At 64.5% G+C, this 57,671-nt stretch carries 47 protein-coding genes and 2 pseudogenes (1 of these 49 running past the window's edge); 28 read left to right on the top strand and 21 right to left on the bottom strand.

Translation table 11 applies throughout. The annotated features are described in order from the left end of the window. Positions 1–146: the beginning of a glycosyltransferase gene (locus FJ492_RS25940; protein ID WP_140772988.1), read on the bottom strand. It extends 856 nt beyond the left edge of the window; 146 of the gene's 1,002 nt are visible here — the first part of the coding sequence; its start codon is at positions 144–146; its stop codon lies off the left edge, out of view. Positions 147–268: 122 nt separating this feature from the next. Here FJ492_RS25940 and FJ492_RS25935 point away from each other — a divergent pair, with 122 nt between their 5' ends. Then, positions 269–2,104 carry a GtrA family protein gene (locus FJ492_RS25935; RefSeq protein ID WP_246676124.1) on the top strand — a complete coding sequence of 612 codons (1,836 nt, stop codon included), beginning with the start codon at positions 269–271 and terminating at the stop codon, positions 2,102–2,104. Positions 2,105–2,119: 15 nt separating this feature from the next. Here FJ492_RS25935 and FJ492_RS25930 read toward each other — a convergent pair. Then, positions 2,120–2,348, bottom strand: a pseudogene (locus FJ492_RS25930) (Atu4866 domain-containing protein); the annotation flags it as partial. Between the two features lie 32 nt (positions 2,349–2,380). Here FJ492_RS25930 and FJ492_RS25925 point away from each other — a divergent pair. The 7 genes and pseudogenes from FJ492_RS25925 to FJ492_RS25895 form a co-directional block, all read left to right on the top strand. Further along, a pseudogene (locus FJ492_RS25925) lies at positions 2,381–2,509 on the top strand (LysR family transcriptional regulator); the annotation flags it as partial. A 119-nt stretch (positions 2,510–2,628) separates the two neighbouring features. Then, positions 2,629–3,978, top strand: coding sequence for an EAL domain-containing protein (locus tag FJ492_RS25920; protein WP_140772986.1), 1,350 nt, complete (start codon positions 2,629–2,631; stop codon positions 3,976–3,978). A gap of 166 nt (positions 3,979–4,144) precedes the next feature. Beyond that, positions 4,145–4,912, top strand: a complete 768-nt coding sequence (locus FJ492_RS25915) for an SDR family oxidoreductase (RefSeq protein WP_140506969.1) — start codon at positions 4,145–4,147, stop codon at positions 4,910–4,912. Continuing rightward, positions 4,909–5,868 carry a 2-dehydro-3-deoxygalactonokinase gene (locus FJ492_RS25910; RefSeq protein WP_140772984.1) on the top strand — a complete coding sequence of 320 codons (960 nt, stop codon included), beginning with the start codon at positions 4,909–4,911 and terminating at the stop codon, positions 5,866–5,868. Before FJ492_RS25915 ends, FJ492_RS25910 begins: the two co-directional genes overlap by 4 nt. Further along, positions 5,865–6,503 (top strand): 2-dehydro-3-deoxy-6-phosphogalactonate aldolase, encoded by a 639-nt coding sequence (locus FJ492_RS25905; protein WP_140772982.1) that lies wholly within the window; start codon positions 5,865–5,867, stop codon positions 6,501–6,503. The genes FJ492_RS25910 and FJ492_RS25905 overlap by 4 nt, the downstream gene beginning before the upstream one ends. Beyond that, a complete protein-coding gene (locus FJ492_RS25900; RefSeq protein WP_140772980.1) occupies positions 6,503–7,378 on the top strand; it encodes an SMP-30/gluconolactonase/LRE family protein in 876 nt (291 codons plus the stop codon). Before FJ492_RS25905 ends, FJ492_RS25900 begins: the two co-directional genes overlap by 1 nt. Before the next feature lie 135 nt (positions 7,379–7,513). After that, positions 7,514–8,572: a D-alanine:D-lactate ligase-like protein gene (locus FJ492_RS25895; protein ID WP_140772978.1), complete on the top strand. Its 1,059-nt coding sequence runs from the start codon at positions 7,514–7,516 to the stop codon at positions 8,570–8,572. Here FJ492_RS25895 and FJ492_RS25890 read toward each other — a convergent pair. The 6 genes from FJ492_RS25890 to dnaK form a co-directional block, all read right to left on the bottom strand. Further along, on the bottom strand, positions 8,569–8,856 hold the full coding sequence (locus FJ492_RS25890; protein WP_140506960.1) for a DUF1330 domain-containing protein: 288 nt from the start codon (positions 8,854–8,856) through the stop codon (positions 8,569–8,571). The genes FJ492_RS25895 and FJ492_RS25890 overlap by 4 nt on opposite strands. Positions 8,857–8,874: 18 nt before the next feature. After that, positions 8,875–9,588: an orotidine-5'-phosphate decarboxylase gene (gene pyrF / locus FJ492_RS25885; protein WP_181165994.1), complete on the bottom strand. Its 714-nt coding sequence runs from the start codon at positions 9,586–9,588 to the stop codon at positions 8,875–8,877. 11 nt (positions 9,589–9,599) lie between these two features. Further along, positions 9,600–10,196 (bottom strand): NADPH-dependent FMN reductase, encoded by a 597-nt coding sequence (locus FJ492_RS25880; RefSeq protein ID WP_140749982.1) that lies wholly within the window; start codon positions 10,194–10,196, stop codon positions 9,600–9,602. Positions 10,197–10,878: 682 nt separating this feature from the next. After that, positions 10,879–11,487, bottom strand: coding sequence for a phospholipid N-methyltransferase PmtA (gene pmtA / locus FJ492_RS25875; protein ID WP_027142509.1), 609 nt, complete (start codon positions 11,485–11,487; stop codon positions 10,879–10,881). A 105-nt stretch (positions 11,488–11,592) separates the two neighbouring features. Next, positions 11,593–12,720, bottom strand: a complete 1,128-nt coding sequence (dnaJ, locus tag FJ492_RS25870; RefSeq protein WP_140715790.1) for a molecular chaperone DnaJ — start codon at positions 12,718–12,720, stop codon at positions 11,593–11,595. Positions 12,721–12,941: 221 nt separating this feature from the next. Then, positions 12,942–14,858, bottom strand: a complete 1,917-nt coding sequence (gene dnaK, locus FJ492_RS25865) for a molecular chaperone DnaK (protein ID WP_140772976.1) — start codon at positions 14,856–14,858, stop codon at positions 12,942–12,944. A gap of 489 nt (positions 14,859–15,347) precedes the next feature. Here dnaK and FJ492_RS25860 point away from each other — a divergent pair, with 489 nt between their 5' ends. The 5 genes from FJ492_RS25860 to FJ492_RS25840 all read left to right on the top strand — a co-directional run bounded on the left by FJ492_RS25860 (position 15,348) and on the right by FJ492_RS25840 (position 24,916). Then, a complete protein-coding gene (locus FJ492_RS25860; protein ID WP_140772974.1) occupies positions 15,348–17,315 on the top strand; it encodes a hypothetical protein in 1,968 nt (655 codons plus the stop codon). Positions 17,316–17,325: 10 nt separating this feature from the next. Then, positions 17,326–21,186, top strand: coding sequence for a DUF11 domain-containing protein (locus FJ492_RS25855; protein WP_140772972.1), 3,861 nt, complete (start codon positions 17,326–17,328; stop codon positions 21,184–21,186). Between the two features lie 223 nt (positions 21,187–21,409). After that, positions 21,410–22,087: a ribulose-phosphate 3-epimerase gene (gene rpe / locus FJ492_RS25850; protein WP_140772970.1), complete on the top strand. Its 678-nt coding sequence runs from the start codon at positions 21,410–21,412 to the stop codon at positions 22,085–22,087. Positions 22,088–22,475: 388 nt separating this feature from the next. Further along, positions 22,476–23,222: a GntR family transcriptional regulator gene (locus FJ492_RS25845; RefSeq protein WP_140772968.1), complete on the top strand. Its 747-nt coding sequence runs from the start codon at positions 22,476–22,478 to the stop codon at positions 23,220–23,222. Between the two features lie 167 nt (positions 23,223–23,389). Continuing rightward, complete coding sequence (locus FJ492_RS25840) at positions 23,390–24,916, top strand: malonyl-CoA synthase (protein WP_140506945.1); 1,527 nt, start codon at positions 23,390–23,392, stop codon at positions 24,914–24,916. Between the two features lie 37 nt (positions 24,917–24,953). Here FJ492_RS25840 and FJ492_RS25835 read toward each other — a convergent pair whose 3' ends face one another. Genes FJ492_RS25835 through FJ492_RS25815 form a run of 5 tightly spaced genes read right to left on the bottom strand, consistent with a single transcriptional unit; the run spans position 24,954 to position 29,934 of the window. Continuing rightward, complete coding sequence (locus tag FJ492_RS25835; protein WP_140772966.1) at positions 24,954–26,066, bottom strand: NAD(P)/FAD-dependent oxidoreductase; 1,113 nt, start codon at positions 26,064–26,066, stop codon at positions 24,954–24,956. 10 nt (positions 26,067–26,076) lie between these two features. Beyond that, the gene (gene nagA / locus FJ492_RS25830; RefSeq protein ID WP_140772964.1) at positions 26,077–27,249 is read right to left on the bottom strand and encodes an N-acetylglucosamine-6-phosphate deacetylase; all 1,173 of its coding nucleotides are present in this window, start codon (positions 27,247–27,249) and stop codon (positions 26,077–26,079) included. Further along, positions 27,246–28,280, bottom strand: coding sequence for an SIS domain-containing protein (locus FJ492_RS25825; RefSeq protein ID WP_140772962.1), 1,035 nt, complete (start codon positions 28,278–28,280; stop codon positions 27,246–27,248). The genes nagA and FJ492_RS25825 overlap by 4 nt, the downstream gene beginning before the upstream one ends. Further along, on the bottom strand, positions 28,277–29,059 hold the full coding sequence (locus FJ492_RS25820; RefSeq protein WP_027142499.1) for a GntR family transcriptional regulator: 783 nt from the start codon (positions 29,057–29,059) through the stop codon (positions 28,277–28,279). The genes FJ492_RS25825 and FJ492_RS25820 overlap by 4 nt, the downstream gene beginning before the upstream one ends. After that, entirely contained in the window at positions 29,056–29,934 is an 879-nt protein-coding gene (locus FJ492_RS25815) for an N-acetylglucosamine kinase (RefSeq protein WP_140772960.1), read from the bottom strand. The genes FJ492_RS25820 and FJ492_RS25815 overlap by 4 nt, the downstream gene beginning before the upstream one ends. Before the next feature lie 199 nt (positions 29,935–30,133). On the opposite strand from FJ492_RS25815, the gene FJ492_RS25810 reads away from it, so the two are divergent. The 6 genes from FJ492_RS25810 to FJ492_RS25780 all read left to right on the top strand — a co-directional run bounded on the left by FJ492_RS25810 (position 30,134) and on the right by FJ492_RS25780 (position 36,660). After that, positions 30,134–31,048, top strand: coding sequence for an N-acetylmuramic acid 6-phosphate etherase (locus FJ492_RS25810; RefSeq protein ID WP_140506937.1), 915 nt, complete (start codon positions 30,134–30,136; stop codon positions 31,046–31,048). A 47-nt stretch (positions 31,049–31,095) separates the two neighbouring features. After that, positions 31,096–32,355, top strand: coding sequence for an ABC transporter substrate-binding protein (locus FJ492_RS25805; protein ID WP_140772958.1), 1,260 nt, complete (start codon positions 31,096–31,098; stop codon positions 32,353–32,355). A gap of 230 nt (positions 32,356–32,585) precedes the next feature. Next, a complete protein-coding gene (locus tag FJ492_RS25800; RefSeq protein ID WP_140772956.1) occupies positions 32,586–33,515 on the top strand; it encodes a sugar ABC transporter permease in 930 nt (309 codons plus the stop codon). Between the two features lie 10 nt (positions 33,516–33,525). Beyond that, on the top strand, positions 33,526–34,365 hold the full coding sequence (locus tag FJ492_RS25795; protein ID WP_140772954.1) for a carbohydrate ABC transporter permease: 840 nt from the start codon (positions 33,526–33,528) through the stop codon (positions 34,363–34,365). Beyond that, a complete protein-coding gene (locus tag FJ492_RS25790) occupies positions 34,362–35,441 on the top strand; it encodes a Gfo/Idh/MocA family oxidoreductase (protein ID WP_281408179.1) in 1,080 nt (359 codons plus the stop codon). The genes FJ492_RS25795 and FJ492_RS25790 overlap by 4 nt, the downstream gene beginning before the upstream one ends. A 220-nt stretch (positions 35,442–35,661) precedes the next feature. Beyond that, positions 35,662–36,660 (top strand): ABC transporter ATP-binding protein, encoded by a 999-nt coding sequence (locus tag FJ492_RS25780; RefSeq protein WP_140772950.1) that lies wholly within the window; start codon positions 35,662–35,664, stop codon positions 36,658–36,660. A gap of 52 nt (positions 36,661–36,712) precedes the next feature. Here the strand turns inward: FJ492_RS25780 and FJ492_RS25775 are convergent, their stop codons facing one another. The 5 genes from FJ492_RS25775 to FJ492_RS25755 form a co-directional block, all read right to left on the bottom strand. Further along, positions 36,713–37,558, bottom strand: coding sequence for a fumarylacetoacetate hydrolase family protein (locus tag FJ492_RS25775; protein ID WP_140715557.1), 846 nt, complete (start codon positions 37,556–37,558; stop codon positions 36,713–36,715). A gap of 211 nt (positions 37,559–37,769) precedes the next feature. After that, positions 37,770–38,501, bottom strand: coding sequence for an SDR family oxidoreductase (locus FJ492_RS25770; RefSeq protein WP_140772948.1), 732 nt, complete (start codon positions 38,499–38,501; stop codon positions 37,770–37,772). A 173-nt stretch (positions 38,502–38,674) separates the two neighbouring features. After that, positions 38,675–41,047: an aldehyde dehydrogenase family protein gene (locus FJ492_RS25765; RefSeq protein WP_140772946.1), complete on the bottom strand. Its 2,373-nt coding sequence runs from the start codon at positions 41,045–41,047 to the stop codon at positions 38,675–38,677. A 66-nt stretch (positions 41,048–41,113) separates the two neighbouring features. Continuing rightward, positions 41,114–42,160 (bottom strand): deoxyribose-phosphate aldolase, encoded by a 1,047-nt coding sequence (deoC, locus tag FJ492_RS25760; protein ID WP_140772944.1) that lies wholly within the window; start codon positions 42,158–42,160, stop codon positions 41,114–41,116. Positions 42,161–42,363: 203 nt separating this feature from the next. After that, positions 42,364–43,191 (bottom strand): ferredoxin--NADP reductase, encoded by an 828-nt coding sequence (locus FJ492_RS25755; protein WP_140772942.1) that lies wholly within the window; start codon positions 43,189–43,191, stop codon positions 42,364–42,366. A gap of 219 nt (positions 43,192–43,410) precedes the next feature. Between FJ492_RS25755 and FJ492_RS25750 the strand changes: the two genes are divergently transcribed. After that, positions 43,411–45,495: a hydantoinase/oxoprolinase family protein gene (locus FJ492_RS25750; protein WP_140772940.1), complete on the top strand. Its 2,085-nt coding sequence runs from the start codon at positions 43,411–43,413 to the stop codon at positions 45,493–45,495. Between the two features lies 1 nt (position 45,496). Beyond that, positions 45,497–47,230 carry a hydantoinase B/oxoprolinase family protein gene (locus FJ492_RS25745; protein ID WP_140772938.1) on the top strand — a complete coding sequence of 578 codons (1,734 nt, stop codon included), beginning with the start codon at positions 45,497–45,499 and terminating at the stop codon, positions 47,228–47,230. Between the two features lie 475 nt (positions 47,231–47,705). Here FJ492_RS25745 and FJ492_RS25735 read toward each other — a convergent pair whose 3' ends face one another. The 3 genes from FJ492_RS25735 to FJ492_RS25725 all read right to left on the bottom strand — a co-directional run bounded on the left by FJ492_RS25735 (position 47,706) and on the right by FJ492_RS25725 (position 50,364). Beyond that, entirely contained in the window at positions 47,706–48,362 is a 657-nt protein-coding gene (locus FJ492_RS25735) for a methionine ABC transporter permease (protein ID WP_140506916.1), read from the bottom strand. Further along, positions 48,343–49,425 carry a methionine ABC transporter ATP-binding protein gene (locus FJ492_RS25730; protein ID WP_140772936.1) on the bottom strand — a complete coding sequence of 361 codons (1,083 nt, stop codon included), beginning with the start codon at positions 49,423–49,425 and terminating at the stop codon, positions 48,343–48,345. The genes FJ492_RS25735 and FJ492_RS25730 overlap by 20 nt, the downstream gene beginning before the upstream one ends. Positions 49,426–49,509: 84 nt before the next feature. Continuing rightward, the gene (locus FJ492_RS25725) at positions 49,510–50,364 is read right to left on the bottom strand and encodes a MetQ/NlpA family lipoprotein (RefSeq protein ID WP_140772934.1); all 855 of its coding nucleotides are present in this window, start codon (positions 50,362–50,364) and stop codon (positions 49,510–49,512) included. A 440-nt stretch (positions 50,365–50,804) separates the two neighbouring features. Here FJ492_RS25725 and FJ492_RS25720 point away from each other — a divergent pair, with 440 nt between their 5' ends. The 7 genes from FJ492_RS25720 to FJ492_RS25690 all read left to right on the top strand — a co-directional run bounded on the left by FJ492_RS25720 (position 50,805) and on the right by FJ492_RS25690 (position 57,545). Beyond that, complete coding sequence (locus FJ492_RS25720; protein WP_246676123.1) at positions 50,805–51,197, top strand: hypothetical protein; 393 nt, start codon at positions 50,805–50,807, stop codon at positions 51,195–51,197. 197 nt (positions 51,198–51,394) lie between these two features. Further along, positions 51,395–52,489 (top strand): transporter substrate-binding protein, encoded by a 1,095-nt coding sequence (locus tag FJ492_RS25715; RefSeq protein WP_140772930.1) that lies wholly within the window; start codon positions 51,395–51,397, stop codon positions 52,487–52,489. Next, on the top strand, positions 52,486–53,115 hold the full coding sequence (locus tag FJ492_RS25710) for an ANTAR domain-containing protein (protein WP_140772928.1): 630 nt from the start codon (positions 52,486–52,488) through the stop codon (positions 53,113–53,115). The genes FJ492_RS25715 and FJ492_RS25710 overlap by 4 nt, the downstream gene beginning before the upstream one ends. Beyond that, complete coding sequence (locus FJ492_RS25705) at positions 53,093–53,998, top strand: ABC transporter permease (protein ID WP_140772926.1); 906 nt, start codon at positions 53,093–53,095, stop codon at positions 53,996–53,998. Before FJ492_RS25710 ends, FJ492_RS25705 begins: the two co-directional genes overlap by 23 nt. Next, positions 53,995–54,915: an ABC transporter permease gene (locus FJ492_RS25700; RefSeq protein WP_140772924.1), complete on the top strand. Its 921-nt coding sequence runs from the start codon at positions 53,995–53,997 to the stop codon at positions 54,913–54,915. Before FJ492_RS25705 ends, FJ492_RS25700 begins: the two co-directional genes overlap by 4 nt. 100 nt (positions 54,916–55,015) lie before the next feature. After that, complete coding sequence (locus FJ492_RS25695) at positions 55,016–56,611, top strand: ABC transporter substrate-binding protein (RefSeq protein ID WP_246676125.1); 1,596 nt, start codon at positions 55,016–55,018, stop codon at positions 56,609–56,611. Then, positions 56,601–57,545 carry an acetamidase/formamidase family protein gene (locus tag FJ492_RS25690; RefSeq protein ID WP_140506899.1) on the top strand — a complete coding sequence of 315 codons (945 nt, stop codon included), beginning with the start codon at positions 56,601–56,603 and terminating at the stop codon, positions 57,543–57,545. The genes FJ492_RS25695 and FJ492_RS25690 overlap by 11 nt, the downstream gene beginning before the upstream one ends. Positions 57,546–57,671 lie beyond the last annotated feature (126 nt).

The following is a 57,671-nucleotide window of genomic DNA, read 5'->3' as shown; positions in this document are numbered from 1 at the left end:
TCCTTCGAATTGTTGTCGTAGACATAGATGGTTGCCGCAGGCAGCGTCTCGCGGAACCGCCGTACCACCTCGGCGATGGTCAGCTCCTCATTGTAGCAAGGCAGGAGCACGGCGATGATGGGTTCACGGCTGATGTCTTGCGGCATTTTCGTCTCCGAATGCCTTGTCGACCATGCGGCCGCGCTCCGGAAACCGGCCGCGTTCAGGCGGTTTTACTATTTATTGAAGCCGTTAAGGCTAGGTTTAAGACCGACTTCACGAGTGTCGATTGGCCTGGAAAGGCCCGGCATTCACGCCAAGGGCGATCGGGATGGGCACGGCAAGGGGAACTTCCACCTGGAAGTCCGATATCGCAGTTGCGTTGTTTGCAGCCTTGCTGCTGCTGGGGCTCGAGGCCCAGCAGGGATTCCCGCAACTGGCCAATCCGGCGGGCGACAATGACAGCCTGCTGCAATTGGTCGAAGTCCGCGACCTGCTGGCGGGCCAGGGCTGGTTCGACCTGCACCAGTACAGGATGGGTCTCGAAGGCGGCTTCGTCATGCACTGGTCGCGGCTGCTCGACGCGCCGCTGGCACTGAGCATCCTTGCCGTTTCGGCCCTGACGGGCAGCACCGCCTTGGCCGAACAAATCGTGCAAATACTTTGGCCCGCGCTGCAGTTCTGGCTCGCGATCTTCTTCATCGTCCGCGCCGCGCGCGCTTTCGCCGGCCCGCACGCGGTGCTGCCCGCCGCCGTCGTCGGCGGGGCGGCCTTGTATTACATCGGGATTTTTTCTCCCGGCGCGCTCGATCATCACAATGTCCAACTGATGCTGACGCTGGCGAGCCTCGCCTTGCTGCTCGAGGCGCCAACGCATCGGCCGGCTGCTCTCGTCGCGGGCCTCTGCGCCACGCTGACCTTGGCCATCGGCATGGAAAGCGCGCCCTATGCCGGATCCCTCGGCGCCGTCGTCGCGCTGCTGTTTCTCGGCAATCGGGAGGGTGAAAGGCTGATCGCCAGGGATTTCGGCCTCGGCGTCGCCGGCGCCTCGGCTCTCGTCTTCGCCGCAACCATCCCCGTCTCGTCCTGGGGCCAGGCCCAATGCGACACGTTCTCGGTCGTGCAGTTCGCCGTCACCGGGCTTGCCGGCGCCGGTCTGGCAATCATTGCTTCATGGAAGGCCGCCAACGCAACGGCCGCCCGGCGCCTGATGTCGCTTGGCCTGCTGGCCGTCGCTCTCGCTCTCGTCGTGGGGCTCCTGTTTCCGCAATGCCTGGCGGCCCCCTATGCTCATCTCGATCCGCGCCTGCAGCAAATGTGGCTCGGCTATATCGAGGAGGCGCAGTCGATCGTCCAGCTTGTCGCCGACGATCCGGCAAGGGCGGTGGCGCGCTTTGCCACGCCATTGGTGGCGATCGTTCTGATGGCGCTCCGCTTCAGCCATGGCGGCTGGCGGCGGCAGGACAGCCTCGTCACCGCGCTGCTGGTGGTGGCGCTTCTGGTCAGTGCCTGGGAAGTGCGCGGCTCGACCTTCTCCATCGTCTTCGCGGTGATCCCGCTTTCGGCCTGGATCGCCAAATGGCGGCAGCGGGCAGAAGCCAGCCCGTCCAGTGGTTCCGTGCTCAGGATGGCCGCGGCCTGGCTGATCTCGGTCAACGCGATCTGGTCGGGCGCAGCTCAAGCGGCATCGAGCGCCTTCGCAGCCGCTGCTCCCGCCAGGGACGCCGGCATCGATGCGCCCTGCAACAGCAAGGCTTCGTTCGCCGCGCTTGGCGCGATGGCCCCCACCACGGTGCTTGCCATCTCCAATCTTGGCTCGCCGATCCTCGCCTTTACCGGTCATCGCGTGTTCGCCGGGCCCTACCATCGCAACGTCGCCGGTAACCTGCTCGTGTTCGACGCCTTGCTGGGCTCGGCCACCGACGCGAAAGCCGTCGTCGAAAGCCACCATGTCGGCCTTGTCGCGCTGTGCCACGGCAACCCGGAAAGCCGGCTGTTTGCGGCCAGGGCGCCGGACGGTTTTCTGGCCGGTCTGATGCGCGGCAACGTGCCGGAATGGCTGGAGCCGGTGGCGGAGACCAGGGGCGGCCCCCTGGAACTCTACCGCGTCCGGCTCGGCGGCTGATCCGACCGGCAGCCGCTACTCCTTCCGACATAGGATCATGCCGCCGTGATGCAGCACGCCGTCGACGAACGTGCCATCGGCGGTGAATCCGGTATCGTCCCAATAGTCGATGTGATTGCCCCCGAACTTCGTAACGCCCCCGATACGCGCTTTCCCGGATCCCACGCGCTTCGTCGTAGCGGCCGTTTGGAAGCAGCTTATGACGGACATGGCCATCGGCTGTCACCCACATGCCGGCATATGGCTTTGCGCTGGTTGAGCCATGATTTTCCGGTCGGTGTTCTGGTGCCCATCCTGGAGACCTACTGCCCACGCTTTGCCGGCTTCTTTCTTTATTATCCAGGCCGTCGCAACATGGCGCCGAAGCTGCGCGCACTTGTCGATCACCTGCAGCGCTTCAGATAGCGTCATGGGATCGTTCGCGAGTCTCGAAAAATCGATTCAAGCGATACGTTTCCTAAAGGGTTTACTGCCAGTCTCGAAATAAATTCCGACGACAAAAGCAGGGACGAGCAGGGACACCGATGCAAACTCCGTTTGGCACCGGTCAGGCAAACGGGGAAAGCACGGATCTGGCGTTCACCGATCCGTTGACCGGGCTTGGCAATCATCGCCGCTTCTTCGACAAGGTCGACCGCCTGATCAGCGACCGCGCCGACGATCCCGCGCCCTTCACCGTCGGCATTCTCGACCTTGACGGCTTCAAGCCGATCAACGACCTGTTCGGCCACAAGGCAGGCGACGACATCCTGATCCAGGTCGCGATGCGGCTGCGCGCCTCGATGGACGGCCATTCGACGGTCTGCCGCATCGGCGCCGACGAATTCGCCTTCCTCTATCCCCTGGTATTCTCGGAGGAGGCGGCGGCGGAAAAATCCCGCATGCTGATCGAGATCCTGTCGGCGCCCTATGATGTCGGCGAACGCACCGCCAGACTTTCTGCCTCTGTCGGCTGCTCGCTGTTCTATTCCGGCGACGAGACCACCGAAATCCTCATCAACAAGGCCGAAACGGCGCTTTACCATGCCAAGCGCTCCGGCCGTGGCCGCGTCGTCGTCTACACCCGCGAGATGGAAGAGGCCGCCAAGCGCGTCACCCGCATCGAGCAGGCGCTGCGCCGCGCCGTCTCCGCCGGCGAGGTGGAGCCGCATTTCCAGCCGATCGTCGACCTCACCACGCGCCGCACCATCGGCTTCGAGACGCTGGCGCGCTGGACCGACCGCGACCTCGGCGCGGTGCCGCCGACCGTCTTCATTCCGATCGCCGAGGAGCGCGGCATCATCGGCCCGCTGTCGCAGCTGGTGCTGCGCAAGGCGACGGAAGCCGCCAGGAGCTGGCCGAAGGACCTGTTCCTGTCCTTCAACCTGTCGCCCTCGCAGCTCGTCGACCAGAACACCGGCCTGCACATACTGGCGATCCTCGACCGCACCGGGTTCGATCCGCGCCGGCTGGAGATCGAGATCACCGAGACCGGCCTGATGAACGACCCTGCCTCGGCCGCGCAGATCGTCGAGGATCTGCGCCGTGTCGGCATCCGCATCTCGCTCGACGATTTCGGCACCGGCCAGTCCTCGCTCGGCCGCCTGCGCGAGTTTCATTTCGACAAGCTCAAGATCGACCGCGCCTTCGTCTCCTCCATTCTCGACGACCGGCCGTCCGAACACATCATCCGCGCCATTCTCGCCATGTGCGAAGGGCTCGCCATGGACGTGGTTGCCGAAGGCATCGAAGAGGAGGCGCAGGCCGACCGGCTGGTCCAGTTCGGTTGCGCCGGCGGGCAGGGCTATCTCTTCGGCAAGCCGGCCGATGCCGACGCCACATTGGGCTACCTCCGCGATTCCTTCCGCGGCGCCTTGCGCGCCAAGGCGATCTGAGCGGCGAAATTCGGCGCTGCCGGCCATGCGGCGATGCCGCCTGGCGGTCTCGCGCCATCGCCATCGCCTTTTTGTCCGACATAAGGCCGAAATAGCGTCTTTTCGCCCTTGCCCGCCGGACGTGTCTGGCTAGGATGCGCGCCGGTTGACCCGGGAGACGAAAATCATGATGCCATCGGCGCGTTTTGCCGACCTCGAAGGCGCTTCGGTGCTGATCACCGGCGGCGGCTCCGGCATCGGCGCGGCGTTGACCGAAGGGTTCATGCGCCAGGGCGCCAAGGTCGCCTTCCTCGACATCGCCGACGCGCCGAGCACCGCGCTCGCCGGTCGCATCGAGAAGGAGCTCGGCCACCGACCGCTCTACCTCAAGACCGATCTGCGCGACGTCGAGGCACTGCGCGCCTCTGCGGCAAGGGCCGCCGACGCGCATGGCGACGTCACCGTGCTGGTCAACAATGCCGCCTGGGACGAACGCCATGCCGTCGAGGACGTTACCGTCGATTTCTGGGACAACAACCTCGCCATCAACCTGCGACCGCATTTCTTCACCGCGCAGGCCGTGGCACCAGGCATGAAGCGGGCCGGCGGCGGCTCGATCATCAATTTCACCTCGACCTCCTACCTGATCAACCATCCAGACATGCCGGCCTATACCGCCGCCAAGGCGGGCATACTCGGCCTCACCAAGGGGTTGGCCGGCAAGCTTGGTCCCGACCGCATCCGCGTCAACGCCGTCGCGCCCGGCTGGGTGATCACCGAGCGGCAGCAGGAGCGCTGGGTGACGGAAGAGGCACTTGCCGCCCATGTCGCCAAGCAATGCATCAGGGACGTCATGCGGCCGGACGACATGGTCGGCACGGTGCTGTTCCTGGCCTCAGATGCCTCGCGCATGCTGACCGCGCAAATGCTGATCGTCGATGGAGGCTTCCTGTGAGCCCAGGGTTTGCCAGCAACGTTCCGGCAGTCGCCGCACTCGATTGGGGCACGACCCGGCTTCGGGCCTGGCTGATCGACGGCGGCGGCAAGGTGCTTGCCGAACGTCGCGGCGACGATGGCCTGATCACCGCGCGCGAAAAGGGCTTCGCCAACGTCCTGGAGGGCCATCTGGCAGCGATGGGCGCACCGGAGGCATTGCCCGTCATCATCTGCGGCATGGCCGGTTCCCGCCAGGGCTGGCTGGAGGCGCCCTATGTCAGCGTGCCGTCGCCGCTCGGCGCCATTCTTGGCGGCGCCGCCCGGGTGCCAGATCAGAAACGCGACATCCGCATCGTCCCCGGCCTTGCCCAGCGCCTGGCCGACGCGCCCGACGTCATGCGCGGCGAGGAGACGCAGCTTGCCGGCGCTGGCCTGCCTGCCAGAGGCCGCGAACTGGTCTGCATGCCCGGCACCCATTCGAAATGGGTGCTGGTCGAGGACGGCGCCGTCGCCGGCTTCGGCACCTGGCCGACGGGCGAGCTGTTTTCCGTGCTTGCCGCGCACTCGATCCTGCGCCATTCGCTGGGCGAACATCCCAGCCCGGTTGCTCCCGACAATCCGTTCTTCCGCCGCTGGTGCGAAACAGCACTGGGCGAGGGTGGTGATGTCACCTCGCGGCTGTTTGCCATCCGCGCTGCCGGCCTGCTCCAGGATCTCAAGGGCGATGATGCGGCCGCCTGCCTGTCGGGCCTGCTGATCGGCGGCGAGATCGCCTCTGCCCGGCGCCGTCATGGCGCCGGCGCGACATCGGTCGTGCTGGTTGCCTCGGGCGCGCTGGCGGTGCTTTACCAGACTGCGCTCGGTTTTGCCGGGCTAGGTGTGCGGACAGTCGATGCGGACGAGGCTGTACGCGCCGGCCTGATCGAGGCCGCGCGGGAGAATGGCATGATTGCCAGAAGTGGAGCCGCCATATGAGCCAGACCGCACCCTTTCCAAAACTCAAGCGCGGCCTGGTCGCTATCCTGCGCGGCCTCAAGCCGGCCGAAGCGATAGCCATGGGCCAGGCGCTGTTCGACGCCGGCATCGAGGCCATAGAGGTGCCGCTGAACTCGCCCGAGCCGTTCTCGTCGATCGCCAGGATTGTCGAAGTGCTGCCGAAAACCGCCCTGGTCGGCGCCGGCACGGTGCTTACGGGGGCCGACGTCGACAATCTTCACCAGGCCGGCGGCCGGCTGCTGGTCAGCCCCAACATCGATGCCGAGGTCATGGGCCGTGCCAGGACATACGGTATGGTCACCATGCCCGGCGTGTTTACCCCCACGGAAGCCTTCCAGGCGATCCGGCTCGGCGCCTCGGCGCTGAAATTCTTTCCCGCCAGCGTGCTCGGCGCATCAGGCATTTCCGCTATCCGGGCCGTGCTGCCGGCGCAGACGCTGGTCGGCGCGGTCGGCGGCGTTTCGGACAAGGACTTTGCCGGTTACAAGGCGGTTGGTGTGACGGTCTTCGGGCTTGGCTCCAGCCTGTTCAAGCCAGGCATGAGCGTCGATGACGTGGCGGCGCGCGCTCACGCCGCCGTCGCTGCCTGGGACGTAGCATTCGGAGACGCATGATGAACAAGGTTTCGGTTTTTTCCGATCATGTCTGCGAGCTCGGCGAAGGGCCAAGCTACGATCCCGCCACCGACGCGCTGTTCTGGTTCGATATCGTCAACGGCCAGCTCCTGGAAAAGCTCGTGGCCGGTGGTGCGCTGAAGATCCATGAGCTTGGCCAGATGGCGAGCGCCATCGCCATCGTCGATGACAAGCGCCAGCTGATCGCCACCGAGACCGGCCTCTTCGTCCGCGATGTCGCGACCGGCCAGATGACGCTGCATACGCCTGTCGAGGCGGACAACCCCCTTACCCGGTCCAACGATTCCCGTGTCCATCCCTGCGGCGCCTTGTGGATGGGGACGATGGGCAAGAGCGAGGCAAAGGGCGCCGGTGCGATCTACTGGTTCTTCAGGGGTGAACTGCGCAAGCTGTTCTCCGGCATCACCGTGTCGAACTCGATTTGTTTCTCCGGGGATGGCGCGCTCGCCTATTACACCGACACCTCGACCGGCCTGCTGATGCGCGTCGCCTGCGATCCGGCGAGCGGCCTGCCCTCTGGAGAACCAAAAGTGTTCGTCGATCACCGCTCGTCCAAGGGCTATGTCGACGGATCGGTCGTCGACCGCGACGGCGTGCTGTGGAACGCCGTCTGGGGCGGCAAGGCGGTCAAGGCCTATTCGCCCGACGGAACATTGCTGCGCGAAGTTGCGATGCCGGTGACGCAGCCCTCGTGCCCGGCCTTTGTCGGCAGGAACGCCGACCGGCTGGCGGTGACGTCGGCGTGGAAAGGCAAGGACGACAAGCAGCGCCAGCTCGATCCGCAGGCAGGCATGACGTTCGTCCTAGATATTCCCGTCAACGGCCGCTTCGAGCCGCGCGTGCTGATCGCCTGAACAGGTCGGACGATCGGCTCCGCGCAATCTATCGTGGTGCTGTCACGCAGGCGTCCGGCTTGAGTCGGTTTCGCGAAAGCCGTTTGCGTCGACCGTGCGATGCTAGGTGATCGCACGGCCGGGAATGTTCGTCTCATGTCGAGTCACAAGCCAAAGCTGATCCTCGTTCACGAGCCGGAGAAGGCCTGCTTCGACCGCCTGGTCGCCGACGGTCACGCACCGCAGCGCGCGGCCGAGATATCGTCCTATCTGGCGCAATCGACCGACCTCGCCCCCGAATTCGATGCGCTGGCCGCCGCCTGTGACAGGCGTGGCCTCATCTTCGCGGCGGTGGAGCTGGACCATGCCGCAAGGGCGCTTCCCGAAGCCGATCCTTCCACGACGCTGGTCTGGACGCTGACCGACGGCATCGCCTATTTCCGTGGCGGCGCCGCACCCGCGCTGGCGCGGCTCAACGGAATGAGGACGATCGGAGCGGACGATGCGCTGTTCGCTCTCTGCCAGGACAAGTTCCGTTCCGGCGCCGTGCTTGGCGCGCTCGGCCTGCCGGTGCCGTCGGCGGGTTTTGCGCGCAATGGCGAATGGCTGGTCGAGCCGCCGGCCTCCGCCGCCGGCTGGTTCGTCAAGCCCAACAGGCTCGGCGCCAAGATCGGCATCTGGCCGGATTCGCGCGTAACCGATCTCGGTCACGTGCTGGAGCTTAGCCGGCGTGTTTTCGCGGCCTATCGCGATGATGTCGTCGTCCAGCCCTATGTCGCGGGCCGCAATGTGCGCGCCAGCTTCCTCGGGCTGACGCCGCAAACCGGTGCCGAGGCGCTTGGCATCGCCTTTGTCGAGTCAGGCGCGGATTTCCAGACGATGGCCGACAGCCTGGCGCTTTATGGCGACACCGGCGAAGCCGCGAAGGCCGCCGGGCATTATGCCGAACCCGAGCTCGCTCCGGTCGCAAACAGTCAGCCGGTGGCCGATGCCAGAATCCGCACGATTGCCAAACGGTTGATGGACGGGCTCGGCCTGCGCGACGTGTTTTCCGTCGACGCGCGCGTCGAGGCCGACGATACGGTTCATCTCATCGAGTTCGAGGTCTGCCCCGGCCTGCCCTGTTTCGATTTCCGCGCTTATTGCCGCCAGCAATGGGGGCTGGAACTCGTCGACGCGATGGCGGAAACCGCGGCGAACAGGCTCTTTCGCTAGACCCCTTCCACCAGCACGATCTCGCCGTCGGCCACCTTCTGGCGGATCGCCACTGCGCGTTGATATTCCGGCGAATGGTAGCAGTCATGCGCGACGGCGAGCGATTCGAACTCGATGAGCACATTGCGCGCGCGGCCGGGGCCCTCGGCTTTCTCATGCTCGCCGCCACGGGCCAGGAATTTCGCGCCGAAGCGCTCGAAAGCCGGCTTCGCCGCCGCGACGTAATCCTTGTAGCCTTCCGCGTCGCGCACATCGACGCGGGCGATCCAGTATCCCTTGGGCATTCTTCTTCTCCCTATTCCTTATGCCGAGCGCATTTCGTCGAGGATGGCTTCAGCCGCCGCGCGTCTGTCCGCCGCAGCGACGATCGGGCGCCCGACAACCAGATGGCTGGAGCCGCTGCGAATGGCTTGCGCAGGTGTCATCACGCGCTTCTGGTCGCCATGATCGCTGCCCACGGGGCGTATGCCGGGTGTCACCACCGCCATGTCGGGGCCGACGAGGCGGCGCACCGCTTCGGCCTCCGCGGCCGAGCAGACGATGCCGCCCATGCCGGCATGCAGCGCCTGTTCCGAGCGCCTCAGCACCAGCGTGTGCGGGTCATATTCATAGCCGGCATCGATCATGTCCTGCTCATCCATCGAGGTCAGGACGCTGACGGCAAGCAGGCAAAGCTCGCTGCCGCGCGCTGCCTCCACCGCCGCCTGCATCGCCTTGGGATAAGCATGTATGGTCAGCATGGTCATGCCCATCTTGACGATGTTCTCGACGCCTTTGGCCACTGTGTGGTCGATGTCGAGCAGCTTCATGTCGAGGAAGATTTTCGTTCCGCCGCTGGCCAGCTCCCTGGCAAAGTCGAGCCCGCCGGCAAAGGCCAGCTGATAGCCGATCTTGTAGAAGGAGACGACACCGTCGAGCTCGCGCACCGCCTGCTCGGCCTCCGTCACGGTCGGCACGTCGAGGCCGACGATCAATCTTTCCTGCATGGATTTGGCCTGCATGGGGTGAGCCTGCATGGCAGCGGCAGTCACGCCTCGACCCTGGTCGACAGCATGCGTGAGGTTTCGATCAGCGTGCGGCATAGGTGCTCCATCGATTTGTGCAGTCTTTCGTCACGGAAATGGCCGTCCCCGTCGAAGGCGTCGCCGCCCTCCGGCACCGAGCATTCCGGCGTCACCACCTCCATCTGGCAGCGCACCAGCACGGCGCGCAGATGATTGATGCAGCGGATGCCGGCAAAATGGCCTTTGGAGGACGAGCAGAGGCCGGCGACCTTGCCGGCAAGCGGCCTGACCGACCGGCCGCCATCCCGTCGCACCCGGCTCACCCAGTCGATCGTGTTCTTGAGCAACGGCGGGATGGAGCCGTTATATTCAGGCGTCGCGATCAGCAGCCCATCATGGACGGCGATCAATCGCGCCAGCTTCTGGGCGTTTTCAGGGATGCCATTTTCCCTTTCCAGGTCCTCGTCGAGGATCGGCAAGGGATAATCGGCGAGCGAAATGCGGGTCACCTCGGCGCCTTGCACCGCAAGTTCCTTCTGCGCCACGTCGGCGGTCCTGCCGCTATAGGCGCCGCTGCGCACCGAGCCGGCGAAGACGAGGATTTTCGGGATGATCGGCATCGAGTCTCCCATGCTGTCGCGGCAGCTATAGGCGATGCACGGACTGAATCAAATAGCCGAGCTCATATTGTCGCTAGACACGGAGGCGCATCATGGACGTTGGAGGCGCGGCGATTTCAAAGTTCAGTATCGGCGGGGTTCTCTAGTTCAAAGACCGCTTGGATGACTGCTTGCCTACCTTTTGCCGATCTCACGGACATGGCCATCCACATCCGTCCGCCATCTTTCGAGGCAACAAGAATCTGAAAAGGCTGTCCTTTATAGGAACCACCAGAGTCAGAACCCCATCGCCCTTCTCCCTTCGCGAATCGACCGCCAGCCTGATCTGGAACAACTGTTGCCGTCCATCCGTTATTCGCTGTCACCAAAAGCGCATTACCGTGCCGCTCGATCGATACACGACAATTGTGACAAGCCCCGGCATTGGAGGCGACTTGTCGCCACTGTCCTCGAAGCGAGATGGGCTCGGCGGCCAATGGCGCCGTCGCCAGAAATCCAGAAAAAAACAACAATAGGGAACATGCGAGGCGCAAGGGTAGCTCCTTATGCATCCGGAGCCCACGCTATACCGATCAGCAGTTTCTCTATACCTGCAATTAAATATCAAATGATACCGAACGGCGATAAATCACCAAATTCGTTTTCCCGGCGAAGCAGGCGGGATACCGGGCGAGAATCCGCGTCAATCGCCGCTGCCGCGCCTATAGATCCAAAGCTGCGTCGGCGGGATATTGCGGAAGATGAAGTCGAAATGCTTGACCGTGTAGTCGCCGCGGCCGGCCGGGATCGGCGACATCGGACCATAGGTCAGCTGCACGATCGGCCGTCCGGCCGGGATGCGGTCGAGCAGGCTTTCGATATAGGCGATGCGCTGGGCGACCGGGAAGTTGAGCAGCGGCACTCCGGAAACGACGCTATCGAAGATCATCCCGCTTCTCTCGCCAAGCGTGGCGTTGAGGTTGAAGGCATCGCCCTCGATGACGTTGACGCCGGGATAGAGCTGGCGCAGGTGGCGCACGAAATCGGTGGAATATTCGACCGCGTAGAGGTTTTCAGGCCGCACGCCCTGGGCGAGGATGGCGCGGGTGATGACCCCGGTACCGGGACCGACCTCGAGCACCGGCAGTCCGGACTTCGGGTTGACGATCGAAGCCATCTTGCGGGCGGTGATCGAGCTGGTCGGAACAATGGAGCCGACCGTCTTCGGCTTGTCGATCCAGCCCTTGAAGAATTTGAGTTCGTCGTCGAACTTCTCGGCAAACGCCTTCCGTAGTCCGTGACCACGTGCCATGCAAGCTCTCCTCAGCGCTCCCCTTGGAAGCTACTTAACACCTGGATGACGCAAGGCAAGGCGCTGCCCTGCCTGTGTCGTGGATAAGATAGCTCTGGTCGCGTCTCAACGCTCGCCGAAAGATTCGAAAAAGTCCTTCATGCGGGCGAAAAAGCCGCTCGATTGGGGCGAATTGTCCTGCGAGGACAGTTGTTCGAACTCCTCCAGCAATTCGCGCTGGCGGCGCGACAGGTTCTGCGGCGTCTCGACCGCGGTCTGGATGTAGAGGTCGCCGACATTGGGCTGGCGCAACACCGGCATGCCCTTGCCCTTGAGGCGGAACTGGCGTCCGTTCTGCGTGCCTTCGGTCACCTTCACCTTGGTCTGTGTGCCGTCGAGCGTCGTCACCTCGAACGACCCGCCAAGGGCCGCCGTCGTCATCGAGATCGGCACCTTGCAATAGAGATCGGCGCCGTCGCGCTGAAAGAATTCGTGCGGCTTGACGGCCAGGAAGATATAGAGGTCGCCCGACGGCCCGCCGCGCAGCCCGGCCTCGCCCTCATTGGCCAGGCGGATGCGGGTGCCGTCCTCGATGCCGGCCGGGATGTTGACCGACAGCGAGCGTTCCTCGGTGACGCGGCCTTGGCCGGCGCATTTCGGGCACGGATCCTTGATCGTCTGGCCGCGCCCCTGGCATTGCGGGCAGGTCCGCTCGATCGAGAAAAACCCTTGCGTGGCGCGCACCTTGCCGTGGCCGTTGCACATCGAGCAGGTGACCGGCTGGGTGCCGGGCTTCGCGCCGCTGCCCGAGCATTCCGTGCAGGATATCGAAGCCGGCACGCGAATCTGCGCGGTCTTGCCCGCGAAGGCTTCCTCCAGCGAGATTTCCATGTTGTAGCGCAGGTCGGCGCCGCGCTCGCGGCCACCGGAAGAGCGGCGCTGGCGGCCACCCATCATGTCGCCGAAAATATCCTCGAAGATATCGGCAAAGCCGCCCGCACCAAAGCCCTGCGCGCCATTCATGCCGCCCTGCTCGAAGGCGGCGTGGCCGAAACGGTCATAGGCGGCGCGCTTCTGCGGGTCCTTCAGCGTCTCGTAGGCTTCATTGATTTCCTTGAATTTGTGCTCGCAGGAATGATCGCCGGGATTGCGGTCGGGATGGAACTGCATGGCGAGCTTGCGAAAAGCGCTCTTGAGCTCCTTGTCGTCGGCGCCCTTTTGCACGCCCAGCGTTTCGTAGAAATCAGCTTTCATTTTTTCCCGCAGTTCCGGATCAACGTCTTGATGCATGGTGTGCGTCGTTTGCCGGCACGTTGTTCGATTTAGGAGCGGTGCTGCCCGTATGCTAGGGCCGGCGCGAACTTGTCCGTGGTTTTCAGTGATTTTTTCGGCAGCGCTCGCATTTTTTTCAGCGAGGGTTGCAAAAAAGCCCGGCCTTGCGCCGGGCTTTTCGCATTATCTTGCCGTCAGACCGTTCAGGCCGACTTCTTCTTGTCGTCGTCCTCGTCGATTTCCTCGAAATCGGCGTCGACCACATCGGAGTTCTTGGCGGCATCCGCCTTGGCATCGGCTTCCGCCGCTTCCTTCTGCGAGGCCTCGTACATGGCCTGGCCAAGCTTCATGGAGGCTTCGGCAAGCACCTGGCTCTTGGCCTCGATGTCGGCCGGATCGTCGCCCTCGGCAGCGGTCTTCAGCGCCGCGATCGCATCGGATATAGCGGTGCGCTCGGCCTCGGAGACCTTGTCGCCATATTCCTTCAGCGACTTCTCCGACGAATGCACCAGGGCTTCGGCCTGGTTGCGGGCCTCGACCACGGCGCGACGCTTCTTGTCGGTGTCGGCGTTGGCCTCGGCGTCCTTGACCATCTTCTCGATGTCGGCGTCCGAAAGACCACCCGACGCCTGGATGCGGATCTGGTGCTCCTTGCCGGTGCCCTTGTCCTTGGCCGAGACGTTGACAATGCCGTTGGCGTCGATGTCGAAGGTGACTTCGATCTGCGGCACGCCACGCGGCGCCGGCGGAATGCCGACCAGATCGAACTGGCCGAGCGCCTTGTTGTCGGCGGCCATTTCACGCTCGCCCTGGAAGACGCGGATGGTCACGGCCGACTGCGAATCCTCGGCCGTCGAGAACACCTGGCTCTTCTTGGTCGGGATCGTCGTGTTGCGTTCGATCAGTCGCGTGAACACGCCGCCCAGCGTCTCGATGCCGAGCGACAGCGGCGTCACGTCGAGCAGCAGCACGTCCTTGACGTCGCCCTGCAGCACGCCGGCCTGGATGGCGGCGCCGAGTGCGACGACCTCATCCGGGTTGACGCCCTTGTGCGGCTCCTTGCCGAAGAACTGCTTCACGATCTCCTGGATCTTGGGCATGCGGGTCATGCCGCCGACCAGGACCACTTCGTCGATCTCAGCGGCCTTCAGGCCGGCGTCCTTGAGCGCCGCCTTGCACGGCTCGATGGTGCGCTGGACGAGATCCTCGACCAGGCTTTCGAACTTGGCGCGCGTCAGCTTCAGCGTCAGGTGCTTCGGTCCGGTCGCGTCGGCCGTGATGAAGGGCAGGTTGATTTCGGTCTGTGTCGTCGACGACAGCTCGATCTTGGCCTTCTCTGCCGCCTCCTTGAGGCGCTGCAGGGCGAGCTTGTCGTTCTTCAGGTCTATGCCCTGTTCCTTCTTGAACTCGGCCGCCAGATACTCGACCAGGCGCATGTCGAAATCCTCGCCGCCGAGGAAGGTGTCGCCATTGGTCGACTTCACCTCGAACACGCCGTCGCCGATCTCGAGCACCGAAATGTCGAACGTGCCGCCGCCAAGGTCATAGACGGCAATGGTCTTGCCTTCCTTCTTGTCGAGGCCGTAGGCAAGTGCTGCCGCGGTCGGCTCGTTGATGATGCGCAGCACTTCGAGGCCGGCGATCTTGCCGGCGTCCTTGGTCGCCTGGCGCTGGGCGTCGTTGAAATAGGCCGGAACGGTGATGACCGCCTTCTCGACCTTCTCGCCGAGATAGGCCTCCGCCGTTTCCTTCATCTTCTGCAGGATCATGGCCGAGATCTGCGAGGGCGACTGCTTCTTGCCGCCGGCCTCGACCCAGGCATCGCCATTGTCGCCCTTGACGATCTTGTAGGGGACGAGCTTCTTGTCCTTCTCCGTCACCGGATCGTCATAGCGGCGGCCGATCAGGCGCTTGACCGCGAAGATGGTGTTTTCAGGATTGGTGACCGCCTGGCGCTTGGCCGGCTGGCCGACGAGACGTTCGCCGTCGCCCGAGATGGCGACGATGGAAGGCGTCGTGCGCGCGCCTTCCGCATTCTCGATTACCTTCGGCTCCTTGCCATCCATGATGGCGATACAGGAGTTGGTGGTGCCGAGATCGATACCGATTACTTTTGCCATTTTTCTAGTCTCTCCGCTAAGCAGGCTCTCAGGACCCGGTAAGGCGTTCCGACGAAAGCCCCTGTTCACAAGAAATCCCGTCCGGCCACCGGTCCTCCGGCGCCGCACGGCTTGGCGCGTATATAAGAACAGGCGGCATCGCGCGCAAGCATTCTGCGCAAGGCTTCCATGAACCTTTCCACCTCCGCCCGCGACTGATGTCCAGGTGCCGCATGGTGCGGCCCCGGAAAGGAAGCCCCCATGACCAGCAACCCAGAGACTCCATGGTCTCCGGGACCAACAGGAGCTCGGCGCGACCACCGCCTTCGGGAGGGGGTCGATGCGCTGGGCTTTCCGCTGATTCCGTTGACCCTGCGCAGGAGCAGGCGTATCGTGACTATGAGGAAAGCAGACAATTCGATCAGGGAAGAACGTGCCGGACCACCGCGCCTTGCCCTGATTTGCGCGGCGATGCCGGGTGTTTCTCCCGTGGCTAACGGGGGTAGCTTCATGTCTCGCGTCCACGGCACGTTTGTGTCTTCTCTCCATTTTGCCGGCGGCTTGCGACGAGCTGCGCATGCAGGCAGCGGCTTGCTGGTGCTGGCACTTGCCGCCAGCCTGTGGCTTGGAGGCGCCGCCCAGGCGCAGGAAACCCAGATCATTTATCCCGGCTCGATGGCGGTCACCGGCTTTCCCGGCACCATCATCCCGAATTTCGACGAGGGCCTGCCGCCCGGCGTCGATCCGGTCGACGAGACCTTCATCGACACTTCGCGCGCCAGCTTGCGCGTGTTCGATGTTTCGCACCTGGGCGGCCCGGCCTCCGGCCAGCTCGTCTTCACGCCGCCGCCTTTCGAGGTGACATCAGGCCAGATCGGCGAGGTGTTCGGCCTCGCCTATGATGACGGCGTGCGCGACGGTGTGCCATCGGGCATTCCCAACCTCTATGCCGCCGCCAGCTCGCTGCATGGCGTCGAGATCGTCACCCCGGACGCCGACAAGGACGGCAGGCCGGAGCGGCAGCGCCGCGGCACGGCGGGCGCCACTTTCATGGAGGGCCAGTTCGGCACCGAAAACGGCGGCGGACCAGGTACCATCTGGAAGATCGACGGCATCACCGGCCAGGTCGCCAAATTCGCCGACATCGAGACCAACAGCGGTCCCGGCATCGGCAACCTCACCTTCGATCCCGTCCATCGCCAGTTCTTCGCCTCCGACCTCGACACCGGCCTGATCCATCGCATCGACGCCGACGGCGGACCGATCGACACCTTCGACCATGGCGTCGCAGGGCGACCGGCGCATGGGCTGGCTCCCGTCGCCGACGATGGCGCGGTGATGGACATACAGGGCGCCGCCTTCGACACCGAAGACGCCGAGACCTGGGGCTACACCCAGGACGAGCGCCGCGTCTGGGCCGTCTCCTATCATGGCGGCCGGCTCTACTATTCGGTCGGCGAAAAGTCTGAAATCTGGTCGGTGGGCATTGCCCGCGACGGCACCTTCGCCGGCGATCCGCGTTGGGAACTGACGGTCAAGGCCGACAAGGACTACGCCGTCACCGACATTGCCTTCGACAACAGCGGCTTCATGTACCTTGCGCAACGCGGCCCGACCGAAAACCGCTACGACTACAGCCGCTTCGCCGATTCCGGCAAGGGCGAGGTCATCCGCTACTTCAGGGAAAACCCCGACGATCCCTCGACGGAATCGATCTGGGTGGAAGCGCCGCAGGAATATGCGGTCGGCTTCCCGCAAGGCAACAGGCAGTCGGCCGGCGGCCTCGACCTGCAATACGGCTACGACGCCGACGGCAATCTCGACACCTCGGTCTGCACCCAGACCTTGGTCAACACCGGCGACAAATTGCGCGACAACCCCGAGCTCGCCGAAAAGCTCGCTGCCGGCGGGCCGCTTGCCGTCCATGGCGTGCAGATCACGCCCAAGGACCTCGTCAAACCGGCCAACGTGCCGCCCTTCGGCTCCTGGTTCGTCGATTTCGACGGCTATTTCGAGGATCCTGAAGTGGAAGGCCATGTCGGCGACGTCGCCGTCTGGCACCCTTGCGAAGGCCGTGCTGGCTATTATGAGGAAATACCGGGCGGCTATGAGCCCCCCTTCTACCCGCCGGACTTCCCACCGCCCGGCAATCTGCCTCCGTGTCTCGATGTCGAGGACGTGCGGTATTTCTGCACGCCGCATGGCCTCGAGGCCGATCTCTATCTCCATGACCATGCCGGCTTCGGCGGCGATTCGATCAAGGCCCAGTCCAGGACGCCAGGCGTCGGGGTGACCTCACCCATGTCGCATGCGCCGGGCAAGCCGTACACGATCGACATCACCGGCCACTATCCGGGCGACAGAGTGGATGTTGGACTTTGCTTCTACAGGAAGTCCGACAAGGACAAGGGTGGCTACTATCCTTGCTGCAAGATGACCTTGCCGCTCCGGACCCCAGCCGTCAGCTGCGAACGTTGAGGAGGCGAAGATGAACAGTCTTGCCCCATCCCCGCTCGCGACCCAAACGCAAAAAACCGTCATGGAGACGATCATGAACCCCCTGTCATATGCCAGGCGCGGTGCGCGCTGGTTGATGGCGGCCGGTATCGCGGTCGCCCTTGCGCCCGCACTGCCGGCATCCGCCTCCCAGACCGTCCAGGCTGTCACCAGCCCAGATGTGCAGCCGTTGCAGCTCGACAATCCGCGCATCATCAATCCGGAGCCCGGACGTGTCGTGCCGTTCTTCACCAAGACCGGCGGCCAGCGCAGCTGCGACTATGTCTTCTACACCTTGACCTTCGGCCTGCGCGGCAATCCGCAGGGCTTTGCCGATCCGGGCCTCGAGGCGGCGCTGAAGAAAGCCCAGCTCGAGTTCAAGGACCAGCTTCCGCACGGTCTTTCCATCGTCAACGTGACGGTCTCCGGCGACGGCACCGATGCGTCGGGTGGGCCTTTGCCTGCCGCCGCCATCAGCAATTCGGCCGGACCCAACGATACGGCAACGGTTTCCGATTTCCGGATGTCCGCCAGCGATCTCGATGGCTCGGGGGCACTGAACGAACGCGTCATCACCTTCCGCATCACGGCCAAGATCGACCACGCCGCGTTTCCAGCGCCGGCCAATGTCGACAATCAGGGCCTGATCAAGGTCACCGGCGGCATTGGCACGGGAACCATCATCCCCTCGCAGGATCCGGGCAAGCCGGACGATGGCAACATCGCGACCGGCGAAAAGACCTCGATCCGGATCGACCTCACCAAATGCGACAAGCAACCTCCGCCCCCAACCGACCATGAGTGCTTCAAGGTCGAGCGCGGCACGGTCGACTGCGTGCCCGGCGGTGGTGCCTTCATCTATCACATGCCTGTCGGCCCGGAGATGGGCGGCAAGTGGGCGCAGGTGTCGACGACCTCATCAGGCATCACCATCATCCCCGACACCCAGAAGGTGCCGGCGGGCGGCGGGGTGCTCAACTGGAAGATCGTCGGCGCGTCACCCGGCGACGTCATCCACCTCATCGTCACCGGCATCGAGACCTATGCCGGACCGAAGGAGGGCTGGGGCCTGTGCTGCACGCAAACCATCGACATCGTCATCCCGCGTGACCAGAGGTGCCCACCTAGGGACAAGGAACCGGACCTCAAGGTTGAAAAGCATGCCGACGTCACACGCTGTACCATGGCCGGCGGCTGCGACTTCACCATCCGGGTCACCAATGTCGGCACGGGGCCCTACAACGGCAAGATCGTGCTCGACGAGGTGACGCTGCCGGCCGGCTCGACGCTGAGTTCAGGGCCCAATCCGCCCTGGGTCTGCGCGCCGGGAACCACCCCCATGACGTGCACCTACCCGGTGACCACGCTCAATCCGGGGGCCTTTGTCGACCTCAAGCTCGGCTTCAGGCCGGCCGGAGGCTGGCAAGGTAGCGTGCTGCGCAACTGCGCCACCTATAATTACGGCGCCAGCGGCAAGCCGCTTTTCGGCAGCCAGGCCAATGACCGGGGCTGCGCGTCGATCCCGATCTGCCGCCGCGGCGACCGCAACCCGGATTGCCAGCCGCCGGTCGAGAAGAAGGTGGACCTGATCCTCAAGAAGCGTGCCCGCACCGAAGTCTGCACCGCCGATGGCGTCTGCACCTTCATCATCGACATCATCAACAACGGCACATCGACCTATAACGGACCGCTGACGGTGATCGACAATTACCCAAGCGGCGCGCCGACGTCCTCGACCTTCGGACCGAGCCCGCCCTGGACCTGCGGCCCGAACGGCCCCGGCCAGTTCCGCTGCGACCATGCCGGCATCTCGCTGCCTGCGGGCGCTTCGACGCCGATCTTCGTCAAGGCGGTGGTGCCGGCCAGCTATCGGTCGGACATGGTCGAGAACTGCGCCGAAGTGAGGGCCGTCCCCGGTGAGGTCGATCTCACCAACAACAGGGCCTGCGCCAAGGAACGCATCCGCCACCCCAATGGCGGCCAGCCGACATTGCGCATCACCAAGGTGTGCAACGGCTCGCTGGCTGGTGCGGCGCTGGTTTCCTGCCGCATCACCGTCAGCAGCGTCGGCACGGCTGCCCCCACCGGTCCGGTGCGGGTCAACGATGCCGCCACGCTGGTGTCGGGCGGAGCGCCCGTGCAGATCCAGACCGTCACCCCTGACGGTGCGGAATGGGCGTGCGGACCGGTCCCGGCCAACACTCTGTCGTGCCAGATTCCCGGCGCCGTCATGACGCCCGGAACCTCCAGGCACTTCGATGTGACGGTTTCGGCCAATGGCGAGTTCGAGAACTGCGCACGGGGCTCCTATGGCCCGGCGCAGGGCGACGACGTCGTCTATCCGATCGGCCAGGCCTGCGCCAAGGGCGGCGGCTCCTCGACCATCCGTGTCGAGAAGACCGGCGACCGCGAATGCAGGCTCGGCCGGCCCTGTTCGTTCGACATCACCGTCACAAATGACGGGACGAGCCCCTTCTCGGGTCCGGTCCGCATCGGTGATGCGATCGGGGTGGAGGGGCTTGGCCGACTGGAAGGCGTTGCGATCACCTCGATCGACCCGCCCTTCGGCTGCTCGCCGGAACCGACGACCTTGCCGGCCTCCTGCATCGCCAACCTGACCCTCGGCGCCGGCGAAAGCCAGTCGCACCGTGTGACAGTGGTCATCCCCGACGACGGGCGTCTTGCCAATCTGCAGGGCAACGTCAATGGCCAGAACTGCGTTGGCGTGCTCTCTCCCGACACACGGGTACAGGGCGGCGCCGACGTCCTGTCCAAGGATGCAACCAACGTCGAGGGCGATCGCGGCAAGGCCTATGCGTGCCATCCGTTCATCATCACGCATGAGGTGAAGAATGAATGCTCGCCGGGCTTTGTCATGAACGACGCCGGCCGCTGCGCCTGCCCGGAAGGCACCACCTTCCGCAACGGCCAGTGCACGGGCGGCGGCACCAATGTTCTGCCGTTGCCACCGCCGCCGCGCTGCGTGCTGCTCGAAGGCCAGATCCGCACCGAGGACGGACGTTGCGTCTGCCCGCGCGGCACGGAGCTGGAGAACGGAAAATGCGTCAGGACCGACAAGCCCGAGCAGTGCACCATCCGTGGTCAGGTCCACGACGCCGACGGCGACTGTGTCTGCCCGCGCGGCACCGAGGTGCGGGACGGCGCCTGCCGTCAGACCCGGCCAAAACCACAGCAGTGCCGCATCCCTGGCCAGTTCCGCAATGCCGACGGCGACTGTGTCTGCCCGCAAGGCACCGAGGTGCGCAACGGCGCCTGCCGCCCGATCAGGCCGAAGCCCGAGCAGTGCAGCATCCGTGGCCAGGTCCACAATGCGGACGGGGACTGCGTCTGCCCGCAAGGCACCGAGGTACGCGACGGCGCCTGTCGCCCGATCAGGCCGAAGCCCGAGCAGTGCAGCATCCGTGGCCAGGTCCATGACTCCGATGGCAATTGCGTCTGCCCGAGGGGTACGGAGGTGCAAGGCAATGCCTGCCGGCGCAAGCAGCCTGACATGCAGCAGTGCGACATACGCGGCCAGGTCCACAACAAGCGCGGCGAATGCGTCTGTCCGCGTGGGACCGAGGTGATCGACGGCGCATGCCGCAAGCCCAGGCAAGAGAGCGAATGCGCGCCGGGCTCGCAGATGGTCAACGGCCAGTGCCAGCCGATCTTCAGGCGACACTGCCCGGAGGGTACGATCGGGCGGTACCCGAACTGCAGGCCGATACGCGGACAGCCGTCGCTGGAAATCGATCCGGGTCAGCTGCTGCAATTGCTGCCGCGGCGCAGGCAGCAGATCGACCAGCAACTGGATCCGGTTCCAAACAGGGTCCTGAAACTCCAGCAGCAGTAACCATCCGCGCGACGCCAAACGAGAACCACCCGCCGGAGCAATCCGGCGGGTTTTTCTTTGTGACCAGGTCAGGCGGTGATTGACGGCAACAGGATCGGCGAGCGCCGCGACGTTACCCTCCCTGTTGAACCGCTGTACTTGCGCCCTCGACAAGTCGCCGGGAGCGCTTTAGGCAGTCGGTTCGGGGCGTCCGTATGGAAAGGGCGCCCGGAAAGGCCGCGAGATGAGCAAAAAAACCTTGATCGCACCGTCGGTGCTGGCATCGGATTTCTCGAAGCTCGGTGACGAGGTCGAGGCGGTGGCGGCGGCCGGTGCCGACTGGATCCATCTCGACGTGATGGACGGGCACTTCGTGCCGAACATCACCTTCGGCCCGCCTGTCATCAAGGCGATCCGCAACCGCACCCAGGCCTTTTTCGACTGCCACCTGATGATCGCGCCCGCCGACCCCTACCTCGCCGCCTTCGCCGAGGCCGGCTGCGACGGCATGACGGTGCATGCCGAGGCCGGACCGCATCTCGACCGCTCGCTGCAGACCATCAGGAATCTCGGTAAGAAGGCCGGTGTCTCACTCAATCCGGCGACGCCGGAAAGCGCCGTCGAATATGTGCTCGACCGGCTCGACCTGATCCTGATCATGACCGTCAATCCGGGCTTCGGCGGGCAGGCCTTCATCCCGGCGATGGTCGACAAGGTGAAAAGGGTCAAGGCATTGATCGGCGACCGGCCGATCCGCATCGAGATCGACGGCGGCGTCTCGCCGGAAACCGCGCCGCTGGTCACATCTGCCGGCGCCGACGTGCTGGTGGCCGGTGCCGCCATCTTCAGGGGCGGCGGCGTCGAAGCGTACCGCGCCAATATCGAGGCGATCAGGACCGCGGCCGACGAGGCCGCCGGCTAACGCAGCCGATCGACCGGTTTTCCATTTCGGTAGGCCAAGAACGTGGTGCCGAGAGTGGCCCCTCAGCGTCCGGGCCGAATCAATCCGTGCAGAGGGCCTGATTCGACCAAACCGCGACTGTCTTTGCGCGCGGCAGAAAAGATGCTCGCATGGGGACACAAGAAACAGATGGCCATGCGTGCATACAAAACGCTTTAAGGTTCTGCTGGTTGTAGAGATATTCGAATTCCCGCGATCGGCGCGCCGATTGGGTATATTTCTTTGTTCTAAAGTACAATAGCGCGATCTTCTGCTTGAGCGGCGGAAGCGTGGCGCTGTATGGTACATGTACAGAGGGGAATTTCTGACTCGAATTGCCCAAGACGACAGTTGGGGACAAGGAGTCGCTTTGACATATGGAGCTGCCAATCTGAACGACGACGGCACGGGCGCCAAGAGTACGCTTGCCAGCACGGTCTATCATCAATTGCGTGATGATCTTCTCGGCGGCGCTCTGGAAGCCGAAAGCAAGCTGCGCGTCGAGTGGGTCGTTTCCAAATATGGCGCCGGTGCCTCTCCGGTTCGCGAAGCTCTCAATCGCCTTGCCTCCGAAGGTCTCCTCGGCCGCCATGACCAGCGCGGCTTCTTCATCATGCCGGTCAGTGCGGCCGAACTCGAGGAGCTGACGCGCACCCGCTGCTGGCTTGAGGAGCGGGCGCTGCGCGAATCGATCGCCCACCGCACCGCCGAATGGGAAGAACAATTGGTGCTGGCGCTGCATCGCCTGGGGCGCGCCTCACGGCTTTCGCCGCAAAGTACCTCGTCGCTCAATCCGGACTGGGAGAAATTGCATCGCACTTTCCATCGGGTGCTGATCTCGGCCTGCCGGTCGCACTGGCTGGTGGGCTTCTGCGACCAGCTGTCCGATCACGCCTACCGCTATCGCCAGATGGCCAATGACGGCGAGAGCATCCAGCGCGACGATTTCGCCGAACACCGGCTGATTGCTGAAAATGCGCTGGACGGAAACGCGGATGGCGCCGTCCAGGCCCTGATCGATCACTACCAGCTGACCGCCGCCATGTGCATGGAACGCTTCAAGCAAGGCGAGACACCACGGGTCGCCGCCGGTCCGAGCCAGCGCGCCCACCGTTGACGGCTGTTTGATCGGCGCGCTCTGCTGACGAATCTCTTCGGCAGGCGCCGGCAGCCGTCTGCGGCTTGACGGCCGGGCCGGGAAACGCGAACGCTTCCCCGCGTGCCGACCCACAGCCGGCGTCGACATTGCCGTCACCCCCAATTGCCGTCACCCAGGAAGATTTCATGAGCAATCATCTGTTCGATGCGTTCCGGTCCCGGATGCCAGCGCCTGGGCATCTGTTGATGGAAACCGATGATGGACGCTCGCTCACCTATGGCGACATGCTGGCGCGGTCGGCGCAGTTCGCGCATGCGCTCCTGCAAATGGACGTCGCGCCCGGCGACCGGGTCGCCGTGCAGGTGGAGAAGAGCCCGGAGATGGTTTTGCTCTATCTCGCCTGTGTGCGCGCCGGTGCTGTCTTCCTGCCGCTCAACACCGCCTACACGCTGGCCGAGCTCGGCTATTTCTTCCACGATGCGGCACCCCGGGTCATCGTCTGCGATCCGGCACGGTCGGCGGATATCCGTGGGATGGTCGACCCGTCCGGTGCCGTGGTGGTCACGCTCGACCGCAATGGCCGGGGATCCCTTGCGGACCAGGCATCGCGCCAGTCCTCCGATTTCCACGATGTCGAGCGCGGCGGCGACGACCTTGCGGCGATCCTCTACACGTCGGGAACGACCGGCCGCTCGAAAGGCGCCATGCTCAGCCACGAGAACCTCGCCTCGAACGCGCGGGTGCTGGTCGAGCAATGGCGCTTTACCAGGGACGACGTGCTGATCCACGCGCTGCCGATCTTCCACACGCACGGCCTGTTCGTCGCCACCAACGTCGTCTTGATGGCCGGCGCCTCGATGCTGTTCGAGCAGAAATTCGACGCGGGCCGCATCGTCTCGCTGCTGCCGCGCGCCACCGCACTGATGGGCGTACCGACCTTCTACACCAGGCTGCTGCAGCAGGAAGGGCTGGATCGCGAGGCGGCGAAAAACATCCGCCTGTTCGTATCCGGTTCCGCGCCGCTGCTGGCCGAAACGCACAAGGCCTGGAGCGAGCGTACCGGCCACGCCATCCTCGAGCGCTATGGCATGACCGAGACCAACATGAACACTTCCAACCCCTATGAGGGCGAGCGGCGCGCCGGCACGGTCGGCTTCCCCTTGCCTGGCGTATCGCTGCGCATTGCCGATCCCGATTCCGGCAAGCCTCTTGGCCAGGGCGAGGTCGGCATGATCGAGGTCAAGGGTCCCAACGTGTTCGGCGGCTACTGGCGCATGCCGGAAAAGACCAAGGCGGAATTCCGCGCCGACGGCTTCTTCATCACCGGTGATCTCGGCATGATCGATGCCGACGGCTATGTCCACATCGTCGGTCGCGGCAAGGACCTGATTATCTCAGGCGGTTACAACGTCTATCCGAAGGAGCTCGAAAGCGAGATCGACGCGCTCGACGGCGTCCTGGAAAGCGCCGTCATTGGCCTTGCCCATCCGGACTTCGGCGAAGGCGTCACCGCTGTCGTCGTGCGCTCGCCCGCGTCGCGGATCACCGCGGCCGAAATCCTCGACGCCATCACCGGCCGTATGGCGAAGTACAAGCACCCCAAACGGGTGATCTTCGTCGACGAACTGCCGCGCAACACGATGGGCAAGGTGCAGAAGAACTTGCTTCGCGACAGCTACAAGGATCTCTACGCCTCAACCAAAGTCGGCTAAGCAGATGTCCCGCTCCGGCCCGGCGCGACGTGCCGGTTCAGGTCGGGTACAAGAGTTCGACGACATGGTCGGCGATCGCCAGGCTCGCCGTCAGGCCGGGGCTCTCGATGCCGAACAGATTGACGATCTGGCTCGCCCCATGATCGGCCGGACCCTGGATCATGAAATCGGCTGAAGCTTGACCCGGGCCGGACAGCTTCGGCCTGATGCCGGCATAGGCCGGCTGCAGCGCGTCACCCGCAAGATCAGGCCAATAGCGGCGGATCGCCTCGTGGAAGACAGCGCTTCGGCCGGGGTCGACCGTGTAATCCACGCTGTCGATCCATTCGACGTCGGGGCCAAAGCGCGCATTACCGGCGAGGTCGAGCGTCAGGTGGATGCCGAGGCCGCCTTCGACCGGAACCGGATAGATCAGGCGCGAAAACGGCGACCGCCCCGGAAGCGCGAAATAATTGCCGCGCGCCAGCCACTGCCGGGGGACGAGCCTCCTTGGGAAACCGTCGATCCGGCTGGCCACCGCCTGCGCGTCGAGGCCTGTGGCGTTGACGAAAGCGCCGGCCTCCAAGGCGAAGGTCTCGCCGTTGGCATCGCGCGTGTCGATCCGGATCGCGTCGGCTTCGATCGCCGCTCCGGCAACGCAAGTGAGGAACGCAAAGGACGCGCCGGCCGCTTCGGCGTCGCCGCGCAGCGACAACATCAGCGTATGGCTGTCTATGATGCCGGTCGATGGCGACAGCAGCGCGGAGGCACAGGTCAGCGCCGGTTCCAGGCGCTCGGCCTCGCCGCGCGTCAAAAGCTGGAGATCGTCGACCCCGCAGCGCTTCGCATTGGCCTCGATCGCCCGCAACCTGTCCGCCTGGCCGGGCTCGCTGGCGACGATCAGCTTGCCGGCGCGGCGATGGCCGATATTGTGTTCGGCGCAGTAGGCGTAGAGGAGCCGGCGGCCTTCGACGCAGAGCCGGGCCTTCAGGCTGCCAGGCGCATAATGGAGCCCGGCATGGATGACTTCCGAATTGCGTGAACTGGTGACCGTACCGATCGCGTCGGCCTTTTCGATCACCACCACCTCGCGGCCCGACAATGCAAGCGCCCTGGCAATGGCCAGCCCGACGACGCCTGCTCCGGCGACGACACAATCGATTGTCCGCATGGCCTCGCTCTCAGCGGGGAGCGACAGCCTCGAACACCTTGTCGCCGCCGATCCAGACGCTTCCTATGCCAAGATCGTCCGACAGCGCAACGATGTCCGCCGCCGTGCCCTTGGCGAAGCGGCCAAGCCGGTGCGACTGGCCGATCGCCTGCGCCGGATAGAGCGAGGCCATGCGCAGGGCTTCGGACAGCTCGAGCCCAACGGTGCGGTGCATGAACCGGATTGCAGAGATCATGTCGAGGTCGGCGCCAGCCAGCGTGCCGTCGGCAAGCCTGAGGCTCCCGTCCTTGCGGTAGATGGTCCGGCCGTTGAGCGTGAACGAGCTCATATCGGTGCCGATGGTCGCCATCGCGTCGGTGACCAGCACGATCCTGCCCGGTCCCTGCTTGGCATCGAGCGCGATCCTGATCGTGGCCGGATGGACATGGATGCCGTCGGCGATCAGCCCGGCCGACAAGATACCGATGTCGATGGCCGCGCCCGCCAGTCCGGGCTCGCGATTGCCGATCTGGCTCATCGCGTTGAAGAGGTGGGTAACGACGCCGGCGCCGGCCTCGGCGAAGGCTTTTGCCGTGGCATGGCCCGTGTCCGAATGGCCGAGGCTGACGATGATCCCGGCCTTGGCCAACGCCCTGACGCGGGCCGCGTCGACGGATTCCGGCGCGATCGTGGTGAGCAGCACCGGCAGCTTCTGGCGTGCCGCGATCAGCATGGCCTGGTCGGCGTCCGTCATCGGCCGGATCAGCGCCGGATCGTGAGCGCCCTTGCGGGCGATCGACAGATGCGGACCTTCCAGATGCAGGCCGAGAAAACCCGGCACTTTCTGCAGCGCCGCCGCTTCGCCGGCGGCGATCGCAGCGGCGGTGATTGCGGGCGTGTCGGTGATCAGCGTCGGCAGCAGCGCCGTCGTGCCGAACGGTGCATGCGCGCGGCAGATGGTTTCAATCGAGACGACGTCGGGATGGTCGTTGAGCATCACCCCGCCGCCGCCATTGACCTGGATATCGACAAAGCCCGGCACCAGCATGCCGCCACCGGTATCGATGGCGCGGAGATCCCCGGGAAGGGCGCCTTGCGGCAGCATGGCTTCGACGAGGCCGTCGCGCACGACAAGGGCTGCGCCTTCATGCCAGTCGTCGCCGTCGAAGATGCGGGCGCCGGTCAGGGCAAAACGGTCGCTCATACGGTCTCCGTCACCTTGCGAAGGTTGCGTGGTGCGTCCGGATCGAGGCCGCGATGCCGGGCAAAGGCCTCGACGAACATGTAGAAGGAGACGATCAGCGTCAGCGGATCGGTCAGCGGGTGACCGGTGGCGACATGCGGCAGGCGCGTGGCACGATTGGCGAGTGCCGAGGTGACGAACACCGGCGCGCCCTTGGCCGCCAGGCTGTCGGCGGCTTCGGCGACGGATGGCTCGGACGCGTCGCGTGCGGCCAGCGCCAGCACCGGAAAGTCGGGGCCGATCAGCGCCAGCGGGCCGTGCATGACTTCGGCCGCGCTGTAGGCCTCGGCATGCATGCCGCAGGTCTCCTTGAACTTCAGCGCCGCTTCGTTGGCCATTGCCGCCGACGGCCCTCGGCCAAGGATGAACAGCGACTTCTGCTTCTCGATCGTTTCGGCCAGAACGCTCATCCAGTCGCAAGCGATCGCCTTGCCGAAATGCTCGGGCAGGCGGGCAAGTGCCGCGAGAAGCGCTTCGTCGCCGGTCGAATGCGCCATCAGGGCGAGCCCGGCAACGGCGGAGTTGATGAAGGTCTTGGTTGCCGCGACGCTGCGCTCGGGGCCGGCTAGGATGTCGATGGCGAAATCCGAGGCCCGTGCGAGCGGCGAATCAGCGGTGTTGGTTACCGCGATGGTCAGCGCGCCGCCGGCCCGGGCGGTTTCGGCCATGGCGACGATGTCGGGACTCTTGCCCGATTGCGAGATCGCCAGGCAAGCCGAGCCGTCAAGCCGGAGCTTGCGGCCGTAGATCGAGGCGATGGAGGGCCCGACCGAGGCGACGGCAAGGCCCGCGGTCAGCTCGACGGCATATTTCATGAAGGTGGCGGCATGGTCGGACGAGCCACGTGCCACGGTGACGACGAAATGCGGGTCGCGTTCCCTGATGCCGCGCCCGGCTTCGGCCAGCACCGCTCCCGAGCCGTCGAGCAGGCGGGCCACCGCCTGCGGGATCTCCTCGATCTCGCGCTGCATATGAGTGGTGTTGGCAATCATGGTCGGCCCTCTTCGCTTGGCCCTGTCAGCCGCAGCTCGGCGACGAAATCATAGGCGTCGCCCCGGTAGATGGAGCGGGTGAACTCGATCACCTTGCCGCTCGCCAGATAAGAAATACGCTCGATGTGCAGGCCGGCAATGCCTGGCGGCACTTCGAGCAGGCGCGCATCGCCATCGCCGAGATTGGCGGCGGAGATGCGCTGCACGGCGCGCACCGGCCGGTTGCCGGTCAGTTCCAGTGCCGCGTAGAGCGAGGAGCCAATGCCGGCCGGGTCGGGCAGCACGCTGGCCGAGAGCGAGGCGCGTTCGATCGCCAGCGGCGTGTCGTTGGCGATGCGCAGGCGCGCCACGCGCGCCACCAGCTCGTTCGACGACAGGCCGAGCACCATCATCTCGTCGGGCGACGGCGCGTAGAGGCCGCGGTCGAGCCAGGCCGAGCGCACCGCCATGCCGCGCCGCGCCATGTCCTCGGTGAAGGAGGTCAGCCGCGACAGCGACTGCTCGACGCGTTCCATGCGCGGCGCCACGAAGGTGCCGGAGCCGTGCCGCTGCACCAATATGCCGCCCTTGACCAGGTCCTGCACCGCCTTGCGCACGGTGACGCGCGAAATGTCGGCCTTGGTGGCGATGTCGCGCTCGGAAGGCAGCGCGTCGCCCGGGCCGATCAGCCCGCGATTGACGGCGTCCTCGATGCTTTTGCGCAGCTGCAGATAAAGCGGCGCACCGCTTTGCGAGGATTGTTTGAGCGCGGCGAAGATCTGGTCGGCGGCATCGCTCATCGTGCGGCCTCCGTCCTGGCGAACAGACGCGCCGCCATCTGCACCGCACCGCCTAGCGCATCGTCGAGCGGTTCCTTCAGCAGGGCGCGGTAGCGCGCCGACAGGCGCGGCGCGTAGAGCGGTGCCAGTCCGCCGAGCAGGCAGAGCGGCGCTCCGGCCGCGAGCTCGAGCGCGCCGAGCGAGGCCTCGACATCGGCGACCGCCTTGTCGAGGATCCAGTTGGCGACGATGTCGCCTTTTTGCGCGTGTTCGAACACTTTCGGCGCGAAGCCGCCGAAATCGCCTGGTTTGGCGTTGGTGGTGAATTCGACCACGTCCTCGGGATTGTTGCGGAAAACGGCCATCATGCTGTCGGTCAGCGGCGAGGCCTGGCGCACGCCATCATGCGCGAGCAATGTCTGTTCCAGGAGGTCGCGGCCGATGCGGGCGCCGCTGCCCTGGTCGCCGACCTGGAATCCCCAGCCGCCGATGGCACGAGATTTGCCATCCTTGCGCGCCATATAGGCTGTGCCGGTGCCAAGAATCGCCATCGCGCCGTCACCCGAACCGACCGCGCCTTCGAGCGCGATTTCCGCATCGGTCTCGACGCGGCTGGTGCTGAACGGCAGGATCGCCTCGAGCTGCTGCCGGTAGGTGCCGACATTGGCGCCGGCAAGGCCGAGAATGGCCGGTGTTTGCGGGATGAGCTCGGGATCTTGCCCGGCGGCGATAAAAGCCTGCCGCGCCGCATCGACGATGTTCGAACGGGCGCCGGTGAGGTCGGTGCGGATATTGGCGGCGCCGCTTTTGGCGCGGCCGACGACAACGCCCTCCGCTGTAGCCAGTGCGGCCCTGCAGCTGGTGCCGCCGCCATCGATGCCGAGCACGAATTTCACGCGATTTCTCCTCCGGGCGGATAATACCAATAAAATACCAATAGCCAAGGGTTAATTTCCGCTTCAAAAAGATTAAGCCGCACTTGATTGAGAAAACTGGGCAATTCGTCGGCTCAGCGATTTCCTGTCCACGAATTCGTTAATGCGTGTGGACAAGTGGTATTTTTTTGGTATTGTTTTGTGGATTGGAGGAACTGGGATGGCCGAAACGCGCACCGAAGCGCTGCATGGGAATGCCGAGGGGCTGGATATCCAGGCTCCCGAAGCGATCCTCGGCTCGCTGGCCGATGCCCAGGTCGAGGCCGCGAAGGCCGTCCGCAACGCCATTCCCTCCATCGCCAGGGCAGCCGAGATCATCGCCGGCTGCCTGAGCAGCGGCGGCAAGCTTGCCTATGCCGCGGCCGGCAGCTCCGGCCTGATGGCGCTGGCCGACGCGCTGGAACTGCCCGGCACGTTCGGCATCCAGCGCGACCGCATCGCCATTCTGATGGCCGGCGGCGACGAAGCCTTCAGGACACTGGCCGGCGGGCCCGAGGATGATACCGAGGAGGCGTCGACCGCGGTCGCCAATGCCGGCATCGGCGCGGGCGATTGCCTGATCGCTCTTTCCGCCAGCGGCACGACGCCTTATGCGGTGCGCGCTATCGAGGATGCGCGGCGCCGGGGTGCCGCCACCATCGGCATCGCCAACAACAGGGACTCGGCTCTGCTCCGGCAGGCCGACACCGCCATCCTGCTCGAAACACCGCCGGAAGTCATCGCCGGCTCCACCCGCATGGGCGCCGGCACGGCGCAGAAGATCGCTCTCAACATGTTGTCGACGCTCACCGCCATTCATCTTGGCCATGTCCATGACGGCTACATGGTCAACCTCATGGCCGACAACATGAAGCTGCGCGACCGGGCGGCGCGCATCGTTGCCGCCGTCAGCGGCCGCGGCCACGAAGAGGCCGCCAGCCTGCTCGAAAAGAGCGGCGGCGCGGTCAAGACCGCCATTCTGCTCGCCGCCGGCGCCGACAGCGCCGACGCGGCGCAGAAGATACTGGAACGGACGGGCCATAAGCTGCGGCCAGCCCTTTCCGCGATCGAGGGGAACAAGGGCTCCAAAGCCTAGGTTCTCATCAAAACCGAACCTGAAAAAGGTCAACAGGGAGAATGAGCATGACAACGAAACTACTGACGGCACTGCTTCTGGGCACAAGCATTCTCGGCTCGGCCGGATTGGCTCACGCCGAGGACGTAACGCTCAACATCGAAAGCTGGCGCGGCGACGACCTTGCCATCTGGAAGGACAAGCTGATCCCGGCCTTCGAAGCCAAGAACCCCGGCATCAAGGTGGTGTTCGCCCCCTCGGCTCCGACCGAATATGACGCCGCGCTTGGCGCCAAGCTCGCCGCCGGTTCGGCGGGCGACCTGATTACCTGCCGCCCGTTCGACAAATCGCTCGAACTGTTCAAGAAGGGCAACCTTGCCGATCTCTCCGCGCTGCCCGGCATGGAAAACTTCTCGCCCGTCGCCAAGTCCGCCTGGCAGACCGATGACGGCAAGGCGAGCTTCTGCGTGCCGATGGCGTCGGTCATCCACGGCTTCATCTACAACAAGGACGCGTTCGACAAGCTCGGTATCAAGGTGCCGCAGACCCGCGACGAGTTCTTCGCCGCGCTCGACAAGATCAAGGCCAACGGCACCTACATCCCGATGGCGATGGGCACCAAGGACCTCTGGGAAGCCGCGACCATGGGCTACCAGAACATCGGCCCCAACTACTGGAAGGGCGAGGACGGCCGCAAGGCGCTGATCAAGGGCGATCAGAAGCTGACCGACAAGGATTGGGTCGCTCCCTTTGAGGAACTGGCCAAGTGGAAGCCTTATCTCGGCGACGGCTTCGAAGCCCAGACCTATCCGGACAGCCAGAACCTGTTCACGCTCGGCCGCGCCGCCATCTACCCGGCCGGCTCGTGGGAAATCGGCCTGTTCAACACGCAGGCCCAGTTCAAGATGGGCGCCTTCCCGCCGCCGGTCGAGAAGGCCGGCGACACCTGCTACATCTCCGACCATACCGATATCGGCATGGGCTTGAATGCGGCTTCCAAGCATGCGGACGCGGCCAAGACCTTCCTGTCCTGGGTGGCCTCGCCTGACTTCGCCACCATCTACGCCAACGCGCTGCCGGGCTTCTTCAGCCTGAACTCAGCACCGGTGAAGATGCAGGACCCGCTGGCACAGGAATTCGTCTCCTGGCGCGGCAAGTGCAAGTCGACGATCCGCTCGACCTACCAGATCCTGTCGCGCGGCACGCCGAACCTCGAAAACGAGACCTGGGTTGAATCGGCCAACGTCATCAACGGCACCGATACGCCCGAAGCCGCGGCCAAGAAGCTGCAGACCGGCCTCGACAGCTGGTATAAGCCGGCCAAGTAAGAGCTCAGGCAACGGAGCCGGCTGGGCGCGTGCCCGGCCGGTTCCGGATTATCCTGTTCCATATTGCGATTGTCGGCTCTGCCTCACGGCCTTACCCTTGCTCTTGTTGGGGAAGGCTAGCTGATCAGTCGCAGGCCCTGTCTTGCCGCGCCGGGCAAGGTTGGGTCGTGCATCGAGGCATCATCTAGCATCACATCGTCTGGAACCGAGAGACGGCGGGGACCGAACTCATGGCCGCACAAACACGACCGAAAAGACCGTTCCGCTGGCATATCGCCGTCTTCCTGGCGCCGGCGGTGCTGGTCTATACGGCAATCATGATCCTGCCGCTGGCCGGCACGCTGCAGCTTTCGCTGTTCCGCAACGTCGACCAGTCCCAGATCTTCGTCGGCCTGGACAATTTCCGCACTTTGTTCGGCGACCCGAACTGGTCGGTGAATTTCTGGAACGCGCTGCGCAACAACGTCTGGTTCTTCATCATCCACATGCTGGTGCAAAACCCGGTCGGCGTGCTTTTGGCCGCGCTCCTGTCCAGCCCGAAGCTCCGGTTCTCGGCCTTCTATCGAACCGCGATCTTCGTGCCGACCATCCTGTCCTTCGTCATCGTCGGCTTCGCCTGGAAGCTGATCCTGTCGCCGCTGTGGGGCGTGGCGCCGCATCTGCTCGACTTCGTCGGCCTGAAGAGCCTGTTCACGCCGTGGCTCGGCAAGGAGCAGTACGCGCTGACCGCGCTCAGCCTGATCTCCGTGTGGCAGTTCATCGGCATCCCGATGATGCTGATCTATGCAGCGCTGCTGTCGATCCCCGAAGAGGTGATCGAGGCCGCCGAATGTGATGGCATCACCGGCCTGCCGCAGTTCTGGAAGATCAAGTTGCCGCTGATCCTGCCCTCGATCGGCATCATCTCGATCCTCACCTTCGTCGGCAATTTCAACGCCTTCGACCTGATCTACACCGCGCAAGGCGCGCTCGCCGGGCCGAACTATTCGACCGATATCCTCGGCACCTTCCTCTACCGCGCCTTCTTCGGCTTCCAGCTGCAGGTCGGCGACCCCAACATGGGCGCGACCATCGCCACGATCATGTTCCTGATCATCCTCGGCGGTGTCTGCGTCTACCTCTTCCTCATCCAGACGCGCCTGCGTCGCTACCAGTTCTGAGGGGCAAGAGATGAGCATCGCCACCCGTTCACTCCCGCGCACCATCGGCGCCCACGCGATTCTGCTGACCTACACGGCTATCGCGCTTTTCCCGGTGGTTCTGGTCATCATGAATTCGTTCAAGTCGCGCGCCGGCATCTTCGGCGCGCCGCTGACGCCGCCGACGCCGAAAACCTTCGACATGATCGGCTACACCACGGTGATCGGCCAGGGTGACTTCATCCATTATTTCCAGAACAGTCTCGTCGTCACCGTCGGCTCGCTGTTCTTCGTACTGCTGTTCGGCGCCATGGCTGCCTTCGCGCTGTCGGAGTACCGCTTTCGCGGCAACACGCTGATGGGGCTTTACCTGGCGCTCGGCATCATGATCCCGATCCGCCTCGCCACCGTCGCCATCCTGCAATTGATGGTGGCGAGCGGGCTGGTCAACACGCTGACGGCGCTGATCCTGGTCTACACCGCGCAAGGCCTGCCGCTGGCCGTCTTCATCCTGTCCGAATTCATGAAGCAGGTCTCCGACGACCTGAAGAACGCCGGCCGCATCGACGGCCTGTCCGAATACACCATCTTCTTCCGCCTGGTGGTGCCGCTGGTGCGGCCGTCGATGGCGACGGTCGCCGTCTTCACCATGATTCCGATCTGGAACGATCTGTGGTTCCCGCTGATCCTGGCGCCGTCGGAAGAGACCAAGACGGTGACGCTCGGCGCCCAGCTTTTCCTCGGCCAATTCGTCACCAACTGGAACGCCCTCCTAGCCGCGCTCTCGCTGGCGATCCTGCCGGTGCTGATCCTCTACGTCATCTTCTCGCGGCAGCTGATCCGCGGCATTACTTCCGGAGCCGTCAAGTGAGTTCAGAATCACCCCTTCGCGTCCCAAATCCCCTCCGAGTAATCGTCGCCGGCCTCGGCAATATGGGCCGCAGCCATGCGCTGGCCTATCACACCAATCCGGGTTTTCAGATCGCGGCGCTGGTCAATCGCTCCGACGTGCCGTTGCCTGGAGGGCTGTCCGGCTATGGCATCAGGCGCTCATTCGACGACGCCCTGCGCGAGGAAAAACCCGACGTCGCCTGCGTCGCCACCTATTCGGACAGCCATGCCGATTATGCGGTAAAGGCGTTCGAGGCCGGCTGCCATGTCTTCGTCGAAAAGCCGCTGGCAACGACGGTGGCGGACGCCAAGCGCGTCGTCGCCGCAGCCAAGGCCAATGGCAAGAAACTGGTGATCGGCTACATCCTGCGCCATCACCCGTCCTGGATCAGGCTGATCGCCGAGGCGCGCAAGCTCGGCGGTCCTTACGTGTTCCGCATGAACCTCAATCAGCAATCCTCGGGGCATACCTGGGAGACGCACAAGCAGTTGATGCGGACGACATCGCCGATCGTCGATTGCGGCGTGCACTATCTCGACGTCATGCTGCAGATCACCGACGCCAAACCGGTCGAGGTGCGTGGCATGGGCGTGCGGCTGACCGACGAGGTGGCGCCCTCCATGTACAATTACGGCCATCTGCAGGTGCTGTTCGATGACGGCTCGGTCGGCTGGTACGAGGCCGGCTGGGGTCCGATGATTTCCGAGACAGCCTTCTTCGTGAAGGATGTCATGTCGCCCAAGGGCTGCGTGTCGATCGTCATGAAGGAGGGCGTGAGGTCCGACGATATCGACGCCCACACCAAGACTTCGACCATCCGTCTGCACAGCGCCGCGACCGGGCCGGACGGCAAATTCGCCAGGCCGGACGAGATGCTGTCGATGGAAGGCGAACCCGGTCATCAGGATCTCTGCGATCTCGAACAGGCTTTTGTCCTCAAGGCAATCCGCGAGGACATCGATCTCACCAGACACATGGACGACGCGGTGCGGTCGCTCGCCGTCTGCCTTGCCGCCGACGAGAGCGTGCGCAGCGGCAAGGCGGTGCGACTGTGACCAGGCTGTCGTCGTCAGCGCCCTACGGCGCCCCCCTCTGTCCTACCGGACATCTCCCCCTCAAGGGGGGAGATCGACTGTCTCGGTTGCCTTCGCCAATCACCAACATTGCAAGAAGAAAGCATGGGTCGACGCTGCCAATCTCCTTCCTTGAGGGGGAGATGGCCGGCAGGCCAGAGGGGGGTGCTTTCGCGCCCACGCATCAATTCGGAGGACTGCCGTGGGCTCGTTGAAGATCGAGAACGTGAAGAAGGCCTTTGGGCCGGTCGAGGTGCTGAAGGGCATCGACCTCGAAGTGACGGACGGCGAGTTCGTTGTCTTTGTCGGGCCTTCGGGCTGCGGCAAGTCGACCTTGCTCCGCGTCATCGCCGGGCTGGAGGATTCGACCTCGGGCCGGGTGCTGATCGATGGCGACGACGTCTCCGTCACGCCGCCGGCAAAACGCGGCATCGCCATGGTGTTCCAGACCTATGCGCTTTATCCGCATCTGACGGTGAAGAACAATATGGGCCTCGGCCTCAAGCAGGCGAACACGCCGGCGGCGGAAATCGATCGCCGCATCGGTGTTGCCTCGTCCATGCTGTCGCTGGAACCTTATCTCGAAAGACGGCCGGCGGAACTCTCCGGCGGCCAGCGCCAGCGCGTCGCCATCGGCCGCGCCGTGGTGCGCGAGCCAAAACTGTTCCTGTTCGACGAGCCCTTGTCGAACCTCGATGCGGCGTTGCGCGTCAACACACGGCTGGAAATAGCGCAGCTGCATCGCCGGCTCAAGGCGACGATGATCTATGTCACCCACGACCAGGTCGAGGCGATGACGCTCGCCGACAAAATCGTTGTGCTCAATGCGGGCCGAATCGAGCAGATCGGCGGCCCGATGGAGCTCTACAATTCGCCGGCAAACGAGTTTGTCGCCGGCTTCATAGGCTCGCCGAAGATGAATTTCGTCGACGGCGCCCGGCTCGGCGAGACAGCCAAGACCATCGGCGTGCGGCCCGAGCACCTGACCGTCGATCCGAAATCCGGTGCCTGGAAGGGCACTGTCGTCCATGCCGAGCATCTTGGCGCCGACACCAATCTTTATCTGGATTCCGAGAAGGCCGGCCTGATCACCGTGCGGATTTTCGGTGTGTACGACGCCGAACCCGGCGCCACGCTTTATACGACCCCCGATCCGGCGAAGACGTATCGGTTTGGGCCGGATGGGAAGGTGCTGAAGTAGGACGCGCCAACGCTTCTTGCCTTCTCCCACAGGGGAGAAGGGAAGGGCGCGCTTAAACGTCAGCCCTGAACGTCTGCTTCTGCTGTCCCAGCCCCTCGATACCCAGCTCCACCACATCGCCGGCCTTCAAGAACACTGGCGGCTTCATGCCGAGGCCGACGCCGGGCGGGGTGCCTGTCGAAATAATGTCGCCGGGGTGCAGCGACATGAACTGGCTAAGATAGGAGACGAGATAGGCAACGCCATAGACCATGGTCCTGGTCGAGCCGTTCTGCATCGTCTTGCCGTTGACCGTCAGCCACATTTTGAGGTTGTGCGGGTCGGCCACTTCGTCCTTGGTCACCAGCCACGGGCCGGTCGGGCCGAACGTGTCGCAGCTTTTGCCCTTCGTCCACTGGCCCTGGCGCTCGGCCTGGAAGGCGCGTTCCGACACGTCGTGCGCGACGCAATAGCCGGCGACGTAGTCGAGCGCATCGGCTTCGCTGACATATTTGGCTTTTCTGCCGATGATCACGCCGAGCTCGACTTCCCAGTCGGTCTTCTCGGAACCACGCGGGATCAGCACGTCGTCGTCCGGGCCGACGATGGCCGAGCTTGCCTTCATGAAGATGATCGGCTCAGGCGGCACGGTGGCGCCGGTTTCTGCGGCATGGTCGGAATAGTTGAGGCCGATGCAGATGAACTTGCCGGTGCCGGCAACGCAGGCGCCAAGGCGCGGCTTGCCGGAAACCACCGGCAGCGACTTCGCGTCGAGCTTCGACAGCATATCCAGCGAGGCCGGATGAAGCGTGGTGCCGGCAATATCGGCGACATGGGCGGAGAGATCGCGGATCGTTCCATCCGCATCGAGCAGGCCGGGACGTTCGCTCCCCATCTCGCCATAGCGCAGCAGTTTCATGCATCTTCTCCTGATTGCGGCCTCGTGGCCGTTCTACAAACTCTCCGCCGAGGCATCAGCCCCTCTGGAACCGGGCGGACCGTAGCCACCGGCCTGCTTCACGACAAGCGTGGACAGCGTGTTTTGACAGCCGGCGAGCGGGATTTTCAGACTTCCCGATCCTTCATCAAGTCCGATCGTCCGGTTACCCGCGATTGTCTCCAGACGGCGCTCAGATCGACCAGCCGCCGTCGATATTATAGGCCTGACCCGATGTGTAGGTGGCTCCGGCCAGGTAGACAGCGAGATCGGCGATTTCCTCCGGCGTGCCGAGCCGGCCCATCGGCTGGCGGGCGATGAAGGCGGCGCGGGCGGCGTCGTAATCGCCCTGGGCGTGCATGCGGTCCTGCAGCGACGGGCTTTCGACGGTGCCGGGGCAAATGGCGTTGCAGCGTATGCCCTTGCCGACATAGTCGGCGGCGACCGCCTTGGTCAGGCCGATGACCGCCGCCTTGGTGACGCCATAGGCGAAGCGGTTCGGCACGCCCTTGGTCGAACTGGCGAGCGAAGCCATGTTGATGATCGATCCGTCGCCGCGCTCCAGCATGCCGGGCAGTACCGCCCGGATGGTGCGGATCATGGCGCGTACATTGAGATTGAAGGCGAAATCGAGATCGGTGTCCTTCATCTCCAGGATCGAGCCCGAATGGACGAAACCGGCGCAGTTGAACAGCACATCGACGGCGCCGATCTCGGCAAAGGCGGCATTGACCGCCTCGTCGTTGAGTACGTCGACCTTGCGGGTCTTGATGCCGGAGGCCTTGGCGAGTTCCGCCAGCAGCGTCTCGTTGATGTCGGTGGCATGGACGGTGGCGCCGGCCTTGGCGAAGGCCAGCGCGCTTGCCTTGCCGATGCCTTGCGCCGCCGCCGTGATGACAACGACCTTGCCTGCCAGATCCGCCATATCTTTTCCTCGCCTGCTTGGGTCAATTGCCTTTATCGGCGGCCGGCGAAGGCGTCATGTGCCAGTCAGGCGCGATCGTCCGGCCTGTGCCAGTTCACTGATAAAGATGTTTTTTCTCGTTAAAGAACATATGTTCGGTCGTCAAGCCCGAACGCGATCACCAACCGCAAACATCAGTCCCCGTAAGGCACCCAGACATTCTTCACCTCGATGGCGCGGCGCAGCAAGGCATCGCCGGCGGCTTCTTCCGAGGCCCAGTCGAGGCTGCGGCCATTGCCGCTCCAGACGCGCTTGAGGTTGCCGATGGAGTCGGCTTCCGCCTTGGCGCAGGTCTCGGCGTCAGTGAACAGCCAGAGCCCGTCGACGTCGTCGTGCTTGGCCAGCACGCCGGCAAGTTCGGCGCTGCGGCCGGTTACGATGTTGATGGCGCCGGCCGGCACGTCGGAATATTCGATGACCTGATAGAGATCGGTGGCGAGCAGCGGATAGCGCTCGGATGGCACGGCGATCACCGTGTTGCCCATGGCCAGCGCCGGCGCGACCAGCGAGACGAAGCCGAGCAGGGGCTGATTGTCCGGCGCGACGATGCCGACGACACCGACCGGCTCATGCAGCGCCAGCGTCACGGCTCGGGCCGGCGGCTGGTGGACACGGCCCTCGAACTTGTCGGCGAGGCCGGCATAGAGAAACAGCCGTTCGATCGAGAGCTCCACCTCGTCGCGCGCGGCCTTGGCATTGGCCCCGGTCAGTTCGGTGAGGCGGGCGGCAAACTCGTTTGCGCGGCCGGAAAGGTTCTCGGCCAGGTAATAAAGCACCTGGGATCTGTTATAAGCGGTCGCCTCCGGCCAGCTCTTGCAGGCGCGGGCGGCCGAAACCGCATCGCGGATATCCTTGCGGCTGCCGAGCCCGACTTCGCCGGCGAGTTTGCCCTTGGCCGTCGCGACGGCAATCGAGTAATTGCCGTCGGGGCGCACTTGCTTGCCGCCGATGAACAGCTTTGCCGTGCGGTCGATTGCCACGCCATCGGCCTGCTCGACGGGCTGCGCGGAGGATGTCGCCGGTTTGATGACCGGGCCGAGCGGCAGTTTCGCCGCGAGATATTCGAACATGCCCTCGCGCCCGCCTTCGCGGCCGAAGCCGCTTTCGCGATAGCCGCCGAAGCCGCAGGCGGCGTCGAACATGTTGGTGCCGTTGACCCAGACCACGCCGGCCTTCAGCTGCGGCGCCACATGGAGGGCAAGATTGACGTTCTCGCTCCACACCGAGGCCGCCAGGCCATAGCGCGTGTTGTTGGCGAGCTCGATCGCTTCCTCGGTGTTGCGGAAGGTCATGGTGGCGAGCACAGGCCCGAACACTTCTTCCTGCGCCAGGATATTAGCCGGCGAAACGCCAGTGGCGAGCGTCGGCAGATGATAGTAACCCGACGACGGCAGCGTTGCATCGGGCTGCCAGCAGACGGCGCCCTGCCTGGCGCCCTCGGCGATCAGTCCCTTGACGCGGTCGAGCTGGGTCAGGTCGACCAGCGGGCCGATATCGGTGTTCTTGTCGAGCGGGCTGCCGACACGCAGTCGGCTCATCCTGACCTTGACCTTGGCGATCAAGGCGTCGGCGATGCCTTCCTGCACCAGCAGGCGCGAACCGGCGCAGCAGACCTGGCCCTGATTGAACCAGATGCCGTCGACCAGCCCTTCCACGGCGCTGTCGAGATCGGCGTCCTCGAAGACGATGAAGGCCGACTTGCCGCCGAGCTCCAGCGACAGTTTTTTCCCTGACCCCGCCGTGGCCTTGCGGATGATCTTGCCGACCTCGGACGAGCCGGTGAAGGCGATCTTCTGGATGCCGGGGTGATTGACGATCGCAGCACCGGCTTCCGGACCGCCCTGGACTATATTGACGACGCCCTTCGGCACACCGGCGCGTTCGCATATCTCGGCGAACAAGATGGCGGTGAGTGGCGTGAATTCGGCGGGCTTCAGCACCACGGTACAGCCCGCCGCAAGCGCCGGCGCGATCTTCCAGGCCAGCATCAGCAGCGGAAAGTTCCACGGGATGATCTGGCCGACGACGCCGACACTCTTGTGGCCGGGAAAATCCCGGTCCAGCGCCTGCGCCCAGCCGGCATGATGGATGAAATGGCGGATCGCCAGCGGCACGTCGATGTCGCGGCTTTCGCGGATCGGCTTGCCGTTGTCGATTGTCTCCAGCACCGCGAACAGGCGCTGGTGGCGCTGCATGGCGCGGCCGATGGCGTAGAGCGCTTTCGCGCGCTGGTAGCCGGTGCTGGCGCTCCATTTCGGCAGCGCCTTGGCTGCTGCGGAAACCGCGGCGTCAATATCGGCGGCATTGGCGTCGGAGACTTTGGCCAGCAGCTTGCCGGAAGATGGCTCGCTGGTGTCGAAGGTCTTGCCGCCGCTCGCCGCCTTCCAATCGCCGCCGATGAACAGCGCCTTGCCGAAATCGCGCGCCGCGAACCAGGCGTCCGCCTCATTACGAGCTTCCGGCGCCGGGCCGTATTCCATGGCGTGATAGCGTTCGAGAATGTTCATGACGCGCTCCAGATAGTTGTCAGGGCAGGCGTTGCGTATGGCTCCACGTTCAAAGCCTCGCTTGCCTCAGGCCATCGCGTGGCGATGATTGGCCGAATAATGCCCGGTCAGATGATGCTCGAGCTGGCGCTCGATGTCGGTCAGCAGGCTTGAGGCGCCGAAGCGGAACAGCTCCGGTTCCAGCCACGGCCGGCCGAGCTCCTCCTTCATCAGCACCAGCCAGTCGAGCGACACTTTCGCGGTGGAAATGCCGCCGGCCGGCTTGAAGCCGATGAGATAGCCGGTCTCCTCGAAATAGGCCCTGATGGCGCGCACCATGGCAAGCCCGACGGGCAATGTGGCGTTGACACTTTCCTTGCCGGTCGAGGTCTTGATGAAATCGGCGCCCGCCATCATCGCCACCATCGAGGCAAGCATGACGTTGCGCAGCGTGGCGAGATCGCCGGTTCCCAAAATGACCTTCAGATGCGCGTCACCGCAGGCGGCGCGCATCGAAACGATTTCGTTATAAAGCTCGCGCCACTTGGCGCCGAACACCAGGCCGCGCGGAATGACGACATCGATCTCGCCGGCTCCGTCCTTCACCGAGGCCTCGATCTCCTGCAGCCGGGTCGACAGCGGCGCCAGACCATGCGGGAACGCGGTGGAGACGGCGGCGACGTGGATGCCGGTGCCGCGCACGGCGTCGACCGCCGTGGCGACGAAGGGATGGTAGACGCAGACGGCGGCCGGCCGGATGGATTCGCCCGCAATGCCGAGGCCTTCCATGATGTCGCGGCGCAGCGGGTTGATCGCCTTGGCGCAGAGCCGGCGCACCCGCTCCTCGGTGTCGTTGGAGTTGAGCGTCGTCAGGTCCATGCAGGCGATCGCCCGCAGCAGCCAGGCGGCCTGGTTGTCGGCCTTGATCGAGCGCCGCTTGGTCAGGCTGGCGACGCGGCGCTCCAGCGCCGAGCGGTTGACGCTACGCACCGATTCCAGAAAACCGAGGTCGAGTTTCAGGCCCGGATTGCGCGCGATGTGATGGTCCAGCGGCACCGGCGTATTGGCGGCTGCGCGTGCCGGCAGCGGCGTCACCTTGGTGCCAAGATCGGCTTCGCGGATTGTGCTGCTCATCTCCTGCCCTTTCGTTCAGCGGCGTGCGCTCTTGGTGCGCATCGTTCTCCCAAAACCTAGACACTTTTGGGCGACACGCACGACGATAACCCGCGAAGCCGCGCTTCACGAGTCCTCAGGCGAGGGATAGCTGAAAAAGGCCGCGAAAGCAGCTGATTTTTGACCGGAAGGTCAAAATCAGGTTTCCGGGAGACGCGCTGGTCTCAGCCGACGAAGGCCCGCTCGACGACGAAGCTTGAGGGATGGCTGAGCGAACCCTCGTGGAAGCCGAGGCTTTCGGCCAGCTCCTTGATGTCCTTCAGCATGTGCATCGAGCCGCAGATCATGATGCGGTCGGTTTCGGGATTGAGCTTTTCGATGCCGAGGTCGCTGTAGAACTTGCCGGAACCGATCAGCGCGGTGATGCGGCCCATGCACGCCGACTCTTCGCGGGTCGTCGAATTGTAGAGCGTGACGCGCCCAGTGGTCAGCTCGCCGATCAGCGGGTCGCTTTCGAGCGCCGCCACCAGTTCCTGGCCGTAGATCAGCTCGGCATTGTCGCGGCAGGTGTGGGTCAGGATCAGCTGATCGAATTTCTCGTAGGTGTCGGGATCGCGCAGCAGGCTGGCAAAGGGCGCGATGCCGGTGCCCGTCGAGATCATGAACAGGCGCTTGGCCGGGGTCAGCGCGTCGACAACCAGCGTGCCGGTCGACTTCTGGCGCATGATGACCGTGTCGCCGACCTGGATCTTCTGCAGTTCCGAGGTCAGCGGGCCGTCCGGCACCTTGATCGAGAAGAATTCCAGCTCTTCGTCCCAGGCCGGGCTGGCGACGGAGTAGGCGCGATATACCGGCTTCTCGGCATTGGGCAGGCCGATCATCACGAACTCGCCCGAGCGGAAGCGCAGCGACTGCGGGCGCGTGATGCGGAACGAGAACAGCCGGTCGGTGTAGTGCTTCACCGAGACGACCGTCTCGGCATAGACATTGGCCGGAATCGGAAACTGCAGCGGGCGGGCTTCAGCGGTGTTGAACGCGGGCGTGGTGTTCATCAATTCCAACCTTCTCGCCCAGTTACAGACGCGGGCGCCAAACTTTCCCGTGCGCGCCCGAACCATTCAGGTTCCGGCGTGCCATGCACGCTACCGAAGCGGTAAGCTCTTGTGTCCGGAATTTATTAGTATACAAACGATATTTGCGTCAAGATGCCGCCGTAAAACACCTTTCCAAACTGTGGCATATCCGTAGTCCCAGCATTTCGGGTTTCGATAATGAAAGAGAATTTTTCGGTGCAGCCGCCGGATTCCCTGGGCAGCGTCGTCGCCGGCATCGATGTCGGCGGAACTTTCACCGACCTGCTCCTGATCGACGGCAAGGACGGTGGCAAGGTGTATCTGGCCAAGACCCCGACCACGGTCGACAACCAGGCCTTTGGCGTGGTTTCGGCGCTCGGCGCCACCGGCTTTCCGATCGACGGCATCGACCTCATCGTGCATGGCACGACCACCACCACCAATGCGGTGCTGGAGCGCCGGCTGGCCAAAACCGGCATGATCACCACGCGCGGTTTTCGCGACGTGATCGAGCTTGGGCGGCGCACGCGGCCGCAACCCTACGGCATGACGGGCACGTTCGTTCCGGTCATCCCGCGCAATCTGCGCCTGGAGGTGTCCGAACGCGTCGAGGCATCAGGCGTCGTCCGCACGCCGCTTGATGAGGCGGAGATGCGCGAGGCGGTAAAGGCGCTGATCGCGGCCGGCTGCGAATCCCTCGTCATCCATTTTCTGCATTCCTACGCCAACCCGTCGCATGAGCGCCGCGCCGCCGAAATCGCCGCCGAATTCTGGCCGAACGGCTACATCACCACGGGCCACGCGCTGTTGTCCGAAGCGCGCGAATTCGAGCGCGGCGTCACCGCCTCGGTCAACGCCTCGGTGCAGCCGATCCTGGAGCGCTATGTCGAGCGTCTGCGCACGGAATTGGCCGACAAGGGCTATGCCCGCGATTTTCTCATCATGAATGGCAATGGCGGCATGATCTCGGCGCGCTTCGTCACACGTGAATCGGCCAAGACGGTCATGTCGGGCCCCGCCTCCGGCGTCATCGCCGCCGCCTATACGGGCAAGCGCGCCGGCTTCGAAAATCTCGTCACCTACGACATGGGCGGCACCTCGACCGACGTGGCGCTGATCCGCAACGCCGAACCGGCTGTCTCGAACGAGATCGAGATCGAATATGCCATGCCGATCCATGTGCCGATGGTGGCGGTGCACACGGTCGGCGCCGGCGGCGGCTCGATCGCCCGCGTCGACGCGGCCGGCCTAATCCAGGTCGGTCCGGAAAGTGCGGGCGCCAATCCCGGCCCGATCTGCTACGGGCGCGGCGGGACCGAGCCGACGATCACCGACGCCAATCTGGTGCTCGGCAGGCTGGCGCCGAAGAAGCTGCTCGCCGTCGACAATCCGGTCACATCAGAGCGCGTCACCGGCATCTTCGAGGACAGGATCGGCAAGGCGACGGGCCTGTCGGGTGTCGAGGCGGCGGGCGCGGTGCTCAGGCTCGGCAATATGAAGATGGCCGGCGCCATCCGCATGGTCTCGGTATCGCGCGGCCATGATCCCCGCGATTTCGCGCTGTTCGCCTTCGGCGGCGCCGGGCCGCTGCATGCGACGGCGCTCGCGCGCGAACTCGGCCTGCCCAAAGTGCTGGTGCCAGCGCGTCCCGGCATCACCAATGCGCTCGGCTGCGTCGTCGCCGATCTGCGCCATGACTTCGTCAACACCATCAACCAACCCGTGGCCGTGCTTGATGAAAGCCAGCTCCACCGAGTATTGGAACGGCACCGTAACGAAGGCGAGGCGCTGATTGCCAAGGAAGCGGTGAGGCCGGAAACGATCCGCGTCACCCACTCCACCGACATGCAATTCGTCGGCCAGACCCACATCATCAACGTGCCGTTGCCGTCCTCGTCGGTAACCCGGCACGAATTGCAGTCCCTGTTCGAAAAAGCCTATTTCGCCCGCTTCAAGGTGGAGCTGCCGGAAATCCGCGCCAATCTCGTCAACCTCAACACCTCGGTCACCGGCGTGCGTCCGGCGATCGACTTGTCACGCCTGATCGATCCGGTCGGGCGGGCAAAGACGCTCGACGAGGCGCGGCGCGAGATCAGGCCGGTCTGGTATGGCGGGCGCTGGCATGACACGCCGGTGTATATCAGGGAAAAGCTGCCGCTCGACGCGGTCATCGAAGGCCCGGCGATCCTCGAACAGATGGACGCGACGACCGTGCTCGAACCCGGCGACCGCGCGCGATCGGACGCCGACGGCAACATCATCATCGACATTGGCGAGGCCTGAAATGAAGCTCGACGCCATTACCCTTTCGGTTCTCCAGGCCGCGTTGCAGCAGGTCTGCGACGAGATGGACCTGACCTTTTCCCGCGCCGCTTTCTCGCCGGTGATCGCCGAGGCCAATGACCGCTCGGACGGCATCTATTCGGCCGTCGATGGCTCGCTGATCGCACAAGGCAGCCAGGGCCTGCCGGTGTTTGTCGGCGTCATGCAATATTCGACCAGGACGGTGATCGAGATGATCGCCGATGGCCGCTGCCTGCCGCCTGAGCCGGGCGACATCTATATCGTCAACGACCCCTATCTCGGCGGCACGCATCTGATGGATGTGCGCTTCGTCATGCCGGTCTATCGGGGTGAAAAGATCTTCTGCTGGTTGTCGAACACAGGCCATTGGCCCGACATTGGCGGTTCGGTGCCGGGCGGCTTTTCGGCCTCGGCCACCGCGGTCGAGCAGGAGGGCCTGCGGCTGCCGCCGGTAAAGCTGTTCAAGAAGGGCGTGCTCGATCCCGAAATCTACGCCATCATCTGCTCCAACATCCGGGTTGCCGACCAGCGCATCGGCGACATCCGGGCGCAGGCCGCCGCGCTGCTGATCGGCCAGGACAGGCTCAATGGAATCCTGGATCGTTACAGGGATGAAACGGTTGTCGAAGCGATCGCCGAACTGCGCCGCCGTGCCGCCGAACAGATGCGCGCCAACATAGCGGCCATTCCCGACGGCACCTACCGCTCCAAGGCCTTTGTCGATTCCGACGGGGTGGTCAACGAACCGCTGACCATCGCGCTCGCCGTCGACAAGAAGGGCGACACGCTGACTTTCGACTTTTCAGGGTCGTCAAAGCCCTGTGCGGGGCCGATGAACAGCGTGCTGGCGACCACCCTGTCCTCGGTCTATCTCGCCATGCGCCACATCTTCCCCGATGTGCCGATCAGCGCCGGCGCTTTCGAGCCCCTGATCGTCACGCGGCCGGAAGGCACCTTCCTCGACGCCAAGTATCCGCGCCCCGTATCGGGCTGTGCGGCCGAGGTGTCGCAGCGCATCGCCGAGGCGGTGTTCGCGGCCATGGTACAGGCGTTGCCGGACAAGGTGACGGCGGCTCCAGCCGGCTCCAGCGGCAATTTCGCGCTCGGCGGCAACGATCCCGCGCGCGGCCGCGACTACGTCATGTACCAGATTTCCGGCGGCGGCTATGGCGGCAATTCAGGCCATGACGGCCTCACCAATGGCTGCTCGACCATCGGCATCTCCAAGTCGCCGCCGGTCGAGATCATGGAGCAGGCCTTTCCGGTGCTTTACCGGCACTATGCCTTGCGCGAAGGCTCGGGCGGCGCCGGCAAGCATCGCGGCGGTTTTGGCCTCGCCTACGAGGTCGAGATCCTGCGCGGCGAGGCGCGTGCCTCCTTCGTCATGGACCATGGCCGCTTCGGCCCGCAGGGCGCCCTTGGCGGTGGGGATGGCGAGCCCAACAGGGTGATCGTCTTCCGCAATGGCGAGCAGCACATACCGCCGCACCTCTCCAAGGAGCAGGACATTCCGCTGAAGGCCGGGGACCGCGTCCGCGTCGGCACGCCGGGCGGTGGCGGCTATGGCGATCCGCGTGAGCGCGATGCCGATCAGGTGCTGCGCGATGTGGCCCTGGGGTACTATACTCCACGGCAAGCCTGGGAAAAATTCGGCGTCGTGCTGTCGGCAGGAGTCGTCGATCGCGAAGCAACGGAAAAGCAACGCGCCGGCTAAAACTGTCGATCCTTGTGCCGTTTCTCACCGCGCCGTGATCGCCGCAGCACATGTCGTTTCCGTCTCCGACGATCGGAAAGACAGCGCATTTGCGGTTGCCGTTCACCTCGGTCGGAACCGGACTCAGCATCGACATAGACGGCAAGCCAGTACGCGCGGTCGTCGCGCCGATGCCATTCTTCGACCCGGAAGGGATAAGATTGAGAGGCTAGCCCGGTTGCGTCGATGGATTGCCTTGGCGATTAGCCGAAACGTCTTCGTCATCCGCGGGCGGAGCAAGGAGCGTAGCGACGCGGCGCAGACCCGAGATACATGCCGCGACCTCAGAGCGTTGCAACGGCGCAGAACCTGATCCGCTGCACTTTCGGTCGAGGTCCCGGCATGGATACCAGGGTCTCCGCGACGCCGCTTCGCGGCTGCTCCGCCCTGGTATGACGAAAATTGGGAAGGCTCCGGTCAACGTTCAGCCGGCTCATCACTCCCGCCGATCCAGTCTCGCCACCAGCCGGTCACCCACCCACTGGATGCCGCAGACCAGGATGATCAGCACGATCACCACGGCGATCATCACCGACGTCTCGAACCGCTGATAGCCGTAGCGGATGGCGAGGTCGCCCAGCCCGCCGGCGCCGATGGCGCCCGCCATCGCCGAGGCGCCGATGAGTGTGACCAGCGTCACCGTGAAGCCGGCGACGATGCCAGGCAGCGCTTCCGGCACCAGCACCTCGCGGATGATCGTCCAGCGGTTGCCGCCCATGGCGCGCGCCGCCTCGATCAGGCCGTGGTCGACCTCGCGCAGCGACACTTCGGCGATGCGCGCATAGTAGGGCGTGGCGGCGATCGACAGCGGCACGATCGCCGCCCATGTGCCGATCGACGTGCCGACGATCAGCCGTGTCACCGGGATCAGCGCCACCAGAAGGATTATGAAGGGCACCGAGCGGAAGCCGTTGATGACGGCGCCGAGCACGCGGTTCACCCACGGGCTTTCGGCAATGCCGCCGCGTTCGGTGGCAATCAGCGCCAGCCCGAGCGGCAGGCCGCAGACCAGGGAAATCAGGCCGGAGGCGGCCGTCATCAGCACCGTCTCCCAGATCGATCGCAACAGAAGCTCAAACAGGATCGGCGACATGGCCAAGTACCTCCACCCGCGCCTGGCGGGACTTCAGGAATGTGATCACTTCTGCGAGGTGGCTTGCGTGATTGCCGGGAATGGAGAGGAACAGCGTTCCCACCGGCTGTTGCTGGATATGGTCGATGCCGCCATGGATGAGGCGAAAAGCACCGGGCACGGCGGCGGCGAGGTCGGACAGCAGCGGCGCCCGCGCGGCCTCGCCTGCCACGTCGACGCGCAAGATCGTTTCGGTGCCGCCCGCCGGCAGCAGCCGCGCCGCCAGCTCCGGCGGAAGCTGCGGGCGGATGGCGCCGAGCAGGCTGCGGGTGATCTCGGAACGTGGATCGGCGAACACCGACCAGACTGGCCCTTCCTCTACAATGCGCCCGGCGTCGATCACCGCCACACGGTCGGCGATCGAGCGGATCACCTCCATCTCATGGGTGATCAGCAGGATCGTCAGGCCGAGCCGCCGGTTGATATCTTTCAGCAAGGCAAGGATGGAGCGGGTCGTCTCCGGGTCGAGCGCCGAGGTCGCCTCGTCCGACAGAAGTAGCGCTGGCCGCGCGGCAAGCGCCCTGGCAATGCCGACACGCTGCTTCTGGCCACCGGACAGCGACGACGGATGGGCTTTCGCCTTCTCCGACAGGCCGACGAGATCGAGCAGTTCTGCCGCTCGCTTCAGCCGCACCGCCTTCGGCCGGCCATCGATCTTGAGCGGCAGTGCCACATTGTCCTCGACCGTCTTGGCCGACAGCAGGTTGAAATGCTGGAAGATCATGCCGATGCGCCGCCGCAGCGGCTGCAGCTCGCGCTCGCCAAGCCGGCTGATCTCGCGGCCCTCGATGAAGACCTCGCCGGAATCGGGACGCTCCAGCCCGTTCAGGCAGCGGATCAGCGTCGATTTGCCGGCGCCGCTGCGGCCGATAATGCCGAGGATTTCCCCCTTGCGCACTGTCAAGGAAATGCCGTCGAGCGCCGCCGTCGCGCCGAAACGGCGCTTCAGGTCGACAAGCCGCACCACGTCCTGTGTAGCGGCCTGATCCCCGGGCTCTGTGGTTGCGGTGAAATGCTGGTTCATAGGCGGATCCTGAAAATACGATCGCGGCCCGCGCATTGCGCGGACCGCTGTCCCAGTCAAAGGCACATCAGTGCCCGGATGGTCTTAATAGGCGCTGAGGCCTGTGCCTTTGTAGACCTTGTCGAACTCGGCCTTGACCGCGTCGTTCTGGTAGGACGCCACCAGCGTCTTCACCCAGGCCTCGTTTTCGTTGCCGGCCTTCACCGCGATGAAGTTACGGTAGGGATTGTCTGCGATAGGCTCCTGGGCGATGCGGTTTTCCGGCGTCAGGCCGCTTTTCAGCGCCCAGTCGGTGTTGACCACGGCGGCGTCGAGGTCCTCGACCGAACGGCCGACGATGCCGGCGTCGAGTTCCTTGATCTCGACCTTCTTGGGATTTTCGGCGATGTCGGCGGTGGTGGCGAGAATGCCGGTGCCGTCCTTCAACTTGATCACGCCCTCATTCTGCAGCACGCGCAGCGCCCGGCCTTCGTTGGACGGGTCGTTCGGCAGGCCGATCACCGCGCCCTCCGGCAGGTCCGCGACCTTTTTGTACTTCTTTGAGTAGAGGCCGATTGGCCACACGCCGGTATAGCCGACGCGTACGATATGGTAGCCCTGCGTCTTGATCTGGTTATCGAGATAAGGCTGGTGCTGGAAGGCGTTGGCGTCGATCTCGCCGCGCTCCAGCGCCTCGTTGGGCTGGGTGTAGTCGTTGAACACCACGGTCTCGATGCTCAGGCCCTTCTCGGCGGCTTTGGCGACCACGACGCGCCAGACATCCTCGTCCTCGCCGCTGATGATGCCGACCTTGATTGCCTTCTTGTCCTCGGCGAACGACGCATGCGGTGCCATCAGGCTGCCGATCGCGACAGCCGAGGCGAACAGCAGAGCCAGGCCGCTGCGGCGGTTCAGGGTTGACCTGGGGGAAAAAGACGAACTGGTGTTGAAGTCGGACATGATTGATCTCTGCGGTTGTGAAGTCATGGCAGCAAGGCGGATTGCCCAGCCTTGATCACATCGTCAGAAATTCTATCGATTTTATCAAAGAACACGTTTCGCCATTCTCGGCGAAGCCGGAAATATTCTCTCAAAAATTCCGGGGAAGGGAGCACAGGACGCGCTTCGAGGACATCGCCCGGAAATGATGGACGTCCTTCGTCCGGCGGGTTCATCCATGGCGAGCGGAAGTGCAAAAAGCTCCGCGGTTTGCTCAGCCACCTTTTCGTGAAGGCGTGCGGGTTGATCCGGCGGTCTGCTTGCCTAGGTAGAGAGGGCGGCCGGGCGCCACGCGATCTCAACTAATCGGTATGACATTTCCCTGTATTCGAAAGCTTGCTCTTTCTGGCCTCATCGTCGTCGTCCAGTCTTCCTGCCTCGTTCCCGACGACACGTCGCGCATGACCAAGGTCGATCCCACCGCGGCGGCGGCTCGCAAGGAGATGGTCGGCCTCAGCGAAGCCGACGTTCGAATGTGCGCGGGGTTTCCGACCGCCACCGCGAATGTCGGCCAGTCCGGGCAGATCTGGACCTATAAGCGTGTCGTCCAGCGCGGCAATCTCAGCGTCGTCGTTCCTGCCTTGGCCGTGGGGGCGATCCCGACGGTCGGCGGTTCCGTCAATGTCGCTCCCGGCGGTTACTGCGACACGCAGGTCCGCATGGTCGACGGCCGCGTCGCCGAAGTTGTCTACGCCGGCGACAACAACCTGCCGAACAAGCGCGACGCGCTTTGTGTCAGCACCGTGGATGCTTGCGTGGCCTATGCCCGCCAACACAGGCCGGCGGCCAAATAGCGACAGCGGATTTCGCGGGAACCAGCGATGGCCGGACACTCGGTGTTTGACGCGGATGGCGTTGAGGGCTTGACTGAGCCGCCGGACCGAATACGCTAAGGCAAATACCGGCTCTGATCGCCGGGCGGCAAACATGCCTCGTATGCCTCGCCTTTCCCGGCGCTGGCTGCGGGGCATTGTCATTTCTGGGGTTCTGTTTGAAACGGCGCATCGAGATCGGCATCCTCTATTCCCGCTCCGGGAGCTATCAGCTCGTTTCCGATGCGTGCCGCATCGGCGCCATGCGCGCCATCGCCGACATCAATGCCGACAGGAGCTCGGGCATCGAGTTGGTGCCGGTTGAGCGCGATCCGCAAAGCAATGCCGATCGCTACGCGACGCTGTGCGAGGACATTTTCAGGACCAGCAGCGCGCGCCACGTCGTCGGCTGCGTCACCTCATGGAGCCGCAAGGAGACGATTCCGGTGCTGGAAAAGGCCGGCGGCATGCTCTGGTATGCCTGCCCCTATGAGGGTTTCGAGGCCAACGAGCATGTCGTCTACATGCATGCCTGCCCCAACCAGCATCTGGTGCCGCTGCTGGCCCATGTCGTGCCGCGCTTCGGTGCCAACGGTTTTCTGCTCGGCTCGAACTATATCTGGGGCTGGGAGATGAACCGCGTGGCGCGCGACCTGATCGCCGACGCCGGCGGCAAGGTTTTGGGCGAGCGCTATCTGCGCATCGGCGAGACCGACGTGTCGCGGCTGATCGCCGAGATCCGGGCGACGCGCCCCAATTTCATCCTCAACAATCTGATCGGCACCTCGTCCTATGCCTTCCTGGCGGCCTATCGTGATCTGGCGGGCGAGGATGCGGCTTTCAGTCCTGAGTCTTGCCCGGTGATCTCCTGCAACCTCACCGAGGGTGAACTGCCGGCGATCGGGGAAACGGGCAGGGGCCATCTGTCGGTCGGGCCTTATTTCGCGCCAAGGCCGGCCGCCTTCGCGTCCTCATTCGAAGCCTCCGCCTATGCCTCGGTGCAAGTGATGGCCGATGTGCTGTCGCGTAATCCCGACGCCGGTCCGGCGGAATTTTCAAAAATCTTCGCCGAGCGGCGCTTCTCCACCCGGCTCGGCCCGATCGCCATCGACGCGCATTCCCAGCACGCCACGCTGCCTGTCATCATCGGCCGGATCGCGGACGGGTTCTTCGAAGTCGTCAGCCGCGAGGACGAGGTCGCGCCGGACCCCTATCTGTCGCGCTACGACCCCGCAAAAACATTCGGGCGGCCGCGCCTGCGGGTGGTGTCGTGACCCGGACCCCGCGCATCCCCAATCTTGGCGGCGCCAGGGCCTTCGTCCTGCATCGCCCGCACCCGACGGTACAGGCGATCACCAGGCAATTGTCGGCTATCGGCCTGGTCACCGTCGACTGCTGGCCGGAACTGGCGCCGGAGGCGCTGGCTGCGGACTTCGTCTTCTTCGACGCCGATCTCGGTTTCGACGAGCAATTCCCCTGGAAGCCGGGCGAGGCGCCGATGCCGCTGGTGGCGTTGATCGGCTCCGAGGCGCCCGGCCGCATAGAATGGGCGCTGTCGCACAAGGCCGACGCCCAGCTCCTGAAGCCGGTCGGCAATGCCGGCGTCTACAGCGCGCTGCTCATCGCACGCCAGGGGTTCGAGGCGAGAAAACATTTAGCCGGCGAAATTTCCGCATTGCGCCAGCGAGTCGCCGAACGCCAGACCATCGTGCGGGCTGTCTCCGCCTTGTCGAAAGGCGGCGGCGACGACCGCGCCTATGCGCAGCTGCGCTCGCTGGCAATGAGCTGGCAGATCAGCGTCGAGGACGCCGCGCGCCGTATCGTGGCGATGACCGAGGAAGTAACGGGAGAGGCCAAGACCGGGAAAGAGAGCGGCGATGACCAGTCCCATCGCGCCTGATCTCACGGCCGGGCGCATGCCGGCCAAGCCGCGCGCCGGCATCTGGCGCCGGCTGGTCAAGCGCCGCCTGGCGCTGCTCGGCCTGGTCATCGTCGCCGTCGTCGTCGCGGGCGCGATCCTGGCGCCGTGGCTGACCGGCTATGATCCCAACGAGCAAATGTTCGACGGCCTGACCATCGAGGGCTCGCCCTTGCCGCCGAGCGCAAAATTCTGGCTGGGCACCGACCTGCTCGGGCGCGACCTGTTGACCCGCATCCTCTATGGTGCGCGCACCTCGCTGATCATCGGCATCGTCGCCAATGGCGTGGCGCTGTTCATCGGCACGCTTGTCGGCGTCACCGCGGGCTATTTCCGCGGCTGGATGGGCAGCGCGCTGATGCGCTTCACCGATTTGATGATGGCCTTTCCCGCGCTTCTGCTCGCCATCTGCCTGGCGGCGGTATTCCAGCCCAGCCTGTGGATCGTTGCGATGGTCATCGCCCTGGTCAACTGGGTGCAGACCGCCCGCGTCATCTACACCGAAACGTCTTCGCTCGCCGAACGCGAGTTCATCGATGCCGAGCGCACCATCGGGGCGAGCGCGCCGCGCATCCTGTTTCGCCACATACTGCCGCATCTCCTGCCGACCATCATCGTCTGGGGCACGCTCGGCATCTCGACCACCGTGCTGCTCGAAGCCACGCTCTCCTTCCTCGGCATCGGCGTGCAGCCGCCGACGGCGTCCTGGGGCAACATCATCTTCGAGAACCAGACCTACTTTCAGGCCGCACCCTGGCTGGTGTTCTTCCCCGGCGCCGCGATCCTGGCGCTGGCGCTGGCCTTCAACCTGATCGGCGATGCGCTGCGCGACATCCTCGACCCGACACAGAGGGGCCGGGCATGATCGCCTATCTCGGCCGCCGCCTGATCCAGTCGCTGCTGATCCTGCTCGGCGTCTCGCTGATCACTTTCGCGCTGCTCTATCTCCTGCCCGCCGATCCGGTGCGCCAGATCGCCGGCCGCAGCGCTACGCCGCAGACGGTCGAGAACATCCGCCAGCAGCTCGGCCTCGACCAGCCCTTCATCGTCCAGTACTGGCACTATCTGACCAAGCTCGTCAGCGGCGATCTCGGCCGCTCCTATATCCAGCGCTCCGAGGTGACCGAGCTCATCGTCTCGCGGCTGCCGGCGAGCCTGCTTCTGATGCTCGGCGCCATTTTGTGCGAATTGCTGATCGGCCTATCCATGGGCCTGGTCGCCGCCGTCAAGCGCGGCACCGCGACCGACCAGACCTTGATGGTCGCCTCTTTCGTCGGCGTCTCGGCGCCGCAATTCGTCGTCGGTCTGCTGCTGCTCTATGTCTTTGCCGTACGGCTCAGCTGGTTCCCGATCGGCGGCTACGGCACCTGGCGCCACCTCGTGCTGCCCTCGCTGACCATAGGCATTCTCGGTGCCGGCTGGTACGCACGCATGATGCGCTCGTCGATGATCGACGTGCTGCGCCAGGACTATGTGCGCACCGCGCGTGCGAAAGGTCTGGCGCGCGGCGCCATCATCTTCCGCCATGCTCTGCCCAACGCCATCCTGCCGGTCATCGCCATGATCGGCATCGACATCGGCATTTTCATGGGCGGCATCGTCGTCGTCGAAAGCGTGTTCGGTTGGCCCGGCATCGGTCAGCTGGCGTGGCAAGCCATCCAGCGCGTCGACATCCCGATCATCATGGGCGTCACCCTGGTCTCGGCCTTCGCCATCGTGCTCGGCAACCTCCTGGCCGACATCATCGCGCCCTTCATCGATCCCCGTATCAAACTGAGATGAGCATCAGGCTCGGATGAAACCAAGAACACAAACAGAGAAAGGGAACATAACAATGAAAAAGTTTCTCGCATCGACCCTGGCCGCATCGGCGCTGGCGCTGATGCTTGGCATGACGAGCGCCCGGGCCGAGGACACGATCGATCCCAACGCCAAGCAGGGCGGCGCCATCACCGTCACCTACAAGGACGACGTCGCGACCCTCGATCCGGCGATCGGCTATGACTGGCAGAACTGGTCGATGATCAAGAGCCTGTTCGACGGGCTGATGGACTACGAGCCCGGCACCACCAACCTCAAGCCCGACCTCGCCGAGAGCTACGAGATTTCGCCCGACGGCAAGACCTTCACCTTCAAGCTGCGCCATGGCGTGAAGTTCCACAATGGCCGCGAGATGACCGCCGACGACGTCAAATATTCGCTCGACCGCGTCACCAATCCGAAGACGCAGAGCCCCGGCGCCGGCTTCTTCGGCTCGATCAAGGGCTATGAGGATGTCGCCGCCGGCAAGGCCGGGACGTTGTCCGGCGTCACCGTCGTCGACCCCTACACGGTGAAGTTCGAACTGACCCGCCCGGACGCCACCTTCCTGCACGTCATGGCCATCAACTTCTCGCATGTCGTGCCGAAGGAGGAGGTCGAGAAATACGGCGCCGATTTCGGCAAGCACCCTGTCGGCACCGGCGCCTTCAAGCTGGCCGAGTGGACGCTCGGCCAGCGCATCGTCTTCGAGCGCAACCCGGACTACTGGCACAAGGGCCTGCCGCATCTCGACAAGATCACCTTCGAGATCGGCCAGGAGCCGATCGTGGCGCTGCTGCGCCTGCAGAAGGGCGAGATCGACGTGCCCGGCGACGGCATTCCGCCGGCAAAATTCCAGGAGGTTATGGCCGATCCCGAGCAGAAGGCGCGCGTCGTCGAAGGCGGCCAGCTGCACACCGGCTACGTCACCATGAACACCACCATGGCACCGTTCGACAATGTGAAGGTGCGCCGGGCCGTCAACATGGCGCTCAACAAGGCGCGCATCATCCAGATCATCAACGGTCGCGCCGTGCCGGCCAACCAGCCGCTGCCGCCGTCGATGCCGGGCTACGACAAGGAGTACAAAGGCTATCCCTATGACGTCGCCAAGGCCAAGGCGCTTCTGGCCGAGGCCGGCCATCCCGATGGCTTCGAGACGCAATTGTTCGCCATGAACACCGACCCCAACCCGCGCATCGCCCAGGCGATCCAGCAGGACCTGGCGGCGATCGGCATCAAGGCCAGCATCCAGTCGCTGGCGCAGGCCAACGTCATTGCCGCCGGCGGCGACAAGGCCGGCGCGCCTATGATCTGGTCGGGCGGCATGGCCTGGATCGCCGACTTCCCCGATCCGTCCAACTTCTACGGCCCGATCCTCGGTTGCGCCGGCGCGGTTCCCGGCGGCTGGAACTGGTCGTGGTATTGCAACAAGGATCTCGATGCCAAGGCGGCCGAGGCCGACTCGGTGGTCGACCCGGCCAAGGCCCCCGAGCGCGACAAGATGTGGAGCGCCATCTACGACAAGGTGATGGAGGACGCGCCCTGGGCGCCGGTCTTCAACGAGCAGCGCTTCACCATGAAATCGGCCCGCATGGGCGGCGCCGACAATCTCTATGTCGACCCGGTCCATATCCCGATCAACTACGACAATGTGTACGTAAAAGATGTGCAATAACTGCGACTACACCATCCACGGGCGCCATCACCATTTCGGCTGGGACAATTCGTTTGTCCCGGCTGAGCGTGTGGCGCCCGGCTCGACCATCGAGTTCCGGTGCCTGGATGCCGGCGGTGGCCAGCTGAAGCCGGATAGCACCGCCGCCGACATTGCCAAGCTCGACTTTGGCCAGATCAATCCGGTCACCGGGCCGATCTTCGTCGAGGGTGCCGAGCCGGGCGACGCGCTGAAGGTGACGATCGACATGTTCAAACCGTCCGGCTTCGGCTGGACGGCGAACATTCCGGGTTTTGGCCTGCTCGCCGACGACTTCAAGGAGCCGGCGCTGAACATCTGGAAATACGACGCCGTCTCGCTCGAACCGGCGCTGTTCGGCAAAAATGCGCGCGTGCCGCTGAAACCATTCGCCGGCACGATCGGCAATGCGTTGGCCGAGATGGGCCACCACTCGGTGGTGCCGCCGCGCCGCGTCGGCGGCAATCTCGACATTCGCGATCTCGCCGCCGGCACCACGCTCTATCTGCCGGTGGAGGTGGCGGGCGCGCTGTTCTCGGTCGGCGACACCCATGCCGCGCAAGGCGACGGCGAGGTCTGCGGCACGGCGATCGAAAGCCCGATGGATGTCGTGCTGAAACTCGATTTGGTGAAAGATGCGCGGCTGAAGACGCCGCGCTTCACCACGCCGGGGCCGGTGACCAGGCATCTCGATGCCAAGGGTTATGAGGTGACGACGGGGATCGGTCCGGACCTGATGAGTGGCGCGAAGGAAGCGGTTACCCAGATGGTCGACCTGCTCGCCGGCCACTACCAGATCGACCCGGTCGAAGCCTACATGCTGGCCTCGGTCTGCGGCGATCTCCGCATCAGCGAGATTGTCGACATACCGAACTGGGTGGTGTCGTTCTATTTTCCCCGTTGCGTGTTTGAATGAGGTTGGGTCAGCGCCGCACCCCCCTCTGCCCTGCCGGGCATCTCCCCCTCAAGGGGCCCGTTGCGCAATATTGCGGGAGGCTTGTTGTGAGGATTGAGGGCGGCCATTTTCGTTGCTTTGGAGGCT

Source organism: Mesorhizobium sp. B2-5-4, from assembly GCF_006441095.1.
Classification (GTDB): domain Bacteria; phylum Pseudomonadota; class Alphaproteobacteria; order Rhizobiales; family Rhizobiaceae; genus Mesorhizobium; species Mesorhizobium salmacidum.
Note: the sequence above shows the minus strand (reverse complement) of the source record. Positions and strands in the feature narration are given on the sequence as shown.

Bases quoted from the DNA above. Each gene is read 5' to 3' on its own strand.
- FJ492_RS25920 (WP_140772986.1), top strand. From the start codon at position 2,629: ATGCAAACTCCGTTTGGCACCGGTCAGGCAAACGGGGAAAGCACGGAT.
- FJ492_RS25915 (WP_140506969.1), top strand. From the start codon at position 4,145: ATGATGCCATCGGCGCGTTTTGCCGACCTCGAAGGCGCTTCGGTGCTG.
- FJ492_RS25905 (WP_140772982.1), top strand. From the start codon at position 5,865: ATGAGCCAGACCGCACCCTTTCCAAAACTCAAGCGCGGCCTGGTCGCT.
- FJ492_RS25900 (WP_140772980.1), top strand. From the start codon at position 6,503: ATGAACAAGGTTTCGGTTTTTTCCGATCATGTCTGCGAGCTCGGCGAA.
- FJ492_RS25895 (WP_140772978.1), top strand. From the start codon at position 7,514: ATGTCGAGTCACAAGCCAAAGCTGATCCTCGTTCACGAGCCGGAGAAG.
- FJ492_RS25890 (WP_140506960.1), bottom strand. From the start codon at position 8,856: ATGCCCAAGGGATACTGGATCGCCCGCGTCGATGTGCGCGACGCGGAA.
- pyrF (WP_181165994.1), bottom strand. From the start codon at position 9,588: ATGCAGGCTCACCCCATGCAGGCCAAATCCATGCAGGAAAGATTGATC.
- FJ492_RS25880 (WP_140749982.1), bottom strand. From the start codon at position 10,196: ATGCCGATCATCCCGAAAATCCTCGTCTTCGCCGGCTCGGTGCGCAGC.
- pmtA (WP_027142509.1), bottom strand. From the start codon at position 11,487: ATGGCACGTGGTCACGGACTACGGAAGGCGTTTGCCGAGAAGTTCGAC.
- dnaJ (WP_140715790.1), bottom strand. From the start codon at position 12,720: ATGAAAGCTGATTTCTACGAAACGCTGGGCGTGCAAAAGGGCGCCGAC.
- dnaK (WP_140772976.1), bottom strand. From the start codon at position 14,858: ATGGCAAAAGTAATCGGTATCGATCTCGGCACCACCAACTCCTGTATC.
- FJ492_RS25860 (WP_140772974.1), top strand. From the start codon at position 15,348: ATGTCTCGCGTCCACGGCACGTTTGTGTCTTCTCTCCATTTTGCCGGC.
- FJ492_RS25855 (WP_140772972.1), top strand. From the start codon at position 17,326: ATGAACAGTCTTGCCCCATCCCCGCTCGCGACCCAAACGCAAAAAACC.
- rpe (WP_140772970.1), top strand. From the start codon at position 21,410: ATGAGCAAAAAAACCTTGATCGCACCGTCGGTGCTGGCATCGGATTTC.
- FJ492_RS25840 (WP_140506945.1), top strand. From the start codon at position 23,390: ATGAGCAATCATCTGTTCGATGCGTTCCGGTCCCGGATGCCAGCGCCT.
- FJ492_RS25835 (WP_140772966.1), bottom strand. From the start codon at position 26,066: ATGCGGACAATCGATTGTGTCGTCGCCGGAGCAGGCGTCGTCGGGCTG.
- nagA (WP_140772964.1), bottom strand. From the start codon at position 27,249: ATGAGCGACCGTTTTGCCCTGACCGGCGCCCGCATCTTCGACGGCGAC.
- FJ492_RS25825 (WP_140772962.1), bottom strand. From the start codon at position 28,280: ATGATTGCCAACACCACTCATATGCAGCGCGAGATCGAGGAGATCCCG.
- FJ492_RS25820 (WP_027142499.1), bottom strand. From the start codon at position 29,059: ATGAGCGATGCCGCCGACCAGATCTTCGCCGCGCTCAAACAATCCTCG.
- FJ492_RS25810 (WP_140506937.1), top strand. From the start codon at position 30,134: ATGGCCGAAACGCGCACCGAAGCGCTGCATGGGAATGCCGAGGGGCTG.
- FJ492_RS25805 (WP_140772958.1), top strand. From the start codon at position 31,096: ATGACAACGAAACTACTGACGGCACTGCTTCTGGGCACAAGCATTCTC.
- FJ492_RS25800 (WP_140772956.1), top strand. From the start codon at position 32,586: ATGGCCGCACAAACACGACCGAAAAGACCGTTCCGCTGGCATATCGCC.
- FJ492_RS25795 (WP_140772954.1), top strand. From the start codon at position 33,526: ATGAGCATCGCCACCCGTTCACTCCCGCGCACCATCGGCGCCCACGCG.
- FJ492_RS25775 (WP_140715557.1), bottom strand. From the start codon at position 37,558: ATGAAACTGCTGCGCTATGGCGAGATGGGGAGCGAACGTCCCGGCCTG.
- FJ492_RS25770 (WP_140772948.1), bottom strand. From the start codon at position 38,501: ATGGCGGATCTGGCAGGCAAGGTCGTTGTCATCACGGCGGCGGCGCAA.
- FJ492_RS25765 (WP_140772946.1), bottom strand. From the start codon at position 41,047: ATGAACATTCTCGAACGCTATCACGCCATGGAATACGGCCCGGCGCCG.
- deoC (WP_140772944.1), bottom strand. From the start codon at position 42,160: ATGAGCAGCACAATCCGCGAAGCCGATCTTGGCACCAAGGTGACGCCG.
- FJ492_RS25755 (WP_140772942.1), bottom strand. From the start codon at position 43,191: ATGAACACCACGCCCGCGTTCAACACCGCTGAAGCCCGCCCGCTGCAG.
- FJ492_RS25750 (WP_140772940.1), top strand. From the start codon at position 43,411: ATGAAAGAGAATTTTTCGGTGCAGCCGCCGGATTCCCTGGGCAGCGTC.
- FJ492_RS25745 (WP_140772938.1), top strand. From the start codon at position 45,497: ATGAAGCTCGACGCCATTACCCTTTCGGTTCTCCAGGCCGCGTTGCAG.
- FJ492_RS25735 (WP_140506916.1), bottom strand. From the start codon at position 48,362: ATGTCGCCGATCCTGTTTGAGCTTCTGTTGCGATCGATCTGGGAGACG.
- FJ492_RS25730 (WP_140772936.1), bottom strand. From the start codon at position 49,425: ATGAACCAGCATTTCACCGCAACCACAGAGCCCGGGGATCAGGCCGCT.
- FJ492_RS25725 (WP_140772934.1), bottom strand. From the start codon at position 50,364: ATGTCCGACTTCAACACCAGTTCGTCTTTTTCCCCCAGGTCAACCCTG.
- FJ492_RS25720 (WP_246676123.1), top strand. From the start codon at position 50,805: ATGACCAAGGTCGATCCCACCGCGGCGGCGGCTCGCAAGGAGATGGTC.
- FJ492_RS25705 (WP_140772926.1), top strand. From the start codon at position 53,093: ATGACCAGTCCCATCGCGCCTGATCTCACGGCCGGGCGCATGCCGGCC.
- FJ492_RS25700 (WP_140772924.1), top strand. From the start codon at position 53,995: ATGATCGCCTATCTCGGCCGCCGCCTGATCCAGTCGCTGCTGATCCTG.
- FJ492_RS25695 (WP_246676125.1), top strand. From the start codon at position 55,016: ATGCTTGGCATGACGAGCGCCCGGGCCGAGGACACGATCGATCCCAAC.
- FJ492_RS25690 (WP_140506899.1), top strand. From the start codon at position 56,601: ATGTGCAATAACTGCGACTACACCATCCACGGGCGCCATCACCATTTC.